The sequence below is a fragment of the Acidobacterium sp. FHG110202_01 genome, from assembly GCF_059115305.1.
Genome location: NZ_JBZYWJ010000002.1, coordinates 230,687 through 288,357 on the forward strand (window position 1 = coordinate 230,687; position 57,671 = coordinate 288,357).

At 57.1% G+C, this 57,671-nt stretch carries 40 protein-coding genes and 1 tRNA gene (1 of these 41 cut by a window edge); 26 read left to right on the forward strand and 15 right to left on the reverse strand.

Annotated elements, in window-relative coordinates:
- The 4 genes from AC5S16_RS04280 to AC5S16_RS04295 form a co-directional block, all read right to left on the reverse strand.
- On the reverse strand, nt 1-364 hold the 5' portion of the coding sequence (locus AC5S16_RS04280; protein WP_493928791.1) for a hypothetical protein. It extends 842 nt beyond the left edge of the window; only the first 364 of its 1,206 coding nucleotides appear in the window; the start codon lies at nt 362-364; the stop codon falls past the left edge of the window.
- 18 nt (nt 365-382) lie between these two features.
- Nucleotides 383-3,667, reverse strand: coding sequence for a maltose alpha-D-glucosyltransferase (gene treS, locus AC5S16_RS04285; protein WP_493928792.1), 3,285 nt, complete (start codon nt 3,665-3,667; stop codon nt 383-385).
- A gap of 15 nt (nt 3,668-3,682) precedes the next feature.
- Nucleotides 3,683-5,671 carry an alpha-1,4-glucan--maltose-1-phosphate maltosyltransferase gene (locus tag AC5S16_RS04290; protein WP_493928793.1) on the reverse strand — a complete coding sequence of 663 codons (1,989 nt, stop codon included), beginning with the start codon at nt 5,669-5,671 and terminating at the stop codon, nt 3,683-3,685.
- A gap of 116 nt (nt 5,672-5,787) precedes the next feature.
- Entirely contained in the window at nt 5,788-6,774 is a 987-nt protein-coding gene (locus AC5S16_RS04295) for a glycosyltransferase family 2 protein (protein WP_493928794.1), read from the reverse strand.
- Between the two features lie 207 nt (nt 6,775-6,981).
- On the opposite strand from AC5S16_RS04295, the gene AC5S16_RS04300 reads away from it, so the two are divergent.
- From AC5S16_RS04300 to AC5S16_RS04310, 3 genes are all read left to right on the forward strand, one after another.
- Complete coding sequence (locus tag AC5S16_RS04300; protein WP_493928795.1) at nt 6,982-9,120, forward strand: FG-GAP-like repeat-containing protein; 2,139 nt, start codon at nt 6,982-6,984, stop codon at nt 9,118-9,120.
- 107 nt (nt 9,121-9,227) lie between these two features.
- Complete coding sequence (locus AC5S16_RS04305) at nt 9,228-9,605, forward strand: VOC family protein (protein WP_493928796.1); 378 nt, start codon at nt 9,228-9,230, stop codon at nt 9,603-9,605.
- A gap of 11 nt (nt 9,606-9,616) precedes the next feature.
- Nucleotides 9,617-10,306 carry a helix-turn-helix transcriptional regulator gene (locus AC5S16_RS04310; RefSeq protein ID WP_493928797.1) on the forward strand — a complete coding sequence of 230 codons (690 nt, stop codon included), beginning with the start codon at nt 9,617-9,619 and terminating at the stop codon, nt 10,304-10,306.
- A gap of 672 nt (nt 10,307-10,978) precedes the next feature.
- Here the strand turns inward: AC5S16_RS04310 and AC5S16_RS04315 are convergent.
- The 4 genes from AC5S16_RS04315 to AC5S16_RS04330 all read right to left on the reverse strand — a co-directional run bounded on the left by AC5S16_RS04315 (nt 10,979) and on the right by AC5S16_RS04330 (nt 19,110).
- A complete protein-coding gene (locus tag AC5S16_RS04315) occupies nt 10,979-14,230 on the reverse strand; it encodes a carboxypeptidase-like regulatory domain-containing protein (protein WP_493928798.1) in 3,252 nt (1,083 codons plus the stop codon).
- 313 nt (nt 14,231-14,543) lie between these two features.
- Complete coding sequence (locus AC5S16_RS04320) at nt 14,544-17,864, reverse strand: outer membrane beta-barrel protein (protein ID WP_493928799.1); 3,321 nt, start codon at nt 17,862-17,864, stop codon at nt 14,544-14,546.
- A gap of 192 nt (nt 17,865-18,056) precedes the next feature.
- A complete protein-coding gene (locus AC5S16_RS04325) occupies nt 18,057-18,671 on the reverse strand; it encodes an NAD(P)-dependent oxidoreductase (protein WP_493928800.1) in 615 nt (204 codons plus the stop codon).
- 10 nt (nt 18,672-18,681) lie between these two features.
- Nucleotides 18,682-19,110, reverse strand: coding sequence for an ester cyclase (locus AC5S16_RS04330; RefSeq protein WP_493928801.1), 429 nt, complete (start codon nt 19,108-19,110; stop codon nt 18,682-18,684).
- 68 nt (nt 19,111-19,178) lie between these two features.
- On the opposite strand from AC5S16_RS04330, the gene AC5S16_RS04335 reads away from it, so the two are divergent.
- A complete protein-coding gene (locus AC5S16_RS04335) occupies nt 19,179-19,817 on the forward strand; it encodes a TetR/AcrR family transcriptional regulator (protein WP_493928802.1) in 639 nt (212 codons plus the stop codon).
- Between the two features lie 148 nt (nt 19,818-19,965).
- Here the strand turns inward: AC5S16_RS04335 and AC5S16_RS04340 are convergent, their stop codons facing one another.
- The gene (locus tag AC5S16_RS04340) at nt 19,966-21,165 is read right to left on the reverse strand and encodes an aminotransferase class V-fold PLP-dependent enzyme (protein ID WP_493928803.1); all 1,200 of its coding nucleotides are present in this window, start codon (nt 21,163-21,165) and stop codon (nt 19,966-19,968) included.
- Complete coding sequence (locus AC5S16_RS04345; protein WP_493928804.1) at nt 21,162-22,022, reverse strand: tryptophan 2,3-dioxygenase; 861 nt, start codon at nt 22,020-22,022, stop codon at nt 21,162-21,164. The genes AC5S16_RS04340 and AC5S16_RS04345 overlap by 4 nt, the downstream gene beginning before the upstream one ends.
- Before the next feature lie 241 nt (nt 22,023-22,263).
- Here AC5S16_RS04345 and AC5S16_RS04350 point away from each other — a divergent pair, with 241 nt between their 5' ends.
- Both AC5S16_RS04350 and AC5S16_RS04355 read left to right on the forward strand, forming a co-directional pair.
- Complete coding sequence (locus AC5S16_RS04350) at nt 22,264-22,995, forward strand: SGNH/GDSL hydrolase family protein (RefSeq protein ID WP_493928805.1); 732 nt, start codon at nt 22,264-22,266, stop codon at nt 22,993-22,995.
- Between the two features lie 6 nt (nt 22,996-23,001).
- Nucleotides 23,002-23,484, forward strand: coding sequence for a GNAT family N-acetyltransferase (locus AC5S16_RS04355; protein ID WP_493928806.1), 483 nt, complete (start codon nt 23,002-23,004; stop codon nt 23,482-23,484).
- Here the strand turns inward: AC5S16_RS04355 and AC5S16_RS04360 are convergent, their stop codons facing one another.
- Entirely contained in the window at nt 23,485-24,513 is a 1,029-nt protein-coding gene (locus tag AC5S16_RS04360; protein WP_493928807.1) for a hypothetical protein, read from the reverse strand. It abuts the gene before it with no gap.
- Between the two features lie 220 nt (nt 24,514-24,733).
- Between AC5S16_RS04360 and AC5S16_RS04365 the strand changes: the two genes are divergently transcribed.
- Nucleotides 24,734-25,435 (forward strand): HAD family hydrolase, encoded by a 702-nt coding sequence (locus tag AC5S16_RS04365; protein WP_493928808.1) that lies wholly within the window; start codon nt 24,734-24,736, stop codon nt 25,433-25,435.
- 328 nt (nt 25,436-25,763) lie between these two features.
- Complete coding sequence (locus AC5S16_RS04370; protein WP_493928809.1) at nt 25,764-27,173, forward strand: O-antigen ligase family protein; 1,410 nt, start codon at nt 25,764-25,766, stop codon at nt 27,171-27,173.
- 12 nt (nt 27,174-27,185) lie between these two features.
- Here the strand turns inward: AC5S16_RS04370 and AC5S16_RS04375 are convergent, their stop codons facing one another.
- On the reverse strand, nt 27,186-28,595 hold the full coding sequence (locus AC5S16_RS04375; RefSeq protein ID WP_493928810.1) for a multicopper oxidase family protein: 1,410 nt from the start codon (nt 28,593-28,595) through the stop codon (nt 27,186-27,188).
- 148 nt (nt 28,596-28,743) lie between these two features.
- Here AC5S16_RS04375 and AC5S16_RS04380 point away from each other — a divergent pair, with 148 nt between their 5' ends.
- The 12 genes from AC5S16_RS04380 (at nt 28,744) to AC5S16_RS04435 (ending at nt 46,086) form a co-directional block, all read left to right on the forward strand.
- Nucleotides 28,744-29,547, forward strand: a complete 804-nt coding sequence (locus AC5S16_RS04380; RefSeq protein ID WP_493928811.1) for a DUF4159 domain-containing protein — start codon at nt 28,744-28,746, stop codon at nt 29,545-29,547.
- A 148-nt stretch (nt 29,548-29,695) separates the two neighbouring features.
- Complete coding sequence (locus AC5S16_RS04385; protein ID WP_493928812.1) at nt 29,696-31,981, forward strand: glutamine amidotransferase; 2,286 nt, start codon at nt 29,696-29,698, stop codon at nt 31,979-31,981.
- On the forward strand, nt 31,978-32,898 hold the full coding sequence (locus AC5S16_RS04390; RefSeq protein ID WP_493928813.1) for a hypothetical protein: 921 nt from the start codon (nt 31,978-31,980) through the stop codon (nt 32,896-32,898). The genes AC5S16_RS04385 and AC5S16_RS04390 overlap by 4 nt, the downstream gene beginning before the upstream one ends.
- Nucleotides 32,895-35,093 carry a tetratricopeptide repeat protein gene (locus AC5S16_RS04395; protein ID WP_493928814.1) on the forward strand — a complete coding sequence of 733 codons (2,199 nt, stop codon included), beginning with the start codon at nt 32,895-32,897 and terminating at the stop codon, nt 35,091-35,093. The genes AC5S16_RS04390 and AC5S16_RS04395 overlap by 4 nt, the downstream gene beginning before the upstream one ends.
- 19 nt (nt 35,094-35,112) lie before the next feature.
- Nucleotides 35,113-36,141, forward strand: coding sequence for an AAA family ATPase (locus AC5S16_RS04400; RefSeq protein WP_493928815.1), 1,029 nt, complete (start codon nt 35,113-35,115; stop codon nt 36,139-36,141).
- Nucleotides 36,141-37,031, forward strand: a complete 891-nt coding sequence (locus AC5S16_RS04405) for a DUF58 domain-containing protein (protein WP_493928816.1) — start codon at nt 36,141-36,143, stop codon at nt 37,029-37,031. The genes AC5S16_RS04400 and AC5S16_RS04405 overlap by 1 nt, the downstream gene beginning before the upstream one ends.
- Nucleotides 37,031-39,076, forward strand: coding sequence for a BatA domain-containing protein (locus tag AC5S16_RS04410; protein WP_493928817.1), 2,046 nt, complete (start codon nt 37,031-37,033; stop codon nt 39,074-39,076). Before AC5S16_RS04405 ends, AC5S16_RS04410 begins: the two co-directional genes overlap by 1 nt.
- Nucleotides 39,073-42,834: a hypothetical protein gene (locus AC5S16_RS04415; RefSeq protein WP_493928818.1), complete on the forward strand. Its 3,762-nt coding sequence runs from the start codon at nt 39,073-39,075 to the stop codon at nt 42,832-42,834. The genes AC5S16_RS04410 and AC5S16_RS04415 overlap by 4 nt, the downstream gene beginning before the upstream one ends.
- Nucleotides 42,835-42,906: 72 nt before the next feature.
- Nucleotides 42,907-44,145 (forward strand): acyltransferase family protein, encoded by a 1,239-nt coding sequence (locus tag AC5S16_RS04420; protein WP_493928819.1) that lies wholly within the window; start codon nt 42,907-42,909, stop codon nt 44,143-44,145.
- A 120-nt stretch (nt 44,146-44,265) separates the two neighbouring features.
- A tRNA-Leu gene (locus tag AC5S16_RS04425) sits at nt 44,266-44,350 on the forward strand.
- A 45-nt stretch (nt 44,351-44,395) separates the two neighbouring features.
- Nucleotides 44,396-44,692, forward strand: coding sequence for a preprotein translocase subunit SecG (gene secG, locus AC5S16_RS04430; RefSeq protein ID WP_493928820.1), 297 nt, complete (start codon nt 44,396-44,398; stop codon nt 44,690-44,692).
- 194 nt (nt 44,693-44,886) lie between these two features.
- Entirely contained in the window at nt 44,887-46,086 is a 1,200-nt protein-coding gene (locus AC5S16_RS04435; RefSeq protein ID WP_493928821.1) for a metal-dependent hydrolase family protein, read from the forward strand.
- Nucleotides 46,087-46,089: 3 nt separating this feature from the next.
- Here the strand turns inward: AC5S16_RS04435 and AC5S16_RS04440 are convergent, their stop codons facing one another.
- Nucleotides 46,090-46,347, reverse strand: coding sequence for a hypothetical protein (locus AC5S16_RS04440; protein WP_493928822.1), 258 nt, complete (start codon nt 46,345-46,347; stop codon nt 46,090-46,092).
- Nucleotides 46,348-46,496: 149 nt separating this feature from the next.
- Between AC5S16_RS04440 and AC5S16_RS04445 the strand changes: the two genes are divergently transcribed.
- Entirely contained in the window at nt 46,497-47,126 is a 630-nt protein-coding gene (locus AC5S16_RS04445; protein ID WP_493928823.1) for an MBL fold metallo-hydrolase, read from the forward strand.
- A gap of 88 nt (nt 47,127-47,214) precedes the next feature.
- Here AC5S16_RS04445 and AC5S16_RS04450 read toward each other — a convergent pair whose 3' ends face one another.
- Nucleotides 47,215-48,387 (reverse strand): pyridoxal phosphate-dependent aminotransferase, encoded by a 1,173-nt coding sequence (locus AC5S16_RS04450; protein ID WP_493928824.1) that lies wholly within the window; start codon nt 48,385-48,387, stop codon nt 47,215-47,217.
- Between the two features lie 30 nt (nt 48,388-48,417).
- On the opposite strand from AC5S16_RS04450, the gene AC5S16_RS04455 reads away from it, so the two are divergent.
- The 5 genes from AC5S16_RS04455 to AC5S16_RS04475 are packed head-to-tail and all read left to right on the forward strand — an operon-like array spanning nt 48,418 to nt 56,395.
- Nucleotides 48,418-49,086, forward strand: a complete 669-nt coding sequence (locus tag AC5S16_RS04455; protein WP_493928825.1) for an HAD family hydrolase — start codon at nt 48,418-48,420, stop codon at nt 49,084-49,086.
- Complete coding sequence (locus AC5S16_RS04460; protein WP_493928826.1) at nt 49,083-50,630, forward strand: glycosyltransferase family 39 protein; 1,548 nt, start codon at nt 49,083-49,085, stop codon at nt 50,628-50,630. The genes AC5S16_RS04455 and AC5S16_RS04460 overlap by 4 nt, the downstream gene beginning before the upstream one ends.
- Nucleotides 50,631-50,685: 55 nt before the next feature.
- A complete protein-coding gene (locus tag AC5S16_RS04465) occupies nt 50,686-51,036 on the forward strand; it encodes a PadR family transcriptional regulator (RefSeq protein ID WP_493928827.1) in 351 nt (116 codons plus the stop codon).
- A 17-nt stretch (nt 51,037-51,053) separates the two neighbouring features.
- Nucleotides 51,054-53,705, forward strand: a complete 2,652-nt coding sequence (locus tag AC5S16_RS04470) for an ABC transporter permease (protein WP_493928828.1) — start codon at nt 51,054-51,056, stop codon at nt 53,703-53,705.
- Between the two features lie 11 nt (nt 53,706-53,716).
- A complete protein-coding gene (locus AC5S16_RS04475) occupies nt 53,717-56,395 on the forward strand; it encodes an ABC transporter permease (protein ID WP_493928829.1) in 2,679 nt (892 codons plus the stop codon).
- 3 nt (nt 56,396-56,398) lie between these two features.
- On the opposite strand, the gene ribB is transcribed toward AC5S16_RS04475, so the two are convergent.
- A complete protein-coding gene (gene ribB, locus AC5S16_RS04480) occupies nt 56,399-57,559 on the reverse strand; it encodes a 3,4-dihydroxy-2-butanone-4-phosphate synthase (RefSeq protein ID WP_493928830.1) in 1,161 nt (386 codons plus the stop codon).
- Between the last annotated feature and the right edge of the window lie 112 nt (nt 57,560-57,671).

The following is a 57,671-nucleotide window of genomic DNA, read 5'->3' on the forward strand; positions in this document are numbered from 1 at the left end:
GCACGAATGTTTGCAGCAGATCCGCACGAAGCATCATCAGGTCGCTTTGGAGTAATACGCATACATCTGCCTGCATCTCGACTGCGAGCGAACAGAGTATTCGCTGAGCAGCAGATGCTGCAGTCCACGGTAGGCTTCCTGGATCAGATGTCGGTGGCGAATAGCTTCGCAAGATGGTATTTGGCTGTTCTTCTGCTGGCCCGGGATAAGCCACCACCACATTTACATCCAGCGCGGATTCAAGACCCTGTACATGCTGTTGCAGTTCCGGTAACCCGACAGAGCCGGTCACTCCCACAAGGACATTTACACGGCGGGTTTGTTTGGTATTGACTATAGTCTCGGCTGCTTCGCTGTCTTGCATTTTGTGTTCCTTTATTAGTTACGACAGCAGTGACACAATGCCTGCCAACGGAATCCGCACCCAATCCGGACGATTATTCAACTCGTAGCCAAGCTCATACAATGCCTTGTCGAGAACATATGTTTCAAGCACAAGACGGAAGTCATCAGCGTTCCTGGGCACGACTGCAGAAGCATCAGAGGCCGATATATAAGCACGCAGAAATTCATCTGAAATTGCGGCCTCCCATAGTTTTCCCCATACTTCCATCTTCTGAAAATCTGCATGCGTCCTCGTGGTGTATTTCGTCAGAGCAGAATAAGCAGCATAACTGAAAGACCGAAGCATTCCGGCAACATCCTTTAGAGGGGGCTGCTTCTTTCTCCGTTCAGCAAGCGAGCGTGCCGGCTCTCCTTCAAAATCCAGAATGACAAAATCACTGCCCACGCAAAGCACTTGCCCCAAGTGATAGTCCCCGTGAATACGCGTGCGAACGAGTTGAGAGTTCACGGCTGCTAATCCGTTAAAACGGGCAAGAATCTTCCGGCGGCGGCCTACGACAACGCCTCCGAGTTCCACGGCATCATCAGGCAGATGTGCCAGGTGCACTTTCAGTGTTTCAATCGCGTTGGCAGCATGTCCGGCAAATTCCTTGCTCAGTTCTTCTACATCTTGCAGAGTCATGGTTTCCGGAACAAAATCAGGGTTATCTGTAGCAGAAGCCAGAGCACAATGCATCTCGGCAGTTCTACGCCCCAGAGTGCGAACTGCTTCCACATAATCTCTCAGGTACTCACGAACTGCAGCCTCGGAGGAGGCAGCTGCGCAGTATTCGTAATAGCGGTCGAGTTCGTCAAGCGTCCAACTCCACCCATCACCTTGATTGGCTACCATGGCTTGCAGCATGGCCAGGGTGGAAGGCTGCTGCTCGTTGCAGCAGTATTCGATGGATCCACCAAATGGAGCAACAGCCTGGAAAGACGTGCGCTCAGTAAGAAATCTTCCGATCTCCATGTCAGGATTCGGGCCGGGGTCCTGTCGGCGAAAACACTTCATAATGAGGCGATCGCCGAAGAAGATGGAAGAATTGCTCTGCTCCGCGGAGCTCTTCCGCGCAGAAAGCGCAGCATTCTCTGTCCCGATCATTGTGGGCAGTGCACTGCTGGCGGTGCCACGAATGGTTCCTTCACCGGCTTGCCACATTTCCTCATTGCGTAACAACGAAAGCAGCGATTGGCATGCACTCTCGCTCATCAACGCATCGCACAACACGCCTTCTCTGCGGGCACTTCGAACTGGAGCTACAACTGCATTTGCCTGCATCGCCTGCACCTGCTCGGCCTCATCTCCGAAGAGCAGCGTCAATGGCATCAGATACGACTCCTCCGCACCTGTGTCGTATCGCACAGCAACTACAAGATACGCCGACTTGCCCTCATCGAAAACGCACCAGTCAGTAATAGCAACTGACCGTATTTGCTTCGACTTGCCGCCAAACCATCGCTGCCCGGCAATAAAGTCGGGCAAAATAGAATTTCGCATCCGATCGAGATTTGTTCCCGTGAAGACAGCCTGCCAATCATTCTCTTTTCCAATCTCGATGAGGTTAGATTGCGTATCTACATCATCTTCCAATGGCGTCAGCGCGGACTGTAATTCCAACCACAAAAATGCATAGGGTCCCAGCGTGAGCGAATATGGAGCGGTTGTGATCTGCGGAAACTCGACATAGCCCAGCATCTCAACCGGCAGCATACCGTCAAACTCCGACAAATCAAGCATCACCGGCTGAGCAAAGCGTGAAAGGTTCGCAAGACACAATACGCTCTGGCCATCATCCTGCCGCACATAAGCCAGGACTTTTCTGTTAGCGGAAGGAAGAAACTTCAGTGTTCCCCGGCCAAAGACGCGAAACAGCTTGCGCAGCGCAATCATGTTGCGCATCCAGTTCAGAAGCGATGAAGGATCGCTGTGCTGCGCCTCTACATTGATGGCCTGATATCCCCACACCGGGTCCATGATCACCGGGCTGTAAAGCTGCGCAGGGTTCGCGCGGGAAAACCCTGCGTTGCGATCCGCTGTCCATTGCATGGGCGTGCGCACGCCGTTTCGATCGCCAAGATAAATGTTGTCGCCCATGCCAATCTCATCACCGTAATAGAGAATGGGCGTTCCCGGAAATGAGAACAACAGACTGTTCAGCAATTCAATGCGGCGGCGATTATTATCGACCAGCGGCGCAAGCCTGCGGCGAATACCGATGTTGACACGCATGCGCGGATCGGCACTGTACGCCAGGTACATATAATCGCGCTCATCGTCCGTCACCATTTCGAGTGTCAACTCATCATGGTTGCGCAGAAACAAGCCCCACTGGCAATTCGGAGGAATCTCCGGCGTCTGTGCCATGATCTCGGTAATAGGCAAACGGTCTTCCTGCCGCAGGGCCATATAGATGCGCGGCATCAGCGGGAAATGAAAGGCCATGTGGCATTCATCGCCATCGCCAAAGTACGGACGCACATCGGTCGGCCACTGGTTTGCTTCCGCGAGAATCATTCTGCCCCGATAGCCTTCATCCATAGCGGCGCGAAGTTTTTTGATAACCGCATGTGTCTCCGGAAGGTTCTCACAATTCGTGCCTTCGCGTTCCACAATGTAGGGAATCGCATCCAGGCGCAGCGCATCTACACCCATATCCAGCCAGAAATGTAGGATCTTTACCACCTCGTCAAGTACCAGCGGATTGTCGTAGTTCAAATCCGGCTGATGCGAGAAGAAGCGGTGCCAGAAATATGCCTTGGCTACCGGATCCCAGGTCCAGTTCGACTTCTCCGTGTCGGTAAAGATGATGCGGGCGTCCTGATACTTCTTGTCCGAATCGCTCCAGACATAGTAGTCGCGCTCAGGCGAGCCGGACGGCGCGTTCCGTGCACGCTGAAACCAGGGATGCTGGTCAGAAGTATGGTTAATGACCAACTCGATCATCACCTGCAATCCGCGATTATGCGCTGCCGTGAGAAATTTCTGAAAGTCTTCGAGGGTGCCGTAGTTCGGGTGCACCGTCATGTAATCGGAAATGTCATATCCGTCATCGCGCAGCGGAGAAGGAAAGAACGGCAGCAGCCATAGACAGGTCACACCCAGGTCCTGCAGATAGTCGAGCTTCTGTATCAGGCCGGGAAAATCGCCAATGCCGTCGTTGTTGCTGTCGGCAAAAGCACGTACGTGCAACTCATAGATAATCGCATCTTTGTACCAGAGAGGATCGCTGGCGCTGCCGGGACGCTTCATTTTGCTCTGCGGAATCGTATGCGTGCTCATCTTTCCTGCCCGCTCTTATAAGTAATAATCGAAATCTTTTTCCGTACGCACTCTCCGCAATACGTGGAAAATGTGCGCCGGTATCTCATGCGGAGAAAGCTCGACGTAATTCCGCGGCCCCTCCCACAAAAAGCGTCGATCCGTAAGCTGATCGTGCACCTGAAAGGGCTCATGCGGATTCAAACTCAATCTTTCCATATCCAGGTTCACCCATCCAGACTGCTTATAAACCGGATCGAGATTCACCACTACAAGAACTGTATTCGTATCATCGATGCTCTTCTTGCTATAGCAAATCAGATACGGATTGTCCGTCGCATGAAATCGCAGTTCGTGGTTCGTCTGCAATGCGCCATTCTCGCGTCTGGCATGGTTGACCTTCGCAATCAGAGGCGCGATGCTTTTTGACGCATCCAGGTCCCACGATCTTAATTCATATTTTTCTGAATTAAGATACTCTTCGCTGCCTGCCTTTACCGGAACATTCTCCAGCAATTCAAAGGCTGGTCCATAGATCCCATAGCTTGTTCCCAGAGTAGCCGCGAGCACCAGACGCGAGATGAATGCTGGCCGGCCACCAACCTGCAATGGCTCGGGCAGGATATCGGGCGTATTCGGCCACAGGTTCGGCCGCAGGTATTCGCGGACCTGGGTTTGCGTCAGCTGCTCGAGATATTCGGTCAGCTCTTCCTTGGTATTGCGCCAGGTGAAGTAGGTGTAAGACTGCGTGAACCCGAGCTTTGCGAGCCGCTCCATCACCCGCGGGCGCGTAAAAGCCTCTGAGAGAAAGAGCACATCGTGATGCTTGCGCTTGATCTCGCCAATCGCCCACTCCCAGAAGGGAAAGGCTTTTGTGTGCGGATTGTCGACCCGAAAAATGCGCACGCCCTGCTCGATCCAGAACAGAAAGACGTCCCGCAGCGCGTCCCACAAGCCAGTCCAATCTTCGCTCTCAAAGTTGAGCGGGTAAATGTCCTGATACTTCTTCGGTGGATTCTCAGCATACTGAATCGAACCATCAGCACGCTTGCGAAACCACTGCGGATGTTCTTTCACCCAGGGATGATCTGGCGAGCACTGAAACGCGATGTCCAGCGCGATCTCGATTCCGCAGCTCTTCGCTTTCTCCACCAGACGGCGGAAATCTTCGAGAGTGCCGAGTTCAGGGTGGATGGCAGTGTGGCCGCCTTCTTTCGCGCCAATCGCCCATGGGCTGCCGACATCGCCGGGCTCGGCGGTTACTGAGTTGTTCTTCCCTTTGCGAAAACTCTGCCCGACAGGGTGGACCGGCGGTAGATAGAGAACGTCGAAACCCAGGCGCGATACATATTCCAGACGGGCTTCTACATCGCGAAAGGTCCCGTGCTTGCCCGGAGTGGGTGAACACGAACGGGGGAACAATTCATACCAGCTGGAAAAGCGCGCCTTCTCGCGGTCGACCTCGATACGAAGCTGGGGCTCGTAGTGTGTTTCAAGAGCTGTGTCCGCATATTGCTCCATCATTGTGGCGAGTGCCGGATCGAGGGCAATAGCCTTGGCATCTTCCTTTGCCGCCTTCAAGGCCTTGGCCCATTTATTCAGCTGGGTGGCGTCTTGGCCGGAGGCGCGACGGGCGGCCTGTTCCACCAGCAGACCGCCCGTCTGCAACTCCAGTCCCACATCCTGCCCTGCTTCAAAACGCTTCACCATGTCGCTGCGCCAGGTGTCGAAGTGATCGATCCGGCCTGCAATGGTATAGACGTAATATCCAGCTTTTGTAAGCTGGAATGAAGTACGCCAGCGATCATTTCCGAGCGGCTGCATTTCGGCGCTTTGCCATTCGGACTCGTCCTCATACCGGTAAAGCGCCCGGCATGACACATGATCGTGGCCGTCGGCGAATACGTCCGCCTCAACCTGGACGACATCACCAACGATACGATTAATAGGGAATCTTCCTGCGTCGATCTCTGGATCGACGTGCTCAATGACAACGCGCTTTCTTCCGTCTGCTGGTTTCGTCATGCGGAACTGGTCTTGCTGAGCTAGACACAATCAAGACAGATGCGAAATTAGCGAAACGCGTTCGTTTCGAATATGAAGAAAAAATTTAAGAAGTTGCGATGAACTTGAATCTGCCGCTAGTTTTCCTGCAGCAGGCTTGGCTCTTCCGGAGAGCGCAGCCGCACCAGACGGTCGATGGCGTAGGGAGCGCGATGTGTGTTGGTGTGATAGTGCCGAACCTGCAGCTCCCCCAGCAGCCCAATGGCGAGCATCTGGATACCGGCCAGAATCAGCACACCAGCAATCACGAACAGTGGTCCGTGCTGGTCCATCACATGCTGATGGGTGAAGAGTTTCAGCAACAGCAGGAAGAATGAAACCGCTCCGCCGAAGAACATGCTCAGTGCTCCGAAGCTGCCGAAGAAGTGCAGCGGGCGGGTCATGTACTTGAGCAGGAAACGAATCGTCAGCAGGTCGAAGAAGACGCGGAAGGTACGGCCAATGCCGTAGTGGGACTTCCCTTTCACCCGATTCACATTCTTGATTGGAATCTCACAGATGCTGGCGCCATACCATGATGCCAGCGCCGGGATGAAGCGATGCATCTCGCCGTAGAGCGGGATGTTGTGGATCACTTCACGGCGGTAAGCCTTAAACGTTGTGCCGAAGTCATGAATATCCACGCCGGAGAGCTTCGCCATGAGCCAGTTGGCGCAGCGCGAAGGAATGCGGCGCATCACGAAGTTGTCGATGCGTTCTTTCCGCCATCCGCTGACCACGTCGTAGCCCTCTTCGAGTTTGCCCAGGAATTTGGGAATCTCATAGGGGTCATGTTGCAGGTCGCCGTCCATGGCGAGGATGAAATCGCCCTGGGAATGATCAAACCCTGCGGCCAGCGCCGAGGTCTGCCCGAAGTTGCGGCGCAGCTTTACCACCAGCACGCGGCTGTCGACCGCAGCGATCTCTTCAAGAAGCTTATAGGTGCGGTCGCTCGATCCGTCGTCGACAAAGACCAGCTCAAAGCTGTCGCCCACCTGCTCCATGACGGCCTTCAGGCGGTCGTAGAGAGCGGTCACGTTGTCTTCCTCATTGTGGAACGGTACGACGATGGAATACTTCGGCATATCTCTCTATTATAAGCCGTTCGCTCTCAAAATGGCCCTTTTATCCCGATTTGGCAATGCTTAGCGCACATTCATGATTAATAAACTAGAGAATACGTCAAAGGGTGCTAGTATCATTGCGGTTCGGTTCCTCCCAGGATCGGCCCCTCCCATAATTGAACTTTTCCACCTCCTCCCCGTCAGGAACCGCACCTTCGGGAGGTTCCCATGCTTAAAGAGTTCGGTTGTTCGTCTGACTCCCTGCGGCGCGTAATTTTTCGCCGCGCGCCTGTTTATTTACTTGTGCTATGCGGATGGAACGCGGAGCGCGCACTCGCCGCAGTGGTTCCGACAGTCACCGTCATGCAAGTTTCGTCGTCCACTGTGCAATTACAAACCTCTGTTACTCTGACCGCGACAGTGACGGCCAGTGGCGCGCCGGTGACACCTGGACAAGTCCTGTTCTGTAACGCATCCGCTGCAAGATGTACGGACCTGGCGATTCTTGGCTCTGCACAACTCACCAGCAATGGAACGGCCAGCATCAAACTGAGGCTAGGCCCCGGCAGCCATGGCATCTATGCAAAATTCATGGGAACTATGACGTATGCAGGCAGCACGTCACAATCGGCAGTCCAGACTGTCGAGGTAACGGGCCACCTGCCCAGCACAGCCACTATTTCGAAATATGGCAATGCAGCTCCTTACACTCTTGCCGCGTCCGTCACGGCCTCCGGTCCTGCGCCGCCGAGCGGGACTGTTTCCTTTCTGGATGCCATGACCAATCGCCAGATCGCATCCGCTTCTTTCGACAGCTATACACTCAAATCCGGCTTTGCTGCACCGGTTGTATACAGCACGGGCACGTGGCCAAACGCGGTTGCGGTTGGCGATTTCAATCATGACGGCGTGCCGGACCTCGCTATTGCAAACTACTTTGTCGGTGAATCGGTAACTATCTTACTGGGAGATCCCCGTCATCCCGGACAGTTCCTGCCTCAGCAGACGTATGCGGCAGGCGTCTGGCCCATATCCATTGCAGTAGCGGACTTTAACGGGGATGGCGTTCTGGATCTGGCCGTTGCGAATGAGAACCAGGTAACTGGTCCAGGCTCAGTAAGCATTCTGTTAGGGGATGCCACGCACCCGGGGCAGTTTCTGTCCCAGGTTACATATGCAACTGATCTGGGTACGGATAGCGTCGTTGCGGGGGACTTTAACAGAGACGGTTTGCCTGACCTCGCGGCAGCCAATTATTTCAGTGGCGACCTGAGCATCCTTCTTGCAGACCCTGCACATCCCGGGCAATTCCTGCCTCAGCAGGTCATTCCTTTGAACGCTGCTAACCCGATGTCCATAGCGACAGCAGACTTCAATGGCGATGGAGTGCTTGATCTCGCCTTAGGAGGCAACAGTGACAGCGACAATATCAGCATCCTTCTGGGAGATCCTGCACATCCAGGAAATTTCCTCACCCAGGTGCAATATTCAGCCGGATTCACTCCTTACTATGTGGCAACCGGAGACCTTAATGGCGATGGGCTGCCAGACCTTGCAGTGGCAAGCTTTGAATTAACGTCGGGGGCGGAGATGCTGCACATATTGCTTTCTGATCCAGCTCATCCAGGCACGTTCTTGCCCCCAGTGAATTATCCGGCCCCTAATGTAAATTTCAACTCTATCGCCACTGGAGACTTCAATGGCGATGGAGTAGTCGATATCGCTGCCTCGATTCCTGATGCTTACCCGGGCATAGCCATCTACTCCGGAGATCCAATGCATCCGGGACTCTTTCTGCCCGCAGAACTCTTCCCGATTAACTGGGACGGCTTCAACATTCCCGGTTCCCTGGCGGTCGCGGATTTTAATGGTGATAGCTTAGCTGATGTTGCACTCACCCAAACTGCCGACGAAACCACGAGTATCTTCCTTGGCGCTTTTACCGCTACGGCAACCGCTCTGAACGTCAATCCCGGCAATACCAGCTACGTTTATGCCAGCTACAGCGGAGACAACAACTACTATGGCTACCAATCCTGCGAGATCAGTTTGACGGCCGGGTACTGGCCGGTCCAGCCGACGATCAGTGGAGTGACTGTGTCCAATATCACGCAGAACTCAGCCACCATCAGCTGGACGAGCGATGCCGCTACCTATGGCGGAGTCAACTATGGGACCACGACCGCCTTTGGGAGTAAAACCAGCTGGGTGAATCCGGTATCGGTGACACATTCCTTTGTCCTTTCGAATCTGAAGCCGGGAACTACGTATGACTATCAGGCCTGGTCGGTTGCATACTTCACAGGCTGCACCCACTGGACCGCTTTTTCTCCCACGGCCACATTCACTACAGCTGCGGCACAATAGGCAGAGTATTTTCCCGGACGAGATCATCCCTGCTGACACCATGTTGTCAGCAGGGCCACAGTACTCTCCTTTCATCCGTTGTTTTCGTCCATTAGAGGAGAGGACACATGCCGACAGAAACCGTCACTTCCACTATCGTCTGGTTTGAGATTCCAACCACTGACTTTCCCCGAGCCATCCGCTTCTACGAGTCGATTCTGGGCGTTGCTCTGCGCCACGAAGCGGAATGGCCCAACCTGGCTATCTTCCCCTATCAGCGTCCCGGCGTTTCCGGGGCCATTGCGTATGGCGATGGTCTTAAGCCATCGTCAGATGGCGTCACGATCTACCTGAACTGCGACGGCAAGCTCGACTCCGCTCTCAGCCAGGTCGAAAGCGCGGGCGGGGCCATCCTCGAGCCGAAGAACTTCCTGCCCGGCGTGGGCTGGGTTGCACAAATCCGCGATACGGAAGGAAACCGGATCGGACTGCATGCGACGGCTTAATATAGTCGCGTATGCGCCGTGCCGACCGGCTCTTTCGAATCGTACAACTGCTGCGCTCCGGGCGTCTTCAGACGGCCCGCAGCCTTGCCGAGAAGCTGCAGGTCTCTCCTCGAACGATCTACCGTGATGTGGAGGACCTGCAGCTTTCCGACGTTCCTATTACCGGCGAAGCGGGCGTGGGCTATACCCTGCGCCGGGACTTCGACATTCCTCCGCTGATGTTTGACCGTGAAGAGATCGCTGCCCTCGTTCTGGGCGCGCGTATGGTTCAGGCCTGGGGCGGCATGCAGCTTACCGAGGCGGCCAACCGCGCTATCCGCAAGATTGAGGCGGTGCTTCCGGTCGATGTGCGCGAACGGGTCGATGAGGTCCTGCTCTATGCGCCGGGATTCCGGGTCTCGACCAAACTCCGGGAAAAGCTGGACTCACTGCACGCTGCTGCACGGGAACGGCATATCGTTCTGATTGCCTATAACCGGGAGGATGGCGAGCCCAGCATACGCAGGATTCATCCGCTGGCTCTCTACTTCTGGGGAGGGACCTGGACCCTGGCGGCGTGGTGCGAGCTGCGCAACGACTTCCGCAGCTTCCGCGTGGACCGCATGCAGCACCTTGAGAACCTGGGGGAGGTGTTCACTCCCCGGGCCGGGCAGACACTGGCTGATTTTCTGAGAAGGGTAAGGGAAGAGCGGCCTGGATAGAAACTTCGGCAGGGGTACCCCCCTCCCCCTATGTAGCAGTTGGTTTATTTGTTTTCAATGACTTACGAGGGGGTGACCCCCTGCTATGTGATTGATTCTTCTATTGCTTGTGCACTACTCTAGTGTTTTCTTGTATTTAGCGGGGGGTCTGTTTTCTGGTTGTCCTCAGGCAGCGGTCTTTGGGCTTAGGGATGTCCGTATATTCGTGGAAGCAGGCAGCCGAACACTTGTGGTCCTCGATACTCTGTAGCGTCTCGATATGCATCCCGTCGGCCTCTGGCCGACTTCCCACGAGCTTTTCGATCCACTCAGGGCAGGTTTTTTCTGCTCGTGAGGGTCCTTCGACTCCGCGTTGCTTCGCTCAGGATGACATCTGTGGGAGATCTGTTCCCAAAAACATGAAAGCCCGCCCATAAGGCGGGTTTTTTCTTCCCTACTTTTAGTTTATCAATTTTGGCCGTAATACTATGCCAACTTTCTACTTTGAATTTTTACTTTAGTTTGTTAGTGTTACGGGATTTTATTAAAGTAGAGGGCTTGACAAGGCATTGAAGACATTCGGCGCGCTGCACGCGGACTTTCCGGTCCCACACTACATCCGCTCTTATGGTCCCTTCGACGGCGCTCAGGGCAAGCTATGGGGGCACCCTGTTCTGTGCCCCATCTTACATTTTAAAAAGTGAGCTTCAGGCTTAGTTGCACCTGACGCGGCGGGTTGGCGCTGGAGATGGTTCCGAAGTTTGTGTTGGAGACATTCGTGTTCAGCGTGCTGAAGTTGGTGCGATTCAGCGCATTGAAGAAGTCTCCCTGGAACTTGAGGACGAACCGTTCAGTCAGGGCAAAGTTCTTGCCGAGCGACGCGTCGAACAATGCCAGTCCCGGGCCGACGACTGTGCCAGTTCCGGCAGTGCCAAAGCGGCCTGCAGGAGCAGCGGTGTAAGGAGCGGTGTTGAACCAGTGACCGATGGTCTTCTGCTGTGCAACGCTGGAGGCGCCGGTAAAGTCAGCGCGGCGCGTTCCGGTGGGAGTAGAGCCGGTAATGGTGTAGTACTGGCCGGACTGAAGACGGGCGACGCCGCTCAACTGCCATCCTCCGACTGCTGTCTTCAGTGCGAAGTTGTGGCCTTCGAGTTTCGGCATCTGCCACACAAAAGTGCTGAAAAAGGCATTGCGGCGGTCAAATGATGTCGGGCCGTAGTTGTAATGGCGCACGGTCCAGTTCTCGCTGTTGTCGCCTTCACCGGAGGAGTCCGCCAAAGCTTTCGACCAGGTATAGCCGGCAGTCATTTGCAACGCGCCGGCGCGTTTGGAGACATAGGCCTGGAGCGCATTGTAGTTTGCAGTGGAATCGCTCCGTACCTGAGTGATGGAGGTGTATCCCGGGTAGGGCAGAAAGGCGTTGGTAGAAACGCTGGGATTGGCGGCAACCTGCGTGAGATCGGCGTAGTTGATGTTCGGCTGCCGGAGCATGTGGCGGCCTTCGGTGCCGACGTAGGAAATCTCGGTCAATAGGCCCCAGGGCATTTCCTGCTGCAGGTTCAGGCTGTACTGCGCAATGGTCTGGCTCTTGAGGTGGGGATCGATTGCAGATATGCCGCCGAGAGGAGCCTGCGACGTGGAGCCTCCGGTGATGTTGGAAAGATTGCCGTTGGTGTAGTTGGCAATCTGTAGAAATGGCGGAATGTTTACCTGCGAGAAGATGATGTTGCCTTCAGCGCGGTTGTAGAAGAGGCCGAAGCCGCCGCGGACAGTGGTCTTGTCGCTTGCCGAGTAGGCAAAGCCCACACGCGGGCCGACATTGTTCGATCCGGGATAGAGTCCGCGCGGCGCGCCTGCGGGAATGACGGAGTAAAGCGAGCCGTTGGCGCCGGGCACGCGGGAGACCTGGTCCTTGGGAACGCCGCTGCCTTCGCGAATCAAGCCGTTATAAGGATTGCCGGAGCCGGGGACGATCAGACCTTTGCTGTCATGCGTAATCTGCACGGCCTGCGATGGATCGAACCGCGAAGGATCGAAGTTGGTCATGTTGTTGGCCTGGGTGTAGATGGACTGCATGTACTGCCAGCGCACGCCCAGATCGAGGCTCAGTCTTGGATTGACGCGCCAGGTGTCCTGCACGAAGGCTTCCGGCTGCCAGAAGCGGAAGAATCCGGTGGGGTCGGCGCTGGCTTCAGAGTAGGAGCTGAAGTTGCCGAGCAGCGCATCGGCGAATGCGTAGCCCGTTGTATTGGGGTTGCCGCTGGAATTGAAGTTGATGTTGCCGGTGTAGTAGGAACGGCCGTTCTGATCTACGCGGTCGCGGATCAGCACTGCTCCGGCGCGGAGAACATGCGCGCCATGAGTCCAGGAAACCGTGTCGGCAAACTGAATGTCAGTAGTGGGAGAATGCAGGGCAAAGTTCGGTCCCTGGAATCCGGCAAAACTGGTAATCGTGACATAAGGAATACCGTTTGGATACCGCGCTCCGCCGAACAGCAGCGGATACTGGAACCCGTAAGTGCTGCGCTGCCACGCAGTGCCGTAAGGAACGATGTTTTGCGACACCCAGCTGGTGTTCACACGCGCCTCATTCACAAAGTTCGGCGTCGGAATCCATGTCTCGGCGAAAAGAATGCTCTCTCCCGGGCGGTTGCGCGTGGTTGGAGTGGTAGGCAGGATGCCGCTATTCGAGAATGTGCCGAAGGGATCGATGAGGGTATTGGCGTCCTGCAGCCAGCGGCCATACAGGAAGTTCTTGGGGCTGAAGACGTAGTCGAGACGCACGATGTCTTCGCGATAGTTCAGAGGGTTGAGAGGGTTGAGCGTCACGTTGTTGGCTACATTCGCATCGTTAAATCCTGCTCCGGTCTGCGCCATCAGGGCATAGACGTTGGCGATGGCCCGTCCGTCCGGAGTGATCATTTGCGAGATGTTGTTATTGGGGATCGGAGTCTTCGTGCCCGGATAAAAGAGCTGTGTCTTGGGCAGCAGGGCGCTGAGGTCGCCATTCTGAAACGCGGTGTCGGGAACGGTCATCTGCTGTGTGGTCTGGTTCTGGCGCAGGCGCTTCCATTCTTCGCCTACGAAGAAGAAGAGCTTGTTTTTGAAGATGGGGCCGCCGAAAGTGTATCCGAAATCGTTGAAGTGCAGAGCCGTATTTTTCTTGGCGAAGTAGTTGGTCGCATCGAGATCGTTGTTGCGGAAGTATTCAAATGCAGAGCCGTGAAACTGGTTCGTTCCGTTCTTGGTGACGATGTTGAAGGTGGGACCGGACATGCGTCCGTACTCTGCGGAGGAGTTCGATGTCTGCAGCTTGACTTCCTGGATGAACTCCGCGCTGATGTTATTCATCAGGCTGGTATTGCTGCCGGCAGGCATGTTGTAGCCGCCGTCAATGGTGAGGTTGTTGCTGTCGGCGCGGTTGCCATTGAGGTTCTGATTGTTCGCGGCAAGACTCGTGGTCACGCTGAACTGGTCAGGGTTAGTGACTACGGCCCCGGGAACAAGCGTCATCAGCTGAATGTAATTGCGGCCATTGAGTGGAAGATTGGCTACCTGCTTGGTATCGATGACGCGCGACAACTCGCCTGATGTTGTATTCAGCGATTCAGTATTTGTTCCCTGAACTTCGACGGTCTGGCTGGTGCTGCCGACGACCAAAGTGAAGTCGGCTGTCACGCGTCCATCGGCGACCAGGCCCAATCCGCTGCGCGCTGATTTGCTGAAGCCTGACTGGTTGATCTCGACGCTGTAGGTTCCGATGGGCAGCTCAGTGAAAACATAGAACCCTTGCGAATCGGTGACGGTCTGCCGCGTTAACTCCGTGTCGGCATTTTTGACCGTGACCTGCGCGCCCGCGAGCACGCTGCCATCAGGCGCGGAAACGGTGCCGGAAATTCGACCGAAACTTGTCTGCGCAATAGCGGAAGTGGAAATGACCAACACCGCACATGCGAAAACACACGCCAAGAAAAGCCTGTGTATTCTGACTTGCATATTTCTGTACTGCCTCCTCGTAAAGTAATCAAACGATTCAGTGCTCGCTCGATGGTGCGCGAACTACCATAGGAGTAAGTACAGGTCTCCAAAAATGACTGTCAATAAATGAGGCTGTCCACTATACCGCCAAGCGGGACGCATGTTTCTTTTCCGAAACCAAGGAATTGCTCAGCTTGACGAGGATCAGGAGGCGATGCTCCGCGTTGCTCTCTGATGGCCTGGGGCAGAACCGAAGTCCTGCCCCGCCGGAGAGTGTTGCTTAAAAAGTCAGTCGCGCACCCACCTGAATCAGGCGTGGACTCGCAGCAGATGTGATCTTGCCGTTGAGAGTTGACGCCAGGTTTGCAGTGGGAGTGCTGAGACTTACCAGGTTGAAGGCGTTTGTGGCTTCGCCGCGCAACTGCAAAGTGAATCTTTCAAAGCTGATGTTGCGGAATATTCCCAGGTCAATATCTCTGTAACCAGGCGCGCGGAGGTAATCGCGCGGCGTGTTGCCGTCGGCGCCATATGGACCGATGCCGAGTGCTGGGCCGTTATTCGCGAACGCATCGATATTGAACCACTCGGCTGCAGCAGCAGGACGGCTTCGATGAGGGTTGAGGAACGGGTTCTGTCCGTAGACCAGGTTGGGCCGGTTACTGTTCGCGCTGTCAAAATTCCTGTTTGTGCCGGTAGCAATGTTGACCGGCTGACCGCTGTAAAGAGTGGTGATGGTCGATACCGTCCAGCCGTTGGCGAGCTGCTTCATGAAGGAGCTCCCGCCCTTGTAGTAATTGAGATTCCAAATGCCGGAAATGGTAGCCATGCTGCGCCGGTCATTGTCGGTCGGGCCTCTCTCTTCCCACAGGTTGGCGAAGTCCTGCGCGTATGCCTGGCCGACAGCCGATTCATTTGCACTTTGTAATGAATGGCTCCATACATAGAAGCCGTTGAGCATGAAATTGTGCGTCAATCGCCTTTGAACAGAAACCTGGAGCGAATGATACGAGGCAGTCTGGTTGGAGATAAGAAAGACGTTCTGACCGAGGACACCAGGATCATAAGGGCGACGGGAATTGATGCTGTCCTGCGACGTGCTTGCTCCTGGCGCATAGGGAGCATAGTTGCCGTCAATCATCATGGGAAGGTGGTGCGACAACGTGCCTACATAGGCCAGCGTAGCTGTGAACTGGCCCGGCAACTGCTGCTGGACTGAGGAACTGAGCTGGTAAACCAGGGGCCATTGAAAATCTTTTGAAATGGTTTCAATGCTGGCCGCTGGGAGAAAGCGCGGATTCGACGGAGAGTAGTTGTAGGGGAAGGGGTCTCCGTTAGGGAAAGAAGCAGGATTTCCGTAGACGTTGGTGAGCGACGCGATGGAATTAAAGCTCTGACGAACAGCAAATGGCTGCGCATTCGCCGGTTGATTCCATTGGTTGCCGCTTACGGCGCCGTAGAAAACACCTGCAGCGGCATGGACTGCTGTTGTGCCATTTCCGAATGGGTCCCACGCCAGACCGACACGGGGAGAGATGTGGTGCCAGCGTGTGTCCACGATGCCGCGAGTCACTCCCTGGTCACCCGGGAAGAGCATGCCCAGAGGCGCGCTGGGCACCACGGTAGATTGCACGTTGGGAACAAAAGTCGCGGTAAGATTTGAAGACTCTACCGGAGGGAGATCAAGGTCCCAGCGCAATCCCAGGTTTGCTATGAGCCTTGGAGTAAGCCGGTAATCGTCTTCAACAAACAATGCCGTATGCCAGTCGCTCAGGAGCCCATGATAGGGCGTGTCCTGCTCCATGCTGGCGACCTGGCCAGTGACGAAATCAGCGAGGGCATTCCCGGTTGTTGTCGGTGCGGAAGTCTGAAAGCTGAGCACGCCGAAGTTGCTCAAGGTTCCCACAAACATGTTCTTGTCCAACGCCAGTTCCCCGCCGAAGTTGAGCGAGTGCTTGCCTCTGGTCATCGTGACCAGGTCGCGTAGGGAGTAGAAGTCCGTGGTGGACACCGGTCCCGCAAGCGCTCCGCCAACGCTGAAGTATCCTGACACATTCAGCTGCGGCAAAGACTTCGGCCCCTGAATCGTGTAGCTGGATCCAAGATCTCCAAGGGAAACTTCCGGAAGGTTCACACGCCCGCCTGCCACTCTCGTAAAGTTGAACCAGGTCTCGTTGGCAGTTGTGGGGCCGAAGGTGTGAACATCGCTGATGTTCGCATTCTGCTGTGTGGAGTAGGACTGATTGATGCTCCAGGGCAGATTGCCGCCGCCATAGGCATTCTGCTTGGTGTTGAGATAGAAGTAGGTCGCGGCCAGATGGTCCTTAGTGCCGAGGGCCTGGTCGTATTTCCCAAGATATTCATCCTGGTTTGTCGGACCGGTGAAAAATCCTGTCCAGGCATTATTTGCGCTGTTCGGCAGAGGAATGTATTTGCCGATGATGTTTGCCGCCGTGGGATCGAGCAGAGCAGAAGGAACGCAGCCCACCGTGGCCACCTGGCAGTTAACCGAACTGTTGGTTCCCTGCACCGGAGTCTTCGTGCCCGGATAATTCGGAATCACCTTCGACTGCGTGAAGTCGCCCTGGCGCTCGAGCGCAGTAGGCACGACACCGCCGCTGAGGAACTGGCCTACTGTTTGACGTAATCCGGCATAGCTGAAAAAGAAGAAAGCTTTATCACGCATGACTGGGCCGCCAACCGTACCGCCGAACTGATTGCGATGATATGGCGGATTCAGAGTCGCATTCCATGGAGTCGCGTTCAGCGCCGTGTTGCGCACGAATTCAAACAAGGATCCGTGAAACTGGTTTGTCCCCGAGCGAGTAACAGCAGTTACGACAGCGCTGGATAAGCGACCATACTGCGCCGAAAAGTTGCTGGTCTCCACGCGGAACTCTTCGATCGCATCCGGATTGGGCAGCGGGTTTCCGTAGTTGCGGATGCCGGTCATGTTGATGCCGCCATCGAGATAGAAGCTGACCATCGGAACACCGCCGTCAATGCCGCCATTGACTACTACCTGCGTAGAGGGCACGCCAATCTGGAAGTTGGGGGTACCGCTGGGATTCGTGTTGGGGCTGGCACTATTGGATTGCACGCCCGGCGTGAGGGAAAGCTCCGCATATGCATTGCGATTGACCAGCGGCAGCCCGATGATTTCTTCCGGCTGCACCGTTCTACCCAGTGTTGCGGAATTGGTATCGAGAATGGGAGGAGCTTCTGACACTGTAACCGTCTGTGTTTCTCCGCCGACGGACAGAGTGATGTTCAATGCCTGCGTTTGATCCACCGTCAGGACAATGTTCTGCTGCACAAATTTCTTGAAGCCGGACTGATTCACTTCAACGTTGTAAATGCCAACAGGAAGATACTGGATGTAATAGCTTCCTTCGCTGTCGGTTACAGCCTCGCGTGAGAATCCGGTAGCAACATTTGACGCTTTCACTGTTGCTCCAGAAACTACTGCACCCTGCTCGTCCTTTACATTTCCCCGGATAGCACCGGTAATCTGCTGGGCATAAGACGGAGCGACAACCAAATTAACAAACAGAAACACTGCTGATGCGAGAACGCACCTGGAAAAAAGAACAAGAGTTCGCATGTACTGCCTCCCGGGCTAAATCAAGACAAGCAACTGCCTTCGTCCGCTGCAACTCAAGCCATGCGCAGACCATATTAGGAGTAAGTACAGGTCTCAAAAAATGACTGTCAATAAATGTGCCAGTCGACTATACCGCTCGGCGGGACATGTGTTCTTTTTCCGGAAATTGTGGTTCGCTCAGCGGTACGCGCACTACATTGCAACAGCTACAAGTTGATGGACATGCGACGGGCGTTCGACTTCCTTCAACATGAAATCGGCAACGTCGGCACGAGAGATGAGGAATCCTCCATCAGGAAGACGGCCATCGACTATGCGATATTTCTGCGTGCGCTGACCATTTGTAAGGCGCGGCGGACGCACGATGGTCCAGTCGAGAAAGTCCTTACTGACGGCTGCTTCCATGCCAGCAGCATCGGGAAGAATATTTTTGAAGATAGAGCTGCGCAGAATTTTTCCAAGAAAGAACATCTCCGGATAAAGAAACGATGTGGAAACCAGCAGCACCCGCTTTACTCCGGAGATGCGCATGGCCTCCGCTACTGCCTTGCCGAAATCGCGGCGCGTTGTTGTGACGCGCAGCGTTGCGGGCCCGAATGCTGAGAGAACGGCGTCGTGCCGTGCCATCACCTGCGCGAGCTGATCGGCATCGAGCAGATTTCCCTCGATGATATTCAGGCGTTCATGCGTGAGAGTGATCTTTTGCGGAGAGCGGACGAAGGCTGTCACTTCGTGTCCGCGCTCCAGGGCAAAGCGGAGCAGGAATTGTCCGATTCCGCCAGTCGCGCCGAGTATGAGCAGTTTCACGGATTGCCTCCTATCTTGTTTGCGGAACTGGTGCGGCGCCGATCTGCTGCAGCACTCCGAGGCGATCCATCTGCGCCCAGCCTTCGGCAATCTTTCCATTCTCGAAGCGGTAGATCACGATGGCGCGCTGCTGAATGCGCCTGCCGGTAGCGGGAACATTTGCGAACAGTCCACCGTGAGTAGCGTCCATGGTCCAGCGCACGATGACGCGGTCATCAGCGGCGATCAGATCGTTGAGGGTGAAATGCATGTCGGGGAAGCCGATACGCAGGCGCTCAGCGAGAACTTTGTATGCTTCGATTCCGCGGTCTTCGGTGAAGGAGTGGAAGAGCACGTCTTCGCTGAGCAGAGCGGAGAGCAGATCGGGACGCTGCTGGTTGAGGGCTTCTTCATAAAGGCGGCGGACAGTTTCGACGTGAGATTTTTCCTGAGCGGTCATGGCGATTCCTCCTATACCCTGCTATTCAATATAGATACTTCTATCGAATAATTGAGTATTCTGCCAATGTGAAAGTTGCAAAAAAACGGGCGTACCAATCACCCATCCGGCAGCAGCAGGCGGATGAGACCCGGTCGAGGATCGCTGCTGCCGCACGTAAGTTGCTCGAAGAACACGGATATGCGGGCATGACGATGGAGGCCGTGGCCCAGAAAGCCGGCGTTGCCGTAGCTACGGTCTATGCGGTTTTTGGATCGAAGACCGGGATTCTGTCGGCGATTCTCGATGCTGTGCGCTTCGGCAGCCAGTTTCAGGACCTGGTGAACGAAGCGATGAAGACACCCGATCCGCGGGAAAGACTGAAGTTCGCGGCCCGCATTTCGCGACGCATCTATGAATCGGAGAGCTCGATCACGGACCTGCTGCGTGGCGCGGGAACCGTATCACCGCAGCTGGCGCAGGTAGAGTCAGGCCGCGACTGCCAGAGGTATGAGTCGCAAAAGGTGATGATTCAGTATCTCGTGCAGACACGGAGTTTGCGGACGGGAATCACTCCGCAGCGCGCGCGCGATATTTTGTGGACGCTCACAAGCCGCGATCTCTATCGCATGATGGTTCGCGACCGCGGATGGACAGCGCAGGATTTTGAGGACTGGCTGGCAAATACTATGGTGGAGGCGCTGATCGGACCGGCTAGGAGCCGTTAGGCCGGTTTGGTCGTGGGTGCTTTTTGCTCACCCACCCTATCGCAAAAAGCGCGATAGGATGGGGCACCCTTTTTCGTGTCAGTGCATAAGAAAAGCAGGTCCTTCGCTACGCTCAGGATGACATCGTCTTATCTACGAATGCCTGGGCTCAGCTCTGCATAACTTCACGCAAAGCGGCAGCGGCGATGCGAAGCTCTTCTTCGCGGGTGAGGCAGTCGGGGCAGAGGCGCAGCCATGTGCCGCGGGAGTCGGTGATGATGCTTCGCGCTTCGAGTTTCTTTACCAATTCTGCTGCTCTTGCATGATGGACGGCGAGGAATGCTCCGTGCTGGTCATTGCCACCCATGGCCTGGATGCCGGCGTTGGCGAGATGGCTTTTCAGGCTGCTCAATTGTTTCAGGCTGTATTCGCGCAGGCGTTCTACTCCCATAGCCAGTGTGAATTGCTGGCCACTGCGCGCCTGATACCAGGTAATAACCGGCGGCGTTGATTCGAGGTAAGCGTCGCCTCCAGCGCGCAATCGCGGAGGATCGGCACGCTCATACTCAAATGTGTCTTCGCGAGCAAACCATCCGGTATCGAGCGGGCGCAATCCGCTCGCCAGGATTTCAGGAGAAAGATACAGGAAGCAGGCTCCGGGGCCTCCGCGCAGATATTTGTAACTGCCGCCGATCATAAAGTCGGCGCGCATCGCAGCCACATCGACGGGAAAGACACCGATGGCATGATAGGCATCGACCATGAGCTTCGCGCCGATGCTATGGCATGCATCAGCCAGCTGATCGAGGTAGTGCACGACCTGCCCGGTCATGAACATGACCTGTGAGACAACGACGAGATCCATGCCTTTGCGCAGTTGCTCGACGATTCCCTGCACCGTGAAGTTGCCTTCCGCATCGGGCTCGACCCAGGTGATGCTGATGCGGCCCAGCGACGCATACTGTTTGAGAATGAGGTCGATCGAGTCGAACTCACCGCGCGTGGTCAGAACGTGAGGCTTTCCGGGTAGCGCATTCAACACAGCACGCAGGCCCTGGCCGGCGGATGTTCTGGGTACGATGCAGTCCGGGCGCGGCGCGTGGATGAGCTTTGCGACGCGTGCGCGAAAAGCCTCCTGTTCTGCAAGCCACTCGTCCCATGCATGGCCAAGCTTTGTCTCCCACAGCGCTGTAGCTTCGCGGATATCATCGGCCACTCTGTCTAACGGGCGGCCCAGCGAGTGATTGGCAAGATAGATACGGCCGCTCGCAAGCACGCGAGAGAAGAGCGGCGCGATGTGTTTTTGGATGGATTCTTCGGGGAGCGGGCCTGGGCCGAGGGCAGCAATCGCATCTTCTATTGTTCTCATTTCTGTTTCAGCCCTGTGCGCACGGAAAACAATTCAGGGAAGAAGGTCAATTCCAATGCCTGCTTCAGGAAGCCGACGCCTGATGAGCCTCCCGTGCCGATGCGGAAGCCGATGATGCGCTCGACGGTCTTCATGTGGCGGAAACGCCAGAGCTGAAAATACTCTTCTACATCGACCAGCTTCTCGCACATCTCGTACGCGTCCCAGTGCTCGCGCGGGCGGATGTAAATCTGCCGGAAGACCTCGACCAACTCTTCGTTTTTCTGGTAAGGCTCGGACCAGTCGCGTTCCATGCAGGCATCAGGCACAGCAAGGCCGCGGCGTTTGAGATGGCGCAGGAATTCGTCGTAAAGACTGGGCGATTCCAATGTGTTTTTGAGGTCCTGGTAAATTTCCGGCGCGTGTTCGAAGACCTTGATCGCTCCTCTGTTTTTATTGCCTAGCAGAAATTCGAGCTTGCGATATTGAAAAGACTGGAAGCCGGAGGCGTTGTTCAACACTCCGCGGAATTCCATGTACTCGGACGGCGTAAGCGTTTCGAGCACGGCCCATTGCTCGAAGAGCTGCATCTGAATGAGCTTGGCGCGGGAGAGGATCTTGAAACACGGGTCGAGCTGGTCCTGCTGCACGAATCGAATCGCAGCGGTAAGCTCGTGGATGAGCTGCTTGATCCACAACTCCGAGACCTGATGCTGAATAATGAACAGCATTTCGTCATGGTGTTCGGGATTGGACAGGGGGCGCTGCTGCGCAAGCAATCCATCGAGACATAGATAACCCGCATAGCTCATGCGCTCATGAAAGTCGGTGACGATTCCGGCTTCGAGCGGCCTCTGATTTTTTTCTACGGTAGACATATAAAAAAATTAGCCTGACAGAACATTGTCTGCCAGGCCAGGGAGGCATACAACTACTTGGAAAACGGGAACAGGATGCCGCTCCCGATCAAGATTTGTCAACCTTTCTGTTACAAATTTCATTTTTCCCGCTTAACGGGATAGATATAACAAGATCGTTTCATGTGAAATCGCATGCAATGGGTGTTATCTTGCGGTCATGCTCAAGTTTGGCTGCTATCTTCTATTGGCCGCAGCTTCTGTGGCTTTGGCGCAAACGCAGGCTCAGGATGCGGCGAGCGATCCTCGCGCCGATGCCGTTCTCACGCTGGAGCGATGGCGGGAAAGCAGCGTCGGCACCTTTCTGAATGACTTTGGCGGACTGAATCGTTATGCGAAGGCCAATGCGGAGTTGCGTGCTCCAGCAGCAGGCGAAAATCGCGTGATCTTCTACGGCGACTCGATCACTGACGGGTGGAAGCTAGATACTTATTTTCCCGGCAAGGGATATATCAATCGCGGCATCAGCGGCCAGACCACGCCGCAGATGCTCATCCGCTTCAAGCAGGATGTGATCGACCTAAAACCGAAGGTTGTGGTGATACTTGCCGGAACCAATGACATTGCCGGAAATACCGGCCCGATGACGCTTGAACAGATAGAGAACAATTACACATCGATTGCTGATTTAGCAAAAGTGCATTCAATCCGTGTAGTCTTTTCTTCGGTGACGCCGATTCACAATTATCTGCCGGAGAAGCAAACCATGTTTCTGCAGCGCTCGCCGGAAAAGATTGCCGAATTGAACCGCTGGCTGCGCAGTTATTGCGAAACCAACGGCCTGATTTATCTCGACTACTTCGGCGCCATGGTGGACAGCCGGGGCATGATGCGACAGGAGCTGGCGAACGACGGATTGCACCCGAACGATGCCGGATACAGGGTTATGACCCCCCTGGCGGAAAGCGCCATTGAAAAGGCCCTGGCAAAGTAGGTGCAGATGCGGCTCCGAGAAGCAACCAAGGCTGATATTCCGTGGATTGTCGAGGTGGAGCACACACCCGCGTTCCGTGAATATATTGCGCAATGGTCGAGTGAAGAGCATGCCACTGCGCTATGTGATCCTGACACTCGTTACCTTATCGCCCTTGGAGACTCAAATGAGCCGCTGGGATATGCGATTCTACGCGGCCTTAAGTCAGAACACCGCAATCTTGAGCTGAGGCGTATTGTGATGCGCTCTCCCGGACAAGGCAACGGCAAAGAAGCAATGCGGCTTCTACTCAGGAAGGTCTTTGATGAGTTCGACGCGCATCGTCTGTGGCTTGATGTATACGAGACAAACCCGCGTGCGCAGCACGTATACCACACCCTGGGCTTCAGGCAGGACGGAGTGCTGCGCGAATCTGTATATCGGGATGGACGCTATCATTCTCTGCTGCTGATGTCGATGCTCGATCGCGAGTATCGGACAGCAAATTAATTATTGCGCTCCGCTGCCATGGAGCGACGTGCTCGCAGTTCCACTTTCATTTGTGGCTGGTGCAGTTTCCTCCGGCCTGGTTATGACGGCTTCTCCCGGTTCGAAGTCATGCGCCGGATCAAAGACCTCCGCCTTCGGATCAAGATGAAAACGTCCGTTGCCTAGATACGCGACGGCGAGCCCTCCAGCCACGAACGGATGGAATGCTGCGATGGGCAGGACGTACTTCTTGGTCTTCACCAGGGATTCGACGACACCGTTCACTGAATCACTGCGATGGATGGTGCCCTTAACCTGCGGAATCACGAATGTCGTGAACTTCAAATCAGGATGGTGCTTACTGTAGGCGACCAGACTCTTGCCGGCTTGCTTCGGTGTCATCAGGCCTACATCAGCGATGTAGTTCCGGTGAATCGAATGCGGGTAGTAGAAGTTAAGAACGAACGCCGCAAAATTCGCGCAGTTGTTGAAGAAGAGATCGAAGTGGCTCTGATTGACATATGAATTCAGAGCGAAGATCAGGCGCTTGTCCTGCTCCTCAGTGGTTTCAACCTGGAAGCCATAGATCTTGCGGTCATAGGCAGAACCGACCAGCTGGATCCATTCGCCTTCAGGAATCTCGCGCTTCGGATCGTCAGGCGCAATATCCATGAGGTGCTCGCGGCGGTAGCGGTCGCGCAATTTAAGTTCCAGCTTTGCATCGATGGACTCCGGCACATCACGCGGATCGTCGACGGCGTAGAGATACGGGATCAGCGGGATCGCGATCCAGTCGTAGCCACCAATGCGGTGGTAGCGGCTGATGACGACACCAGGCTCTCCCGGTTCACACAGACGCAGCTTTGTGGGCGACGCGGCGCAGACATGGTCAAGATAGATGGCGGCATGTCCTGTCGGGTTCATGCTGCCGAACTGGCCGAAAGGCTCTTCAAGCAGCAGGGCCGCATCGGCGCGGGCATAGACGCAGATCGCAAAAAGCAGGAACGAAGCGCACAACAACTTTAAAATATCGCGTCTCTGAAAAAGCATACGCAGTTCTCCCTGACGCAAAAATTGGGCGGCGATGCCATGTCCCTGGCAGTCGAAATATTAAAGCCCTGTGAATGTAGACACGGATTACAGAAAAAAGACGGGGTGTATGTACAACAAAAATCAACCCCTTTTGGAGGAATTCATATCAGTATTTTAGAGCACATCCCTCCGGGCATGGATTAACTCTCTTTGTTACTCTCAAGGTATGAGTTTTCTTTTGAGCATCACGCCGGGACAGACGCTCCTGCTTGACGCGGATGACACACTCTGGGAAAACAACATCTTCTTTGAACGCGCCATCGCTTCGTTCATCTCATACCTGAACCACCACAGCTATACGCGCGAAGAAGTGCGCGAATTTCTCAATGACGTGGAGCGGGAGACGATCCGGGAACGCGGCTACGGACTGGCGAGCTTTCAGCACTCGCTGGTAACGTGCTTTGAACGCCTGAGTGAGGGACCAGTCCCTCCGGAAAAGCATAAGCGCATTGTGGGCTTTGCCCGCTCGATCAGCCAGCAGGAAATTCAACTGCTGCCCGGCGTGGCAGAAGTCCTGCCGACGCTCGCCTCGCGCCACCGGCTCATCCTGATGACCAAAGGCAATGAGCACGAACAGAAAGACAAGCTGACGCGTTCGGGACTTGCCGCACACTTCGCGGCCGTCGAGGTGGCGGGCGAGAAGAACCCTGATGCCTACCACGCGGTATGCCAGAAGTATGAGCTGAACTGCAGATTCACATGGATGATTGGCAACAGTCCAAAGTCGGACATCAATCCCGCATTAGCAGCCGGGCTGCATGCAGTGTTTATTCCTCATCCGCACACGTGGATGCTGGAACATGAAGCAGTGGAGCCTGCCAAAGATGGCCAGTACCTGCTGGAACTGGAAAGCTTCCACGAGCTGGCCCGGCGGTTTTAACTTACCTGTCCCTGAGTAGTCTTCCACTCTATTCATAGTTACTGTCATCCAATACTCGATAACTTCCATCACCTAAATTCGTATTACTCCTACTGGTTACCAAGCATAACTTTGGCTTCTTATGGTCACCGGGGTAAAAGGTACCTTATGCCAGCCAAACGCAGTATTACGTTCAGGCTAGCTGGTACTCAATTACTAAAAAGTAATTGATTAAGTTACTTATCATCGGCGAATCTCAGTAACAACCTAAAGGGACCGCTCTCTAGTTCAATCCTTTGCGTTAAGCAGTAGATGTATATCCCCCTTCGCGCGAGGAAAGAGTACCGCTATGGGAGTTGCGTCGATTCTGTCTGGCTCATTTGAAGATCGTTCCGCCAGCTTTGTGGAGTGGATAGGGCGGAATGTTGCCGATCATGCAAGGGATTTATGGTTTGAGAAAAGCGCATGCGTGGTGATATGCGCTTACTACGGGCTGTCCGGTAGTTTGTACTTCACAAATACATCGGCAGATCCTGAGATCGCCATGGATCCGGGTGCGTCCGCGGCCATCATTGGGATCGGGTCGCAACTGATCATCGGAATCCTGATCGTTCTGCTTCTGCTACGGCGCTTTCATCATGTGATGAAAGCGGTAACCACGCTGCAATGGGGTGGAGTATTGGCTGTGATTGCGCTGGCCTCTGTGGCCTGGTCGCAAGACCCGTCGATTACGATGAAGCGCGCACTTTCTTTCCTTCTCGCAACCATCTTCGCGCTCTATTTTGCTTCCCGGTTTGATCTGAAGGAACAGCTTTCGATTCTGTGGTGGACCATGGTTCTACTGGCTTCCGCCTCGCTGCTGTTCTGCGTTGTGGCGCCATCGTATGGGCTCGATCCAACTCCCGGGCGAACTCATGACTGGAGAGGAGTTTTTTCACAAAAGCAGGGCCTTGGACGCGCTATGGTGCTGGGCATTGCGTTGACGATGTGCATGGGCCGCATCAGTCGTTCAAAGCTGCTGGCACTGCTGCTTTTCTCCTTTCTGCTGGCCCTGAGCGGCTCGCGCACTTTCTGGCTTGTGGGACTGAACGTCTTTGTGCTGGCTTATTTCATGCATTTTCTTAAGCGCTATGACCGGAAGAGCCGCGGCATTATCCTCTCCATGTCAATGCTGCTCAGTATTACTGCTATTACCCTGGGAGTTATTTTTGCACCGGATATTCTGGCCTTGCTGGGACGCGATGCGACACTGACCGGACGCACGGATATCTGGCGCGCGGTCTGGCAGGCGATTCTCAAGCGGCCTCTGCTGGGATATGGCCTCGGAGGATTCTGGATCGGACTGAAAGGCGAAGCCGTGAATGTGATGGCCGCTGTCCAATGGGGCGTCCCTCACGCTCACAACGGATTTCTGGAGCTTATGCTGGAGCTTGGCGGCGCAGGACTGGCGATTTTTGGCCTGAGCTACTTTCGCGGCTGCAGCAAGGCGTGGAGATTGATCCGCTCACCTTATATGGAGCAGGCTATCTGGCCTGTCTTTGTGCTGTTTCTGGTTCTTGCCTGCGACCTGGATGAAAATTCCCTGATCAGCTTTAACGGGATTTTCTGGCCCTTGTTCATTATGGCTCTCGTTAACCTGGAGCTTTGCGATCACTGGATGCGGATGAGACAGTGGCCGCCTACTCCGATACAGAATTTCAGGCCGCCGATAGCTCCGCATGATCCGCCCTTCACTCTTCCGTCAGACAAGACGGCCTGAGTCAGTGAGGTGTCAGGCATAGCGGAAGAGCGCTTTGAATCCGTAGTCCATGTGCTGCTGAATATGGCAGTGGAAGAGCGAGAGGCCAGGCTGATTGGCGGTGAAATCGACGACGGCGCGTCCATAATAAGGAACGACAACTGTGTCCTTCATGAGACCCGCGGTTTTCTTGCCGTTGATTTCGACCAACTCCCACAGGTGCCGGTGCAGGTGCATGGGGTGCGCGTCATCGGTGCGATTGCGCATCACCAGCCGGTAGCGAGTTCCCTGCTGCAGCACAAACTCGCGGTCATGCGGATAGGGCTTGCCGTTGATGAGCCAGGCGTTAAATTTGCCGATGCCGCGCGGGATTTTCTCGAAGATCATTTCGATAGTCTGCTGTGGAGCCGGCGAATTGGAGCTCGCCGTTCCGAAGATGGTGTAATCCCATGGCGCTTTGGGCGGGTCTATCCACTGCGGCTGGCCCTGCTGTCCTGCGTATTCGATGACGACGCCGAGGCCGGACTCGCGGACAGGCTTTTCGGTAGCGCCCAAAATCCAGACGCCGGGATGGTTCATCTCGATGACGGCGTCGATGCGCTCGCCTGCTCCAAGAAAGATTGAGTCGACTGTTTGCGGCGCGGGTACCGGGTTGCCGTCCATGGCGATGACTTTCATCTGGTGGCCGGGGAGTGCGATGCGGCGGTTCTCGATAGCGCTGGCATTGAGAAAGTGGATAAGCAGTCGCTGGCCCTGGCGGACACGAATCGGGTCACCTGAACCGAGCGCCCGGTCATTGATGGAGTAGGTCATGGAGCCGACTTCGAGGCCGTTGGGGTCGGTGTTCAGCGTTGCTGGTTTTTCCGGCACCGGGCCGTTGTGCGTGTCGTCGTCGGTGTCGACCATCGTGTCAGTGAAGAACGGCTCCCAGTCGCGCAGGGCGAGGAAGAGCTCCTGATCGTACTGGCCCGGATCGTTGCCGCCATCGACGTAAACAAAGCCGAACTGGCCGGTGTAGGAGCCTTTGTGCAGGTTGTCCATAGCCATGGCGTGGGAGTGATACCAGCGGCTTCCGGCCGGTCCGGGCGTGAGCTGGAAGCGGCGGCGGCCATGCGGCGGGACTGCGGGCGAGCTTTCTTCTTCGGTGCCGTCTATCTCGGCGGGAATGAGCATGCCGTGCCAGTGGACGAATTCGGGAGTGTCAGTGTCGTTGATGACATCAACAGAGACCTGCTTGCCTTCGCGCATCCGCAGGACCGGGCCCGGCGCTGTGTTGTTGTAGCCGATGGTGGATAGGATATGCGAGCGGTCGAGCTCGACTGTTACAGGAGAGATGCGAAGCGTGTAGTCTGCCTTATCCGCCTGCGCCAGCAGCGGCAGCCGCGCCATGCCGGCTTGCGCGAGAGTCATGCTGCCGAGCTTGAGTAAGTCGCGACGTTTCATGAATCTGCCGCATCCATAGATCGGTTCGTGCCTGCATCGATTTCGCCCTGAGTGTAACAAACCGCGGCGGCGCTTCGTCTATTTAGACAACGCAGTACGCGTTTCTGGTACTCTCACCGCACACACACTCCCTTCGCGGAGGCCCGGGATGAAGATCTCGCAGATCGCATTCGTGTCAGCGGCACTGATATGCTGCTGCGCTGGACTGCGGGCCTACCAGCGGGTTGCGGATTTCGGCTTCGGCAATGACGACTCGCCTACAAATGTCAAGGCTGAGTTCTACTGGTCACGCCTTGCCTACACCACCAATACGGAGAGCTCCGGTGGCTATGGCCATTGGGGATACTGGGGCCGTTTTGCCTGGTCGCGTGACTACCCAAAAGCCGACCGCCAGTTCCTGATCGCCATGCACCGGCTGACCCGCATCGATGGGCGGCCAACGGAGCAGGTGGTCACGCTCGACTCAGATGAAATTTTTAACTACCCGTGGATTTACGCTGTGCAGGTGCAGATGTGGTCGTTTACCGATGAAGAAGCAAAGCGATTGCGCGAGTACCTGCTGAAAGGCGGTTTCCTGATGGTGGATGACTTTCATGGCACTGAAGACTGGGAGGACTTTATGCGCGGTATGCGGCAGGTTCTGCCTGACCGTCCGGTGGAAGACCTGCAGAGCGGCGACGAAATCTTCCACACACTCTATGATGTTGATGACAAGATGCAGATTCCGGGCGAGCAGTGGATCCGCACCGGGCGCACCTACGAGAAGGATGGCTACCAGCCGAAGTGGCGGGCCATCCGCGATGACAAGGGGCGCATCATCGTCGCTATCTGCCACAACATGCACCTCGGCGACGCATGGGAATGGGCCGATGATCCGAATTATCCGGAGCCCTTTGCATCGATGGCCTTTCGCGTGGGGCTTGATTACATCCTTTATGGCATGACGCATTAAAAGCAGAACCAGAGTTACGTGCCTTGTTGGGGGAAGCGCGAGGTTGCCGCTCCCTGCTGGTCGCGTCACCTTGAGTACAGTGGTTTCGGGATACATCAACTCTGGTTTTGCTATAGACCAGAAAGAATTTGTTCAGGGCCCGGCGTGAATGTTTCAATTTCTCTTCAAATATCCAAGTCCGGTCTTCACGAAAGGACGGTTTGTGCTGCTCTCTGCGTGGCCGAAGTGGCTGCTGCCGGTGCTGATTGTGTTATGCGCCGGCGGGCTCGCACTGCTCGTCCATCGCAGGCTCAAGGATGCCGCGCCCAAGCTGCGCGGCTGGCGGGTGTGGGCGGTGTGGGGCATGCAGTCGGCGCTGGTGGCGCTGATTCTGCTGCTGCTGTGGCAGCCCGCCATGTCGGTCTCGGCGCTGAGCTCGGAGCAGAACATCATTGCGGTGGTGGTGGATGATTCGCGCAGCATGGCCATTGCAGACAGCGGCGGCAAAACGCGTGAGTCTGCGGCGCAGGCTGCGCTTGAGAGCGGCATCCTCTCTGGATTGCAGAAACGTTTTCAGACACGGGTCTACCGGCTGGGCCATGGAGTGACACAGGTGGATGGCGTGAAGAATATCGCTCCGGCAGAGGCTGCTACGCATATCGGCGAAGGACTGAAGCAACTGGCAACCGAGACGTCAGACCTTCCGATTGGAGCGATTCTACTGTTGAGCGATGGAGGAGAGAATACGGCGGGGATGAGCGGCTCGGGGATTGGACTCGATGCCATGCAGGCGCTGCGTAATCGCCGTCTGCCTGTGCATACCGTAGGCTTCGGCGCTCTCGAGCATGCGCACGATGTGGAGATTGAGGATGTGAGCGTTGCGGCGAGCTCCGTTGCGAATGCGCGACTCACCGCAACGATCAGCCTGACGCAGCATGGCTATACCAACCAGAAGGCAACGCTCACGGTTCGCGACGGAGACAAGACGCTCGCGACCCGTGAGGTAACGCTGGGCGCAAATGGAGCGCTCCAGACGGAGCCACTGTTCTTTTCCGCGGGCGCGGCGGGCGCGAAGAGCCTTCGCTTCGGGATTGAGCCACTCGCGGGCGAGGAGAATTCCAGCAACAATGCAATGTCGCGGCCGCTGCTGGTCAGCGATACAAAGCGGAAGATTCTTTACATTGAAGGCGAGCCGCGCTGGGAGTTCAAGTTCATCCGGCGCGCGGAAGACGATGATCCGACGATACAGCTTGTCTCCATGCTGCGCACCAGCGAGAACAAGATTTACCGTCAGGGCATCAGCGATCCGAGCGAGCTGGCGGACGGCTTTCCGGTGCGTCCGGAAAACCTTTTCGGATATGCGGGCATTATTATCGGCTCGGTCGATGCCGACTATTTCACTCCGCTGCAGCAGGAGTTGCTGCGCGAGTACGTCGACCGGCGCGGCGGCGGAGTGCTCTTTTTAGGCGGGCACTCATCGCTGAGCGATGGCGGATGGGGCGCATCGAGCCTGAACGAGCTGCTGCCGACCTTTCTGCCTTCAGGCCGCAATAACTTTCATCGCAACTCGGCAACAGTGGAGCTGACAGCAGAAGGAGTGGACTCGCCGATCATGCGGCTGCTCGACGATCCGGCAAAGAATGCCGATCGATGGAAGAAGCTGACATACCTGGCCGATTACGAGGATGCGGGCACGCCGAAGCCGGGAGCTACCGTGCTGGCGGAAATGAAAGCCGGGCGGCGCAGCTTGCCTATGCTCATTACGCAGAACTACGGCCATGGGCGCACGGCCATCATGGCGACGGGCGGCACGTGGCGCTGGCAGATGAGCGAAGCGCTGGGCGATCCGTCGCATGACCTCTTCTGGCAGCAGCTTCTGCGCTGGCTGGTGGCCGATTCGCCGGGACCGGTGGCCGCATCCATATCGGCGCGGAACCTGATGGATGAGGGCCATGTGCAGCTTTCCGCGCTGGTGCGCGATCCGCAGTTTCAACCCGCGGCAGATGCGCATGTAACCGCGCACATCGTAGGGCCGGAAAATACGAATGCGCTGATCGACCTTACGCCATCGCGTGACACGCCCGGTCTGTATCAGACGGAGTGGACGGCAGAGAAGCCCGGCTCTTATCTGGCAGAGGTTTCCGCGGACTCTGCAGGAGGCCAGCCGCAACCGCTGGGTCGTGATGTGGTTACCTTCCAACACGAGGATGGCGTTGCCGAGAACTTTCACACGGAACAGAACCAGGCACTGCTCAAACAGCTTTCATCTGAGACCGGCGGGCGCTACTGGGAACCATCTGATCTCAAGAACCTGCCGCGCGACATTGCATATTCCGAAGCGGGCATCTCTCTGCGCACGACGAAAGAGCTTTGGGACATGCCGGTTGTTTTTCTTCTGCTGCTGGGGCTGCCGCTTGCCGAGTGGCTGCTGCGCCGCAAGTGGGGTGTGGTGTGAGGCGCCTGCTTACGGCAGCGTTTGCGCTCGCGCTTCCGGCGCATGCGGCGGTGTACTACGTTACTGTCTCTGGGCTTGGCGGAGAGCCAGATTATGAACAGCGCTTCACTGCGGCGGCGAATGATCTCGATCGGGTATTCAAGGCCGCGGGCAGCACGGCGCACGTCTATACGCTTACCGGCACGCAGGCAACAGCGTCACACTTCAAAGAGACGCTCGCTGCTGTGGCGCGCGATGCCAAACCGGACGATGACTTTGTGCTCATCCTGATCGGACATGGCTCTTTTGATGGCGTGGAATACAAGTTCAACCTGGTGGGGCCGGATGTGACTGGCGGCGAGATCGCTGCGATGTGCGACCGCATTCCGGCGAAGCGGCAGCTGATTGTGGACACCACCAGTGCAAGCGGCGGAGCTGTAGCTGCTCTCGATCGGCCAGGGCGCGCGGTGATCGCAGCGACAAAATCAGGCACGGAAAAAAACGCCACCGTTTTTGCGCGCTACTGGGTGGAGGCTTTGCAGGATCCGCAGGCCGATACGGATAAGAGCGATTCGATCAGCGCGATGGAAGCCTTTACTTACGCCACGAAGAAGACGGCGGCCTTCTATGACTCACAGAAACGGCTCGCTACCGAGCATGCGGTCTTCGATGATGTGGGCCATGGCGAGCCAGTGCGCGATGCGGGCGATGGCCAGGGCGCGCTGCTGTCGAATATCACTCTGCTGCGTCTTGGGGCGAGCCAGCAGGCGGCGAATGATCCGGCAAAGCGCGCGCTGCTGCAAAAAAAAGAGGAGCTGGAGCAGAAGATCGACACTCTCAAGTATCAGAAGGCGGCGATGGATCCCGCGGACTATAAAAAGCAATTAACGGAGGCGCTGCTGGAGCTCGCTAAGGTGCAGGAGGATCTGGACAAGTGAGACACGTTGCTCCATTTCTTCTTCTGCTGCTGATGAGTTCCACTGCCTTTGCCGCTGGCCCTCAGGACTGCTGGTCGCTGCGCAAGCATGGTCGCCAGCAAGAGGCGCAGGCGTGCTTCGAGCGCCTGACACGCGGCAACGATGCCTACACGCAGGCTGAGGGATTTTGGGGATTGGAAGAGTGGGAGCAGGCGAACGCGCAGTTCCGGCTGGCAACGCAACCGGCTGATGCAAGTGCTCTCTATAAAGTCCGCTGGGGGATGCTGCTGCATGAGCGCTTCAACAATTCTGAAGCGGCTGACCTCTTCCGCGAAGCCCTAACGAAAGACCCGTCGAATGCCGCGGCCTATCTTGGCCTCGCAATTGTTTCCGCAGAGAGCTTTGACGGCAAAGCGACGCAGTATGCAGAGAAGGCCATTGCGCTTGATCCCAAGCTCGCAGAAGCGCATGAATTGATGGCCGAGCTTGCTCTGGAAAACGACGATCGAGATGCCGCTGTGGCCGAAGCTGACAAAGCAATAGCGATCGAGAACGACGCGCTCGATGCGATGGCGATTCATGCAGCAGTGGAACTGCTCGCTGATCGTTCTCCGGATGCATGGTTCGCGAAGATTACGGTTGTGAATCCCGGATATGGAGAAGCCTACGAACGCGTGGGGCATCAGCTTGAAATGCACTACCGTTTTGAAGATGCAGCTACTTATTACAAAAAGGCGATTGAGGCCGCTCCACATCTGTGGAGCGCGCATTCGGCGCTCGGCATCGACCTGATGCGGCTAGGCCAGGAAGATGAGCCGCGCAAGGACCTGGAACTGAGCTACAACAACGGCTATCGCAATGCCGCGACGGTAAACAGCCTGCGGCTGCTGGACAGCTACAAGAATTTCGAAACGTTTCGTGATGACACGACGATCCTGAAATTGAACAAGACGGAGGCCAGCCTGCTGCAACCTTATATGCAGTCTGAGCTGCACACGATCATCGCGGCCTACGACAAGAAGTACCGCATGAAGCTCCCCGGCCCTGTCCAGGTGGAGGTGTATCCCGATCACGAAGACTTTGCCGTGCGCACGACGGGGATGCCGGGACTGGGCGCGCAGGGCGTGACGTTTGGCGAAGTGGTAGCGATGGACAGCCCTTCTGCGCGCAAGCCAGGCGACTTCAACTGGGGCGCGACGCTGTGGCATGAGATGAGCCATGTCTACGTGCTAACAGCGACGAACCATCGCGTGCCGCGCTGGTTTACGGAAGGCCTGGCAGTGCATGAAGAAGGCGACCGCTCATCGGAGTGGAGCAGCCGCGTTACGCCGGAAGTGCTGGCGGCGATCCGCGACAAGAAGCTGCTGCCGATATCGAAGCTCGACCGCGGCTTTGTTTATCCCGAATATCCGTCGCAGGTGATTGTGTCGTACTTCCAGGCAGGAACGATCTGCGACTTCGTAAAGGAGAAGTGGGGTGAAGAAAAGCTGCTGGCGATGATTCATTCCTATGCTCAGTTGAAGACAACGCCGCAGGTCGTCGAACAGGACCTCGGAGTGAAACCGGAGGAATTTGATCAGCAGTATCTTGCCTGGATCAACAAGCAATATGGCGCGAAGGCTGCTCACTTTGATGAATGGCGCGAGAAGCTGAAAGCGCTGGTCGCCGCATCCCAACAGAAACAGTATGACGTTGTGCTGGCGCAGGGGCAAGCGGCGCGCGAGATGTATCCCGAATATGTGGGAGAGGCAAACGTTTACGAGCTGTTGGCGGACGCGGACAAGGCAAAGGGCGATGCGAAGGCCGAAGCTGCGGTGCTGACCTCGTACGAACATGAGGGCGGCGAGGATCCGGCCGTGCTGAAGCGGCTGGCGACGCTTGAAGAAGCGGCCGGGCAGCAAACGGAGGCCGCGGCGACTCTTGAACGGGTGAACTACATCTATCCGGTCAAGGATGAGGAGCTGCATCGCCATCTCGGTGATCTGCTGTTTGCCGGGAAGCAGTATGATGGCGCCATCCGCGAATACAGCGCTGTGGTGGCGTCGAATCCGCTGGACAAGGCGGGCGCGGAGTTCCATCTGGCGCAGGCGTATCTGGCCGCGGGGCAGAAGGACAAGGCCCAGGAGAGCGTACTGGCAGCGCTCGAAGCTGCGCCCGGATATCGTCCGGCGCAGAAGATGTTGCTCGAGTTGAACCAATCGTCGCAAAAAAACTGACTCACGAGGAACCGGACCGATGGCTATTTTTGCCGAGCTGAATTCGGATGCAGCAGAGCTCCAGCGGCGCGTCGAGCGCTTCCACGCCGTGCACGAAGGCATCCTGAAGCAGGTGCGCGAAGTGATTGTGGGGCAGGACGAAGTGCTCGACCAGGTGCTGATTGCGCTCTTTGTGGGCGGACACTGCCTGATGACCGGCCTGCCCGGCACGGCGAAAACGCTGATGGTGCGCACGATTGCCGATACTTTGGGTCTCGAGTTCCGGCGCATCCAGTTCACGCCCGACCTGATGCCCTCCGATATCACGGGCACCGACATTATTGAAGAGGACCTTGCGACCGGTCATCGTAAATGGACATTTGTCGAAGGGCCGATCTTCGCCAACATTCTGCTGGCTGATGAGATCAACCGCACTCCTCCGAAGACGCAGTCGGCGCTGCTTGAAGCCATGCAGGAGCATTCCTGCACCGTGCGCGGGCATCTCTACCGGCTTCCAGCACCATTCTTCGTGCTGGCAACGCAGAACCCGATCGAACTTGAAGGTACGTATCCGCTGCCTGAGGCACAGCTGGACCGTTTTCTCTTCAATGCAATACTTGATTATCTGAGCGCAGAGGATGAGATGAAGGTCGTCGACATGACGACAACGACGCGCACGGCAAAGGTTGAGCCGGTTACGTCGGCTGAAGAGCTGCTCGATTTCCAGCAGCTGGTGCGCATGGTGCCAATTGCCGAAACATTGGTGCGGTACGTGGTGAGTCTGGTGCGCGCAACGCGGCACAGCAGTGGCAATGCTCCCGACTTCGTAAAGAAGTACGTGAACTATGGAGGAAGCGTGCGCGCGGCACAGTTTATTGTGCTGGCGGCGAAGGCGCGGGCGCTCTCGCGCAAGCGCTACCACGTGACGTATGACGACATCACGTGGCTCGCAGTTCCGGTGCTGCGGCATCGCATCCTGCTCAACTTCCATGCCGAGTCGGAGCGGATTGACGCCGATGAAATTCTCAATCGGCTCATTGCGCAATTGCCTCGTCCCAAGGAGGGTTGATGGAGCAGCGCTTCCTCGATCCCGCAGTGCTGGCCGGCATCTCGTCGCTCGATCTGCTGGCGAAGACCGTGGTGGACGGCTTTGTCGCCGGCCTGCATCGATCTCCGGACTTCGGCTTCAGCCAGGAATTTGCCGAGTACCGCGCCTATTCTCCGGGAGACGATCTGCGCCACGTGGACTGGAACCTCTATGCGCGCACGGAGCGCTGCTATCTGAAGCGCTATCGCGGCGAGACGAACAGCCAGCTCACGGTGCTGCTCGATGCGAGCAACTCAATGCAGTACACCTCTGGGCCTCCACCGAAGATGGATTATGCACGCTTTATTGCGTCGTCGCTTTTCTATCTGGCGATCCGCAATCAGCGAGATGCCGCAGGGCTGATTGTGTTTGACGATGAAGTGCGCGAGTACGTGCGGCCATCGACGCGACAGGGACAGCTTGCGCGGCTCTTCTCCGGACTCGAAAATGCAGAGCCGCGGGCGCGCACGGACTATGGCAAACCGCTCAGTCACTTCCAGGCGCTGTTGCACCGGCGCGGCATCGTCATTGTGATCTCGGATTTTTATGAGGAGCCGGAGACGATTGTGCGCATGATCGAGCCGCTGCGTTTCCATGGCAACGATGTGGTGCTCTTTCATATTCTCGATCCGGAAGAGATACGACCTAACATGAAGGGGCCAGCGATCCTGGTGGATCTGGAAACCGGGCAGAAGATTGAAGTCATTCCGGAGTACGCAAAAACCACATACCGCGCGAAGATGCAGGCGCATCTTGAGCAGCTGAGTTCGCGCACGCGGGCAGCGGGGATGGACTACCACCTGCTCCAAACCGATCAACCTCTGGATGCGGCGCTGCGCGAGTATCTTTCGCTGCGCCAGGCGGGACACTGATGGGCTTTCTTACTCCATGGTTTCTTGCAGGACTTGCGGCGCTGGGCATTCCCATCTTCGTGCATCTGCTGCGCAGGCATGTGACCACGCCTAGGCCGGTGAGCTCGCTCATGTTCTTCGAGCGCGGTATTCAGAGTTCTACGAAGCACAGGCGGTTGAGGCACCTGCTGCTTTTTGCGCTGCGGTTTGCGCTGGTGTTCCTGGTGGTTCTGGCGTTTGCGAGCCCTTTTATACGGAGGCCGGCTACTGCAGCGAATGGGCGGCTGCTGCTGATTGTGCTCGATGATTCTTTCAGCATGCGCGCTGGAACACGATTCCAAGACGCGAAACAGCAGGCAATCCAGGTGCTATCTGCGAAGCCTCACTCGCAGCAGGCGCAGGTGGTCGCGCTGGGAGGGCAAGTCGAGATGCTGACGCAGGTTATCTCCGACCAGTCGCAGCTGCGGGCAGCGCTCGACGGCATCCAGCCGGGAGACGGGCATGCGAACTTCGGCGAACTGGGACGAAGCATCCGCGCGATGTCTGAGACAGCACAGCGACCTATCGATCTGCATCTCTTCAGCGATATGCAGCGCACAGGAATGCCTGCGAACTTTGCCGACATGGTGTTGCCGCCAAATGTGGCGCTCGAATTGCATGATGCAGCGAAGGGTGCGCCGCCTCCGAACTGGACGGTAGAGCGCGTGAGCGCGCCGGCGGAGCTTGCCGATCCGAAAGACCCGAAGCGCTCGCGTGTCGAGGCGGTGGTGGCAGGGTTCAACACTCCGGCAGCGGAGAAGACGGTGTCGCTGGTGGTAAACGGCAAGGTGATCGCGTCGAAGAAGACGCAGGTCCCAGCCAACGGACGCGCGATGGTGGAGTTCGCCCCCATTGATGTGGGATATGGATTCAACCGCTGCGAGGTGCGCATCGAAGGCGGGGATGCTTTTTCTGCTGATGACGCGAGCATCTTCGTCGTCCGCCATTCAGACCCGGAGCGCGTGCTGTTCGTTCATGCAGGAAACGATACGCGGTCGGCGCTCTACTTCGGCGCGGCGCTCGGTGCGGCGGGGCAAAGCTCTTTCATGCTGCAGAACGTAACAGCAGAGCAGACCACGGACCTCGATCCGTCGAAGTTCGCCTTTGTGGTACTGTCCGATGCAGTTGCGCTGCCGTCGATCTTCGAGCACTCGCTTGCGCAATATGTTGCGAAGGGTGGAGGCGTGTTCATCGCCCTTGGAACGAATGCAGGACAACATGCGCGCATTCCACTGTGGGGCAGTGATGTACGGGACACGCACATCCATACCCGCACAGGAAACCCCGCGACTATTGGCCGGGTGGACTTTACTCATGCTGCGCTTGAGCAGGAGCAGCCGGGCCGCGACAATGGCGGGTGGGCGGAGACGAAGTTTTTTTACTCTGCGTCGGTTGACCCGGGGCAGGCGCGAGTTGCAGTGCGGTTGAGCGATGACACGCCGCTCGTGCTCGATAAGCAGATGGGCGAAGGGCATGTGCTGCTGTTTGCATCGGGCTTTGAAAACCTGACCAACGATCTGCCGCTGCATCCGGTGTTTGTGGCTTTTGTAGATAAGGCGGCGCGATATCTCTCCGGCCGCGCGCGGCTTAGCGGCTCCGACCTGGTGGATTCATTCGTGCAGCTTCGTGCGAATGCTGCGCCGGTGGGCGAAGTGGCGAACGTCGAGGTGATCGACCCTGATGGGCACAGGCCGCTCTCGCTGAGCGAAGCGCGGACGGTGCAGACATTCCAATTGCGACGGGCAGGCTTCTATCAGCTTCGCTTTGCAAATGGGCGCGATGCGGTGGTGGGAGTGAATCCCGATCGTCGCGAGTCAGACCTGCAGCCTATACCTCAAGATGTACAGCAACTTTGGAGCGGAAACAGCAACAACAGCGGCGCGCCTGTGCAGAAAGCCGCCGTTGATGAGGTGAAATACCGCCCCATCAACCTGTGGTGGTACGTTATGCTGTTGGCATTGGTAGTTGCGCTGGCGGAGACGGCTCTGGCCAGCCGCTACCTGGGTACGCAGCGGGAGGAAGCATGAGCACGCAGGCCGAGCTCAACTCCTATATCGCACAGCTCGAGCACAGATTGCGGCTCGGAGCGTGGCTGCGCGGCGCGGCCATCTTTACCGGCACTGCGCTAGTCGTCACTGTCATTCTGGTACTGCTGCTCAACCGCTTTGCTTTTCCGGCGCATGGAGTTGCAGGGGCGCGCCTCGCGCTGATTGCTTCGCTGGCCGTAGCCGCGGCGCTTGGGCTGGCGCTGCCGCTCATCCGGTTGACGCGCGAGCGTGCTGTTCATAGAGCTGAAGCTGCATATCCTGAATTCGAGCAGCGCCTGACCACTTTTCATGAGCGCGAGCGCAACGGCGGCGATCCGTTTTTAGAGCTGCTGGCCGCCGACACGCTGTCACAGGTGCAGCATGCGGCGCCTTCTTCGCTGGTTCCGGATAATCTGCTCTTTATGCTGAGCGGCGCGGGGCTCGCATGCCTCGGCGTGCTGGCGTTGACGATCTTTGCGGGGCCGGGCTATCTGGGATATGGCGCTTCCCTGCTCTGGACCGGACCGAAGAAGAATGTAGCTCCGCTCTATTCGATTGTCGTAACGCCAGGCGATGTCGCAGTGCGGCGCAACAGCGACCAGCTCATCACAGCGCGCGTTATGGGCATGCATCCGGAGAAGGCGCAGCTCTTCGCGTACTACCAGAGCACTGGCGCGTGGGAGCCGGTGACGATGCAGCCACAGCCCGATGCGGGCGGCGCAGCGGCATTTCAATTCGTCTTTGCCGGACTACCGGAAAACGTGGAGTACTACGTAGCCGCCGGGCCGCTGACCTCGCCGCACTATAAAGTGCGCGTAGTCGATCTTCCTGCCGTCAAGGGAATCCAGGTGACGTATCAGTATCCGAAGTGGACGGGCATGAAGCCGGTGACTGAAGAGCATTCGGGTGATCTGCGCGCGATTGAAGGGACGGACGCCGCAGTCGAGATCGAGATGGATCATCCTTTGAAGGATGGCCAGCTCGCGCTTGATGGCGGCCAGACCATTCATCTCAAAGGCGGTGATGGGAATAAGTACCAGGGCACGATCCACATGGAGAAGGACGGTGCGTATCACATCGCTGCGACTGACTCGGGGCAGACAGTAAGGCTCTCGGAGGACTACTTCATCGCGACAGAAAAAGCGCAGCCGCCGGAGGTTGCCATCAGCCGTCCGGGCGGCGATTATCGCGCCAGTCCGATTGAAGAAGTCACGGTCGGCGTGAAGGCTGCGGACCAATTCGGACTGAACGATGTTCATCTACATTACTCGGTCAACGGCGGACAGGACCACGATGTGAATCTGCTCAAAGCGCCTGGAGCGAAAGACTCGGACGGCTCCTATACGCTGCGGCTTGAAGATTTCAAACTGGCGCCCGGCGACCTGGTGAGTCTTTATGCCACAGCGAAGGATGGCCACTCGGAGGCGCGCACCGATATCAGCTTCATCCAGGCCGATCCGTTCGAGCGCGAGTTTTCGCAATCGCAGCAGAGCGGCGGCGGTGGTGGCGGCGGAGCTGGTGGGCAGAACAACCAGACCGATATATCCCGGCGCGAGAAAGAACTGATTGCCGCAACGTGGAAGCAGCAGAATGACAAGTCTGCGACGGCGAAGGATGCGACAGTGGCCGGTCAGTTTCTCTCTGACGCACAACAGAAACTGCGCGATCAGGTAATGGCACTCTCGGCCCGCATGCAAAGCCGCGATCTTTCGGAGGCGAACGAAGAGTTCACCGGCTTTGAGAAAGACATGCAGACTGCGGCTGCAGCCATGGCTCCTTCAGCAGACAAGCTGAAGGAAACGCAATGGAAGGATGCAATTCCGCTGGAGCAGAAAGCGTTGCAGGCGCTGCTGCATGCAGAGTCGACCTTCCGGAAGATTCAAGTGGCATTCGGCCAGCAGGGTGGCGGTGGCGGCACCAACAGCGCGGGACGCGACCTGGCCAGCCTATTCGATCTCGAGCTGGACACAGAGAAGAACCAGTACGAGACAGCACAGAGCACGTCTCCTGCTGAGCAGCGCCAGAAGGACGTGGACGACGCACTCGCGAAACTCGATGCTCTGGCCAAACGGCAGGAGGAGCTGGCAAACCAGCGCAATCCGCAGCAGAGCTTCCAGGACCGCTGGCAACAGGAGATGCTGCGGCGCGAAGCGGAACAACTGCAGCGGCAGATGGAGCAGATGGCTAAGAACCAGAATGGCCAGGGCCAGCAGCAGAACGGACAGCAAAGCTCGGGGCAATCTGGTTCGCAACAGCAGCAACAACAGAACGGTTCACAGAGTGGCTCTCAAAGCGGATCGCAAAGTGGACAGCAAAGCGCGCAGAACAGTTCGTCGCAGAGCAGCGGTTCACAGTCTCAGTCATCGTCACGACAGCAGGCGAATGGTCAGTCTTCTGCACAGCAGTCTTCTGACCAGCGCATCGAGCAGGCCTTGAGCCGCCTGCGCCAGGCAGGTGATGCGATGAAGCGCAGCGGCGGCTCGCAACAACAGCAGAGCGCTGACGCAGCGCGTCAGGCCGCAGACAGGTTGCGCGAGGCGACAAGCTTGCTCGGTGGTACGCAGCAGCAACTCGCTTCCGGAAAGTTGAATTCCCTCTCGCGCGAGGCCGACCGGATCACGCAGGAAGAGCGCGCGCAGGCGGACCGCATCAACAAGCTTGCGAACGGGCAGGACGACTCCGCCGCTGCGATGGACAGGGACAGCATGATGCAGCGGCTCCATCAGCGCGATCAGCTGGCCGGCGAACGGCAACAGCTTTCCGATGACCTGTCGAAGCTGCAGAAGAATCTTCGCGACACGGAGCGCGATATGGCTTCGAGCCAGCCGGGCGTCTCAAAACAATTGCGCGATGCTTTGACGGAAATGGACCAGTCCGATCTCGACAACCATACGCAGAGATCGGCTGACTGGCTGCGGCGCGGAATCAATCCCAACTCGAATGGAACGGAGAACCAGATCGCGCAGGGGCTTGAGAAGCTGAGCCGGGACCTTCACCAGGCGCAGCAGGTCATGGGTCAGTCGAAACCGGGACAACCCGGAAAGCCCGGCGACGCGGCAGGTCAGGGAGACCAGACTGCGATGCTTGACCAGATCAAGCGGCTGCGCAGCCAGCTTGATGCGATGAGCCGAGGTCAGCAGCAGGGCCGGAATGGCCAGAATCAGGCTGGTCAAAATGGGGCCGATCAAAATGGCGGCCAGCCGGGCAATGGCCAGCGGCAACGCATTGGAGGAAGACAATCAGGCCAGCAGCAGGGTGGCAATGCCGGCGGCTTCGATGCGAGAAATGACCTGCGCCGGGGCGGTGATGTCAGCGGCGATATCCGTTATGGCGGTGGAGGCGCAGACAGCGCTGTGCTGGGCAATCTCAACACCGGCAACAACCGCTATGGACAGGGACCGAGGCGTCCGGTTCCGCTCGATGCTTCCGGCAATCCTCCTGATGTGGAGCGCGGCTATCAACAGGATATGCAGACGATGAACCATCTTCGCCAGATGGTGCAGGGCGATCCGCAGGCATCAAAAGAAATCAGTGCTCTTGCGAGACAGATGCAGCAGCTCGATCCCAGCCGCTTCCCCGGCAATCCAGCGATGGTCGAGCAGATGCATCGCGAGGTGCAGAGTTCGCTCAACCGTATTGAGCTCGAGTTGCAGCAAAACGGCACATCAGATGCGCGCACCAAGAAGCCATCTTCCATTCCTGAGGGATACCAGGATTCCGTAGCTGAATACTACCGGCGGCTGAGCAAGAATCCTTAGCTTTCGTCTGTGCTATCATCCGAAATCTAACGATATTTTTCGTAAGCACCGCCCACATACGGAGGTGAAACGATGGCATCCGCTGTCAGTGCTGCATATCCGCAGACAGCTCCGAATACTTTGCCTAAAGATTCTGCTGCTCAACCGCCGAAGCGCAATGTTGCGGTCGACGCCTATCGCGGCCTGGTGATGCTGCTCATGATGGGCGAAGTGATGAATTTTGCTGCCGTTCATCGGGCCTACCCGGGCAGCCTGTTCTGGCGGATTCTCGCCTACAACCAGACACACGTGGAATGGGCCGGCATGGGCTTGCACGACCTGATTCAACCATCCTTCACTTTTCTGGTAGGAGTGGCGCTTCCCTATTCCATTCACAGCCGCCTGCGCAAAGGACAAACCTTCGGCAAACTGCTGCTTCATACGTTGTGGAGAAGCCTGCTGCTGATCGCATTGGGAATCTTTCTTCGCTCGACGCACAGCACGCAAACCTATTTCACGTTTGAAGACACTCTGACGCAGATCGGATTGGGCTACACGTTTGCCTTCCTGCTGGCCTTCTGCCGGCCTAAATGGCAATGGACGGCATTTGCCGCGATCCTATTCGGATACTGGCTGGCCTGGGCCCTCTATCCTGCGCCGGGGCCGAATTTCGATTATGCCGCAGTCGGCGTTCCCGCAGACTGGCACCACAACTTTACCGGCTTTGCTTCGCACTGGAACAAGAACAGCAATCTTGGCCAGGGCTTTGATGTGTGGTTCCTGAACCTGTTTCCGCGGTCATCGCCATTTGTCTTTAATGGGGGAGGCTATCTTACGCTGAGCTTCATTCCCACGCTGGGCACCATGTTGCTTGGCCTGGCAGCGGGACAGTGGTTCCGCGCCTCTGCTCCAAAGATTCCTATACGTCGCTTTTTTGTTGCCGGACTGATCCTGTTTGCGGCCGGGCTGCTCCTTCACTTCACGGGAATCTGCCCCATCGTGAAGCGCGTATGGACACCGAGCTGGACGCTCTTCAGCGGCGGCGTCTGCTTCTTCTTCCTGGCGGCATTCTCGTGGATCATTGACGTGAAGAACCACCCGCGGTGGGCGTTTCCACTGGCGGTCGTAGGCATGAACTCCATTGCTGCGTACCTGATCGCGCACTTATGGGAGGAATTCATCATCAGCAGCCTGCACATCCACCTCGGCTACCGGATCTTCGGTATCTTCGGCCCGGGCCTCGAGCCGCTCATGCTGGGCATCGCTGTGATGCTGCTGTATTGGCTGGCGCTTTACTGGATGTACCGGAACAAGATATTCCTTCGTATCTGATGGGGCCCTTACATTGCAGTATGCAGCCGGCCACGATAAAATATGAAGACAGCGATACACTCCGTTTCTTCACGAGAGCGCATCCGCTAAAATATTGAATATCAGTAAGTTGTAAATAGTGCGGAAGTGGTGAAATTGGCAGACACACCATCTTGAGGGGGTGGCGCCGAGAGGCATGGGGGTTCAAGTCCCCCCTTCCGCACCAAACAGACTACTGAGTTCTATCCAAGGTTCCAGAAGAAGCCAACGCATGTTTTATCTCGTTCTTGCCATCCACGTTATCGTCTGCGTCTTCATGATCATTGTCATTCTCCTGCAGCAGGGAAAGAGTGCGGATCTTGCCGGCGCCTTTGGCGGTCAGGGCTCGCAGACTGCCTTCGGCCCCCGCGGAGCAGCCAACCTGCTCACCAAACTGACCACGTGGTGCGCGATCATCTTTATGCTTACCTCAATCGGGCTGACCATCCTGATGCAGAAACGCGTCGGCGGACATTCCGTGCTCGAAGGTACGAAGGCACCGACTCAATCAGCTCCGGCAAAGAAGTAGCTTTAAAGCCACAAGTTCTCGATCCCAAAAGGCAGGCCTGGCGCCTGCCTTTTGCTGTTACTATCAAGCCCAACAATCCTAAATAAAAGGACTTCCATGTGGGCCTGACGCTACGACTCTCTTCCCTTCTTGTTTCTTCCGCCATCGTCTGTTTGACATGTAACGCGCAGACGCCTGCTCCGAAAGAATTCGCTGTGCATGCCGGCCGTCTGATCGACGTGCGCAGCGGCCAGGTGACCAAGGACGCTTACGTCGTCATTCAGGGAGAGCGCATCAAGGCCATCGCCACGAGCGCGCCGGCAGGCGATGCGGTCATCGATCTGAGCAAGTACACGATTGTGCCCGGCCTGATCGATGCTCATGGACATACGCTCGATGACCCGACGACGCAATCCGCCGGAGCCTATCTGATGACGTCGGCGCCTGAAGCTACGGTTCGCGGCGTAGCCAATCTCCACGTCTGGCTCGATCACGGATTCACCGCGGTCCGCGATGCGTGCGAGAGCTATCCTTCCTATCCGCAATTTGCTCTTCGCGCGGGCGTTGCCAAGGGATTGATCACTGGTCCGCGCATTGTGGCTGCGGGAAGTTGCGTCTCGCTCACCGGAGGGCACGGCGATTCCGACCTGCTGTCTCCCGACAAGCCGAGCCTCGAACAGCCGAACCTTGCCGATACTCCTGACGACATCAACCGCGTGGTGCGGCGCGACATCAAGTACGGCGCTGACTGGATCAAGCTGATGGCCACCGGAGGCGTCATGGATCCGATCAGCGACTACCGTGTTCAGGAACTGAGCGAAGAGCAGATGGCGCGCGCTGTCGAAGTAGCGCATCGCGCCGGGCGCAAGGTGATGGCGCATGCCGAAGGTACCGAAGGAATCAAGGCTGCGATCCGCGCAGGCGTGGATTCGATCGAGCACGGCACGATGCTCGACGAGGAAGGCGCGCAGATGATGGCGCAGCGCGGTACGTGGCTTGTGCCTACGCTCTATTGCTTCCAGCACGACCTGAAGACAGGCACGTCGCGGGGACGCGATCCGCGCAGCATGGCGAAAGGCATTGCGATTGTCGACGCGCAGGGACCGGCCTTTGCCCGCGCGCTGAAGTACCACGTCAAAATCGCCTATGGCGTGGATGATTCCGATCCTGAGGTGCTCTCCGGCGAGTTCGGAGCGCTGGTGCGCGGCGGCATGACTCCGGTCGATGCGCTGAAGGCCGCTACCATCAACGGCGCGACACTGCTTTCGCTCGACAAGGACATGGGCACGATCGAGCACGGCAAATTTGCCGACCTGGTCGCAGTGCCGGGCGATCCGCTGTCAGATATCACCGTGATGGAGCACGTTGCCTGGGTGATGAAGGGCGGAGTGGTGGTGAAGCCGCTTGCGCCATAGCACTCACAGTTTTTCCGGAGCGGGGCCGTACTTCTGCAGGAGCTCGTCGATATTCTCAGCTTTCTTCGAGCGCCAGGTTTCCTCGGCCCACTTTTTCACTTCGGGTGAGCCGTCGGCTTCAAGCTCCTGGTAGACGAAGCTCAGGACACGGTCGACCGGCTCTTCCACCCAGGTGTTGCCCTGTCCGTGTACGCGCGAGGCGCCGCGCTCCCACCCGCGCGGCGTCAGATGCCATTCAGTCCATTCCTTGCGATTTGCCATAGCGACTCAAGCCGGAATTTGTTCCGTGGCCTTTCATAGTTTCTCAATCTGCTTTTGGAGGTGCGACTCCGAATTATACCCAACACAAATCCAATGTACTGTGACGTAATTTTGCGGATTCAGGGCAGCTTCGCGCACAATCAAAATGAATGGTTCTTGAAACATTTCCTGTCGGGCTGCTGCAGTGCAACTGCACGATCCTGGGCGATGAGTCCACGGGCAATGCCATGGTCGTCGATCCCGGCGACAATATCCCGGAGATTCTGGCGCGGCTCGCAAAGCACAGGCTGAAGCTGGAACAGATCGTAGTAACGCACGCGCACATCGATCACGTCGGAGGAGCGCTCAAACTGAAACAGCAGACTGGAGCGCCGATTCTGCTGAATCAGAACGATCTGCCTCTGCTCGAAATGATGGAGATGCAGGCCGGATGGCTCGGCGTGGAAACGCCGGAGGTCGCGCCGCCCGATGCCAGCGCCGAAGATCACCTCATCATCGGACTGGAGAAGTTCCCAGCGCAGATTCTGCACACGCCCGGACACACTCCCGGAAGCATCTGCCTCTACTTCGCTCCCGAGAATCTGCTCCTTGCTGGAGACACTCTCTTCGCCGGATCGATCGGCCGCACCGACCTGCCGGGAGGCGACTTCCAGAAGATCATGCGTTCCATTCATGACCGCCTGCTTCCACTGCCCGATGAGACCCGCGTCATTCCCGGCCACGGTCCTTCAACGACGATCGGCAAAGAACGCGAGTCAAATCCCTTCCTGCAGAATTAGCGAACCATTCCAAGTTGTCATCCTGAGCGAAGCGAAATGTAGTGGAGCGCAGTCGAAGGATCTGCTTTTCCAGTGCACCACCACATATCTAAGAAAAAACCCGAAGGACCTTCCCTATCCCCTCACGAAACTCACCCTCCGGAGTCAGCAGACTTACCACCAGCCAACCATTGCCGGAGAAGCCGAAGAAATACCCCGGATGAACCGACACTCCATGCGTGCGGATGAGGTCAATGGCAAGCTCTTCATCGCTTCGCAGAGCAGGAACACGCAGCACGGCATACCATCCGGCTTCAACTTCCAGTCGCATGACCATGCTTTGCGCGGCCAGCAACTGATCCAGAGCATGGAGATTGCTCTGTGTGCGGCGCTGTATCTGCTGCTGAATCGTGCATCGCTGCTCAAGCCAATGCGGCAATGCACATTGCACTGGAGCATTCATCGAGAGGAACGTATCAGCAATCACTTCGAGGCGCGCGAGGGCTTCAGCGAGTTCAGACTGAGGGCCGAAAGCAGCAATCCACGCTGCTTTCATCTGAGGAAGGCCTGCGATCTTGCTTAGTCCGCTCAGGACAAACGTCAGGACCGGCTGCGGCGCAACGGCGAAGCTCTGTCCCTTTTCTTTCTGCAGAGGGTAATCGAGAAACACCTCATCCACAACCAGCGCAAGGTTCTTCTCGCGGCACAGGGCTTCGAGTTCCGCGCGTTCCTGCGGCTTGATGAAGTGTCCCGTAGGATTATTCGGATGCACCAGCGCAGTGGCCCGCGTGCGCGGAGTAATGCACCGCCGCACATCTTCTATATCCAGATGCCACCCGTGATCGTAGAAAAGCGAATAGGGCACGAGACGCACGTCATCGAGCGCAGCCAGAAAATCAAAGAGCGGATAGCTTGGCTGTGCAATCAGCACCTCGTCGCCTGGATCGCACAGCAGACGGAACACATAGCTGTATGCTTCGCTGGTGCTGGTCGTCAGAAATATATGCGCCGTATCCACCTGAGCGCCGTGCTCGCGATAGTAACCGGACACGGCTTCGCGCGCAGTGAGCATTCCCTGCGGATTCGGATCGTATGCCAGCGCCTCGCGTGCTCCGAGCGGAGCAAGGATCGCGGCTTCGTCATAGTGAAATCCGCATTGCGTCGGATTCGAAGCCGTGAGATCGAGCAGCGGTAGTCCTCGTTCTCTGCGATCACGCAATGCCCGCGCCAGCTCTGTCTCTGCCGTCTCCCACGCAGTGCGCGCGGAAAAGTGGATGCCCATATACCGCATAATAGAGACAGAGGAGATTGCATGGCGATTCGCGGCGTCATTTTCGATTACGGGATGGTCCTCAGCCATCCGCAGGATCCGGCTGCACTCAACAACCTGCTCACCATTACCGGCCTTGAGCACGACGCATTCGACCGCAACTACTGGACGCATCGCCACGCCTACGACATGGGCAAACTCAACGGCCGCACCTACTGGCAGCAGTTTGCCAAGGACACCTCCATAGAATTAACCGCAACTGATATCGAAAGCCTGGTCGAGAATGATGTGCTCATGTGGTGCACCATCAACGAGCCGATGATTGCCTGGGCGAAAGCGCTTGCCGAAGTAGGCCTGCGCATCGGCATCCTCTCAAACATGGGCGAAGAAACGCTGAGCTACATGCGGCAGGAGTTTGCGTGGCTCGGCGACTTCCACCATCACACCTGGTCGTGTGAGCTCGGCATCGCCAAGCCTGATCCCGCGATCTACACCTACACCTGCGAAAAGCTCGGCGTTGCTCCCGCGGAATCGCTCTTTCTCGATGACAAGCTTGAGAATGTGGAAGGCGCGCGGCGCGTGGGATTGAATGCATTGCAGTTCAAAAATATCGAGCAGCTCCGTCATGATCTTGCAGCGCACGAGTGGCTTAACGGCTTCCCCGTCCCGGGAATAGTGAGCGTTGCAAAGTCGCAATCCACTCCACAATGATTGTCTGGGTGCGCTGGTTCAAAATTACGCTCGCATCTGTGCTCGCCGTCTGTGCCGTCTACTTCATCATCACTACCATCCACTGGCCGCTGGTCGGCGATGCTTCCCTTATTCACTACATCTGCTTCCTGATGGACCACGGCATGGCGCCCTATCGCGATCTGGGCGACATGAACATGCCGGGAAGTTATCTGATTGAATGGTCCGTCATGCACACGCTCGGATCCGGTGCGCTCGCATGGCGCATCTTTGATTTCTCGCTCTGTGTGGCAGCGCTCACGGGAATGATTGCGATCGCGCTTCCCTACGGCTGGTTTGCAGGATTGTTTGCCGGAGTGCTGTTCATGCTTGCTCACGGACGCGACGGCATTCATCAGTCCGGCCAGCGCGACCTGACACTGGCGGTGCTGCTGGTTCTGGCGTATGCCTTCCTGTTTCATGCAACGCGCAAAAACCAGTGGTGGGCTATGGGACTCTTCGGCCTCTGCGCAGGCATTGGAGCGACCATCAAGCCCACGGCGATTCCTCTCGGAATCGTCCTGCTGATGCTCGCCATTCTTCCTTTGAGAAAGAAGCAGCGGCGCATCACGCCTCATATCTGTGCTGGTATCGCGGGTCTTCTCCTGCCTGGTGCGATTGTCGCTTTCTTTCTGATCCGGCAGCGTGCGCTGTTCGCATTCCTGCACAATCTGCGCACCGTGGTGCCCTACTACGCAAGCCTGGGACACTTGCCCTTCAGCACGATGATCGTGCACAGCGTTTCACCCTTCGTTCTTCTCGTCATACTGTGGATTGCGTTTCTTGTTATTCCTCTCTTCTCCTCGAAAGACGAACAGGACAAGTGGAACGGCTGGGAGCATCTTGCGTTGTGGATCGGCCTGCTCTTCAGCTTTGCCTCTTATGTCGCGCAGCACAAAGACCACCCCTACCATCGCTATCCCTTTCTTGCATTCCTGCTGGCCATCGTGGCGATCGATCTCTTTCTCGCATTGCAACGGCGCGGACTGCTGCGGCTCACAGCTGTGGTATCTCTTGCTCTGGGAGCGCTCTACCTCGCTCCACGCTCGGCATACCTCGCCGGCACCTATGACTGGCACAATCTTGAATTCATGGACATGCTGGAGTCGGACATCAACGCGCTCGGCGGACAGCAGCTTTCCGGACATATTCAGTGCATCGACTGGGTCTCGGGGTGCAATACCACGCTCTATCGCATGAAGCTGGTCCAGCAGACAGGCATGCTCGCTGATTTTCTGATCCTCGGGCCGGGTTCTGAGCCTGCCGTGCAGGAAGCGCAGGCAAAGTTCTGGCGGCAGATTCACGAAGAGCCGCCGAAGGTGATCATCGTTACAAGCTTCCAGCATCTGAATGGTTCGGACAATTTCGAGAAGATGAATCTGTGGCCGCAACTCCAGACATATCTTACGTCTGACTACACGCTGGTGGCCGAGCACCGCCCTCCTGATCCGGTCTGCTGGTGGAACCATGCGCAGAAGTGGGCCGCCTACCGCGTTTATGCTCTCAAAAGCTTCTCAAAAAAATAATTAGTTGACGATTTTCCTCATACTGTTTTAGTCTAGGCCTGTTTCAACAAAGGCTATGACTCCACTCAAAAAATCCGAACCACGCGATCTTTTTCCTGGCGCGCTCGAGATCATGATTCTCGAGTCCGTGCGGCGGCAGCCCATGCACGGATACGCGCTGGTGCAGCACATCAAGCAGCGCTCCAATGATCTGCTGCAGGTAGAAGAAGGCTCGCTCTATCCTGCGTTACAGCGCTTGCTGAAAGAGGGCCTGCTCAAGGCTGAGTGGCAGGTCTCAAGCACAAACCGCCGCGTGCGCACGTATTCGATCACCCGCGCCGGCATCAAGCATCTGGAGCGTGAAGTTTCGCGCTTCGAGCAGATGTTCAAAGGCATCAACCTCGTTCTTTCGCCAAACGAGTCCTAGCTACAGGAGGGACTTTTATGTTCTCGCACCGCAACGTTTATGACGACCTCTCCGAAGAAATCCAGCAGCACCTCGATGAAAAGATCGAAGCGCTCGTCGCCGATGGCATGAGCCGCGAAGATGCCGAACACCAGGCACGGCGCGAGTTCGGCAATGTAGCGCTGATCGAGGAGCACGGGCGGGAGCAATGGCAATGGCCAACATTTTCTTCGCTCTGGGCCGACGTGAAGTTTGGCCTGCGGCAGATTGGAAGATACCGTGCGTTCACTGCGATGGCCGTGCTCACGCTGGCTCTGGGTATCGGCGCGAATACGGCGATCTTTACACTGATTGATTCGATCATGCTGCGCCCGCTGCCTTATCCGCAGCAGGACCGGCTCGCGGCAATTCCTTCCAACGGTGCGTTCTATCCCAAGGGCTGGGTCCGGGCATTACAGGAGCACTCGCAGTCATTCTCTTCCATCTCCGGCTATGGCCCGAATGATGAATCAAACATTGACGTAGCTGACTCCGCCGAGCGCGTCTTTGGGTCCGGCGTTACCGTCAATGCGTTCGACACGCTGGGCATTCATCCAGCAGGCGGCAGCTTCTTCTCTGCTGAGAATGCAGTCGCAGGCGCCGACCGGGTTGTGGTTCTCAGCTACGGATATTGGAAGCAGCGCTTCAACGAAAATCCGCTCGTCATCGGCCAGACCATCCGTATCGATGGCATTTCGCGCCGCATCCTCGGCGTCATGCCCCCCGGCATCCACTTTCCTTACGCCGAAACGCAGTTCGTCATTCCTATCTCCTTCAAAGGCGGCGACTCCTACGATCCCTGGGTAGGCCCTTATGACTTGCGCGCCATCGGCAGGCTCAAAGACGGAGTCACACCCGCAGCAGCACAGGCTGAGCTGCACAGGCTGCACCCTCAATTGCTCACGCTCTTTCCCTGGCGCATGCCGGACGACTGGGTAGCTGACACCACCGTTGTCCCCCTGCTTGACTCCATCGTGGGCGACACCCGTCCGCGCCTGCTGCTTCTCTTCGGGGCCGTCGGGCTCATCCTGCTCATCGCCTGCGCCAATGTTGCCAACCTCATGCTTGCCCGCGCAGCGTCGCGCGAGCGCGAAATGGCGATTCGCGGCGCCCTGGGAGCATCCGGTGGTCGCATCGTCCGTCAGCTGTTGATCGAGAGCGCGCTGCTGGGGCTGCTTGCTGGAGCGGTCGGGCTGGCTGCATCCTCGATCAGCCTGCGTGCGCTCACGAAGCTTCTTCCTGCAGACACGCCGCGCATGGCTGGCATAGGACTGCACTGGAATGTCTTCCTGTTCGCGCTGCTCATTTCTGTGCTGACCGGCGTGCTCTTTGGATTGATTCCCGCCATCAAGATGGCCTCGCCGCATCTGCAGGAATCGCTGCGCTCCGGCAGCCTGAGCGTTGCCGGCAAGGGATCGCAATTCAGACTCTCGATGCTGCTGGTTGTCGGCCAGATTGGATTGTCCGTAGTTGTGATCACAGCCGCGGGGCTCATGCTGCGCAGCCTGAACAGCCTGTCGCATGTTGATCCCGGCTTTCGCATCGACAGGATGGTAACCGCTGAAATTTCCCTGGACGCCGATACATGCCCGTTCCTGCCCTCGCAGGGCATCGGACCGAGAGGGCGTTGTCAGACATTCTTCCGGGAATTGCCGGAGCAGGCGCGCGCCATTCCAGGCGTCGAAGATGTTGCGCTGGCAGACACGTTGCCGATGAGCGGCGATGACGTGATCTTCCCCTATGACGCCGATGACCATCCTCGCGAGGCCAGACAGCAACCGCGTCTTGCAGCCTCCCGCGTCGTCTCCACCGATTATTTTCAGACACTCGGTGTGAAGCTGTTTAGCGGACGCCTCCTGACCGACTCTGACCAATCCGGAACCAGCCGCGCTGTCGTCATCAATCAGCGGATGGCCGACAATCTCTGGCCGGGCCAGAATCCTCTCGGCAAGCACCTTCTCAATGTCGCCGATGAGAAGACTCCGGCAGTCTTCGATCCCAATGCCGCTTCTATCGTGGTCGGCGTTGTGAGCAACACGCGTCATCAAAACCTTTCCGGCGACCGCTTTGACGAAGAAATTTATTTCCCGATGCTACCCAAACTTGAGCAGCCATCTATGCATATTCTGCTGCGCGGGCACGCCGGGGCCGAACAGATCGCGTCAGGATTGCGCAGAGTGGTTGCGCAGATTAATCCTCAGGTTCCGGTCACGCATGTGCGGACGTTTGATGAAGTCGTTGCAGCTTCCACTTCTGCCTCACGCTCGCTGACGGTCCTTCTTCTTGGCTTCGGCGTGCTTGCCATAGGCGTGGGTGGAGCCGGCGTCTACAGCCTGATTGCCTACATCGTAAGCTGGCGCACGCGGGAGATCGGCGTCCGCCTGGCTCTCGGCGCGCCGCGCTGGCAGATCGTTCGCATGGTGGTAAAGCAAAGCCTTGTATGGGCCGTTACCGGCTCGGTCGCCGGGCTCGTGGTTGCTGTGGCGTCAACCCGGCTGCTGCGAGGCTTTCTTTTTGGAATAAGCCCGTTCGATCCGCTCACACTCTGCGCCGTGCCGCTGCTGATGGTTCTGATCGCCTTGATTGCCGCCTATATTCCGGCGCGGCGCGCCGCATCTGTCGACCCAGTCAAGGCATTGAGAACGGAATAAGGGTCTTCGCCATGAGTCTGTTGCACCGCATCTTCTCACGCCGGCGAATCTATGACGACCTCTCTGCTGAAATCGAGCAGCATCTCGATGAGCGAACCGAAGTGCTCGTTGCCGAAGGCATGGACCGCGAAGAAGCAGAGCATCGGGCGCGGAGAGAATTCGGTAACGTGGCACTGATCGAAGAGCGCGGGCGAACGGCGTGGCAATGGCCGCGGGTCGAATCTCTTTGGGCGGACTTGAAGTATGCGTGGAGGCAGTTGAGGAAGTCTCCAGGCTTCACCATCACGGCGATTCTCACGCTTACACTGGGCATCGGAGCCAACACCGCCATGTTTACGCTGGTGGATGTGCTGATGCTCAAGAAGCTTTCTCTCCGTGAGCCTGACCGCCTGGTAACTTTGTCCACTATCGACCCAGCACATCCGGTTGCGTATCCGGGTGCGTGGCCGGAAGGCTTCACCTTTCCCGCATATCTTCAGCTTGCCAAAGAACAGAAAGTCTTCTCGCATCTTGTAGCCTACGAAGAAGGCGCGACGCAATCTCTGCAATCGGACGTCTCTTCAGAAGCAGGCAATGTCATGTGGGAAACAGGCGACTTCTTTTCCGCAGCTGGAGTCCCGCCATTGCTCGGGCGCTGGATCACTCCGGAAGAAGATGGATCAACCAACGGAGAGCGAACAAAAGTCGCTGTCATCAGTTATCACTGCTGGCAAACCCTCTTTGGAGGGACGCCTTCCGTCAGCGGTAAAACAATACGGATCGATGGCGATGCCTTCACCGTGATCGGCGTCATGCCGAAACAGTTTCGCGCCCTGCGCATCGATTCGCCACCGGAAGCCGTCGTTCCGCTCAAAAGGCCCGTCGACGCATCCACCTTCTTTTACTACATCCTGTTAGGAAAGCTCCGGACTGGAATCAGCATGGATGCTGCGCGGTCGCAGATCAGCACCATCTGGGAACAGGTCAAGCATGACTCAGTGGCTCCTTCATGGAAGGATGCTCAAAAAAGAAACTTCCTGTCGCGCCGTATCGCGCTCCGTTCTGCCGCGACAGGATTCATGTACACACGCGAGCTTTACCGCAAGCCGCTGCTTGGCCTGTGGGCCATGGTAGGAGTTGTGCTTCTGATTGCCTGCGCCAACCTGGGTACGCTCATGCTGGGAAGAACCATCAGCCGCAAGCATGAGCTGGCGATTCGCGCGGCGCTCGGGGCTTCGCGCTTCACTTTGCTGCGGCAGATTCTGGTTGAATGCCTCATGCTGGCGCTTTGCGGCGCACTGCCTGGGCTGTTGATTGCGTTCTACGCCAGCCGCTGGCTGGCCGGCGAATTCTGGCGAAGCAACTACGCCATGGATCTGAGCTTTACGCCGAACGCCACTGTTCTGCTCTTTGCGGTGGGCGCGACTGTACTGAGTGTTTTGCTCTTCGGCATGGTTCCCGCATGGATCGGCAGCCGTAACCACCCGGGACTTGCATTGCAGTCTGCGGGACGCTCCGTCATGCGGCGCGGCGGATCTTTCGCCGGCAACATTCTGCTGGCCGGGCAAATTGCGTTCTCATTTGTGCTGCTGGCAGCGACAGTGCAGCTCGTCTTCAGCATGCGCGCATTGCTGCATATCGATCTCGGCCTCGAACCCAACGGAGTGCTTGGCTTCTCGCTGATTCAGCGGGGCGCGGGATACAAGAACTTCGACGCTGAACCTTACTATCGCACTCTGCAGGAACAGATCGCACAGGTTCCCGGCGTGAAATCCGTAGGCATGGGCAATATTCTTCTCTTCGCGCCCTATTTTCTTACAGACAAAATTGCCACGCCGGACCAGAAGATTTCCGTGGATGCTTCCTATGCCCGCCCCATTACTCCGGGCTTCTTTGGCACACTGAAAATCCCCTTCGAGAGCGGGCGCGATTTCCGTTTCAGCGATGACGTAGCTCACCCTAACGTCGCCATCATCAATCGCAGCCTCGCTGCAGAGCTGTTTCCATCCGGTAATGCCATCGGCCAGCACATTCGCTTTCTCTCCTATATCGGCGATCCCGCTTTGACCAGCGATGCTGAGGTGATCGGCATCGTCGGAGATGCAAATCTGGATGATCCACGCCATCCAATGTCTCCCGCCGTCTACATCTCTTTCTTCCAGAAAGCCGACTACATGCGGAACCCTGAAATTCTGGTTCAAACCATTGGCGACACAGAGCAAATTCAGAAAAGAGTCAGGGAAATTGTGGCCAGTGGAGGACGAGAAGATATCTGGTCCACACAGACTCTGAATGAAAAGATCGATAAGGCCCTTCTGACCGAACGAATGCTTGCCCTGCTGGCCACCATCTTCGGAGTGCTGGCCTTGCTTCTCATCGGGATCGGGATTGCCGGATTATTTTCCTGCCTTGTGGCCCAGCGCACTCAGGAGATCGGCCTGCGCATGGCATTCGGCGCACAACGCAAAGATGTACTGACGATGGTCCTGCGTCAGGCGTGCGCTGTTGTTCTGTGGGGTGTTGCGGCCGGGCTGCCTTTCGTCTGGATAGCGACCCATCAGTTGAACACGTTTCTCTACCGGCATCTGGCCCTGCCTCTGGATGTGATTGCTGTCTGGCTGCTGCTGATGATTGCGGGCGTGATTGCTGCATATCTTCCGGCGCGCCGCGCCGCATCGGTTGATCCCATGCAGGCGCTGCGCTCGGAGTAGGCTTCAGCCGCGTTTTGGTTCCGCTGTTTGGAGGTCGGGAACCGGCACCTGCTCAATAATCTCCACGTCGAAGCCCTGCAGCGCCGGCACATGCGTCGGCGTATTTGAGAGCAGGCGCACTTTGTGGATGCCAAGGTCGGCAAGAATCTGCCCGCCCAGTCCTACCTGGCGCAGGATGCGCTGATGGCGGTCATCGCGCGGCTCGCGGTGCAGGAGGATGCGATGCGGCGTGACTGAGCGGTCAATGTCGAATCCGCGACTGGTGTTGTGCAGATAGATGAGCGCTCCGCGTCCGGCATCAGCAATGGCCTTGAGCGAGCGCTGCATTATGCCGTGACAGTCGCACAGCGTTGCGCCAAAGACATCCCCGGTAAGGCAATGCGAGTGCACGCGCACCAGCACCGGATCGTCGCCCGTATTCACATCGCCGCGCACCAGTGCCAGGTGGCTCTCGCCGCCGTTGACTTCGCTCTCGTAAGCGATCATGCGGAACTCGCCATAGGGAGTCGGCAGTTCACTCTCGGCCACGCGGACAATGTAGCGCTCGTTCTGCAGGCGGTAGCGGATCAGCTCGGCGACGGTCAGCATCTTCAGACCATGCTGGTTGCAGAACTCGGTCAGGTCAGGCACGCGGGCCATGGTGCCGTCGTCTTTCATGATCTCGCAGATCACGCCGGCGGGAATCATCCCCGCCATGCGCGCAAGATCGACTGACGCCTCCGTCTGCCCGGCGCGGACGAGCACGCCGCCCTTGCGCGCGCGCAGCGGAAAGATGTGCCCCGGCCGGGCGAGATCGTTCGCCGTCGATGCGGGATGGATGGCCACTTTAATCGTGTGCGCGCGGTCATGCGCCGAGATGCCCGTCGTTACGCCCTCGCGCGCTTCAATCGTCTCAGTAAAAGCAGTGCCGAAGCGCGAGGAGTTCTGCTGCACCATCGGCCCCAGGCGGAGGTAGTCAGCGCGCTCTTCCGTCAGCGTGAGGCAGATGAGGCCGCGCCCGTACTTTGCCATGAAGTTGATGGCTTCCGGAGTGACGCTTTCGGCGGCCAGCGTAAGGTCGCCCTCATTCTCGCGGTCTTCGTCGTCCACTACGACGATTATGCGCCCGGCCTTGATCTCTTCGATCGCGCCGGGGACGTCGGTAAACGGGGCTTTGGAAGTCATGCAAGTATTGTCCATCAGTTCATAGATTCGGGGTAGTGGACCGCCGATTGTGTCTCAGCCTTGCAATCATTTTGTCTTCATAGCGTCCCGGATTGCGTGCTTTCTAACGGAT

Coding starts and splice junctions, on each gene's coding strand:
- AC5S16_RS04355 (WP_493928806.1), top strand. CDS start 23,002: ATGCGGCTCCGAGAAGCAACCAAGGCTGATATTCCGTGGATTGTCGAG.
- AC5S16_RS04445 (WP_493928823.1), top strand. CDS start 46,497: ATGGTTCTTGAAACATTTCCTGTCGGGCTGCTGCAGTGCAACTGCACG.
- AC5S16_RS04310 (WP_493928797.1), top strand. CDS start 9,617: ATGCGCCGTGCCGACCGGCTCTTTCGAATCGTACAACTGCTGCGCTCC.
- AC5S16_RS04450 (WP_493928824.1), bottom strand. CDS start 48,387: ATGGGCATCCACTTTTCCGCGCGCACTGCGTGGGAGACGGCAGAGACA.
- AC5S16_RS04405 (WP_493928816.1), top strand. CDS start 36,141: ATGGAGCAGCGCTTCCTCGATCCCGCAGTGCTGGCCGGCATCTCGTCG.
- AC5S16_RS04410 (WP_493928817.1), top strand. CDS start 37,031: ATGGGCTTTCTTACTCCATGGTTTCTTGCAGGACTTGCGGCGCTGGGC.
- AC5S16_RS04380 (WP_493928811.1), top strand. CDS start 28,744: ATGAAGATCTCGCAGATCGCATTCGTGTCAGCGGCACTGATATGCTGC.
- AC5S16_RS04320 (WP_493928799.1), bottom strand. CDS start 17,864: ATGCGAACTCTTGTTCTTTTTTCCAGGTGCGTTCTCGCATCAGCAGTG.
- AC5S16_RS04385 (WP_493928812.1), top strand. CDS start 29,696: ATGTTTCAATTTCTCTTCAAATATCCAAGTCCGGTCTTCACGAAAGGA.
- AC5S16_RS04375 (WP_493928810.1), bottom strand. CDS start 28,595: ATGAAACGTCGCGACTTACTCAAGCTCGGCAGCATGACTCTCGCGCAA.
- AC5S16_RS04455 (WP_493928825.1), top strand. CDS start 48,418: ATGGCGATTCGCGGCGTCATTTTCGATTACGGGATGGTCCTCAGCCAT.
- AC5S16_RS04470 (WP_493928828.1), top strand. CDS start 51,054: ATGTTCTCGCACCGCAACGTTTATGACGACCTCTCCGAAGAAATCCAG.
- AC5S16_RS04420 (WP_493928819.1), top strand. CDS start 42,907: ATGGCATCCGCTGTCAGTGCTGCATATCCGCAGACAGCTCCGAATACT.
- AC5S16_RS04475 (WP_493928829.1), top strand. CDS start 53,717: ATGAGTCTGTTGCACCGCATCTTCTCACGCCGGCGAATCTATGACGAC.
- AC5S16_RS04440 (WP_493928822.1), bottom strand. CDS start 46,347: ATGGCAAATCGCAAGGAATGGACTGAATGGCATCTGACGCCGCGCGGG.
- AC5S16_RS04360 (WP_493928807.1), bottom strand. CDS start 24,513: ATGCTTTTTCAGAGACGCGATATTTTAAAGTTGTTGTGCGCTTCGTTC.
- AC5S16_RS04370 (WP_493928809.1), top strand. CDS start 25,764: ATGGGAGTTGCGTCGATTCTGTCTGGCTCATTTGAAGATCGTTCCGCC.
- AC5S16_RS04345 (WP_493928804.1), bottom strand. CDS start 22,022: ATGTCTACCGTAGAAAAAAATCAGAGGCCGCTCGAAGCCGGAATCGTC.
- AC5S16_RS04330 (WP_493928801.1), bottom strand. CDS start 19,110: ATGACCGCTCAGGAAAAATCTCACGTCGAAACTGTCCGCCGCCTTTAT.
- AC5S16_RS04300 (WP_493928795.1), top strand. CDS start 6,982: ATGCTTAAAGAGTTCGGTTGTTCGTCTGACTCCCTGCGGCGCGTAATT.
- secG (WP_493928820.1), top strand. CDS start 44,396: ATGTTTTATCTCGTTCTTGCCATCCACGTTATCGTCTGCGTCTTCATG.
- AC5S16_RS04465 (WP_493928827.1), top strand. CDS start 50,686: ATGACTCCACTCAAAAAATCCGAACCACGCGATCTTTTTCCTGGCGCG.
- treS (WP_493928792.1), bottom strand. CDS start 3,667: ATGAGCACGCATACGATTCCGCAGAGCAAAATGAAGCGTCCCGGCAGC.
- ribB (WP_493928830.1), bottom strand. CDS start 57,559: ATGACTTCCAAAGCCCCGTTTACCGACGTCCCCGGCGCGATCGAAGAG.
- AC5S16_RS04295 (WP_493928794.1), bottom strand. CDS start 6,774: ATGCCGAAGTATTCCATCGTCGTACCGTTCCACAATGAGGAAGACAAC.
- AC5S16_RS04415 (WP_493928818.1), top strand. CDS start 39,073: ATGAGCACGCAGGCCGAGCTCAACTCCTATATCGCACAGCTCGAGCAC.
- AC5S16_RS04340 (WP_493928803.1), bottom strand. CDS start 21,165: ATGAGAACAATAGAAGATGCGATTGCTGCCCTCGGCCCAGGCCCGCTC.
- AC5S16_RS04305 (WP_493928796.1), top strand. CDS start 9,228: ATGCCGACAGAAACCGTCACTTCCACTATCGTCTGGTTTGAGATTCCA.
- AC5S16_RS04460 (WP_493928826.1), top strand. CDS start 49,083: ATGATTGTCTGGGTGCGCTGGTTCAAAATTACGCTCGCATCTGTGCTC.
- AC5S16_RS04290 (WP_493928793.1), bottom strand. CDS start 5,671: ATGACGAAACCAGCAGACGGAAGAAAGCGCGTTGTCATTGAGCACGTC.
- AC5S16_RS04400 (WP_493928815.1), top strand. CDS start 35,113: ATGGCTATTTTTGCCGAGCTGAATTCGGATGCAGCAGAGCTCCAGCGG.